The organism is Allorhizobium undicola ORS 992 = ATCC 700741 (genome assembly GCF_000621665.1).
Classification (GTDB): domain Bacteria; phylum Pseudomonadota; class Alphaproteobacteria; order Rhizobiales; family Rhizobiaceae; genus Allorhizobium; species Allorhizobium undicola.
Genome location: NZ_JHXQ01000005.1, coordinates 1 through 55,795, shown reverse-complemented (window position 1 = coordinate 55,795; position 55,795 = coordinate 1). Strand labels below are relative to the sequence as shown.

Sequence of the window (55,795 nt, the reverse complement as noted above, 5' to 3'; positions counted from 1 at the left end):
CAGATAGTCTTCCCAGACGGGCACGATCGTCGGGTCCGGGGCAAAAAAGGGGTTGTTGTCCACTTCCGCCCAATCCCAGTTGGCGCGATCGATCTTGTGTTTGCCGATCTGCACCAGCGCGCCACGGATTTTCACATCGGGCAGCACCAGCCGGGCAATGCCGCCAGCGGCAACACGCGCTGCCGTTTCGCGGGCCGAGGAACGGCCGCCGCCGCGATAGTCGCGAATGCCATATTTGACATCATAGGTGTAGTCAGCATGGCCGGGGCGGTATTGCCGGGCAATTTCGCCATAATCCTTGGAGCGCTGGTCGGTATTCTCGATCATCAGCGAAATCGGCGTGCCGGTGGTGATCATCGAGCCATCTTCCTGCGGCATGACGCCGGAAAGAACCTTGACGAGATCGGCCTCGCGGCGCTGCGTGACGAAGCGGGATTGTCCCGGCTTGCGCTTGTCCAGCCAGATTTGCAGGTCTTCCAGCGTGAAGCGCAATCCGGGCGGGCAGCCATCGACCACGGCGCCCAAAGCGGGTCCGTGGCTTTCGCCCCAGGTGGTAACGCGGAAGAGATGGCCGAAACTGTTATGCGACATGAGCTTGAACCGGATGCTATGGCAGGGCGGCCCGCAATGGGCCATTTCTCTTACCCATCTGCAAGGGCACTGTGAAGCCCAATTGCACGCATCTCGGTTCCGGGGTCAAAACTCAAGCAAATTGGCGCCTGTGGCGGGCGCTCAACCGGCCAGCCTTTTTACATCCTGCTCGGCAAAGCGGGTAAAATCTTCAAAGGGCAGCGGCTTGGCAAAGGCATAGCCTTGCAGGAGGTCGCAGCCCAGTTCGCGCAGCACATCGGCATGTTCGCGGCTTTCCACGCCTTCCGCCACCGTTTCGATGCCAAGAGAGCGGGCAATATCGATGATGGAGCGGATCAGCGCCCGTTCGCGCGGCGCTTCCACCACCGGCAGAACAAGCTGCCTGTCGATCTTCAGCCGCTTGGGCTTGAGTTTGAGCAGGCTGATGATGGAGGTGTGGCCGGTGCCAAAATCATCCACTTCTATTTCAATGCCCAGCGCCTTGAGGCGCTCGATATTCTCGGCGGCCACCGCATCGGTATCGTCGAGAAAAATCGATTCCACCAGTTCGAAGGCAATTTCGCCCTTCTGGATGCTGAGCCCTTCCAGGGTCGAGATAAGGTTTTCATCGTTCAGCCGCCGGGAGGAGACATTCACCGAAACACGCGGCACGGCAAGCCCCATGGCGGTCCAGCGCATCTTGTCCTTCAGGGCCTGCTCCAGCACCATCTGGTCTATGCGGCCCATCAGGTTCAGTTCCTCGGCGATCTTCAGGAAGCTGTGGGTGGCCATATAGCCCTTTTCCGGGTGGTTCCAGCGCACCAGGGCTTCCGCGCCTGCCAGCATCATCGTCTGGCTGCAAAATTGCGGCTGGTACCATACGGTCAGTTCGTCACGCTCGAAGGCGGCCAAAAAATCGTCGGTCATGCGGCGGGAATTGACGATATTGGCCTGCAAATGTTCGGTAAAGAATTCAAAGGCGTTGCGACCCCTGCGCTTGGCCTCGTAAAGCGCCAGATCGGCATTGATCAGCACCTTGCGGGCATCGCGGCTGAAGGCCCCGCCCTTGGCGATGCCGATGGAAACGCCGCAGCGGCAGGGCGTGCCTTCGAAGTCGATGGGAATGTTGATGTCCTCGATGATCCGGCTGGCCAGCGTGGCAATGGCCTGATCGGTCACGGTCCGTTTCAGCAGGATCACGAATTCATCGCCGCCAATGCGCGCAGTCAGGTCGCCATGTTCCACAAGGCGGTTGAGAATGCCTGCGGCATTGACCAGCATGGCATCGCCAGCCGCATGGCCCAGCGTGTCGTTGATTTCCTTGAAGCGGTCGAGATCGAGATGCAGCAGCGTGTAGCTGAGGGCTGCCGTTCCGGCCTGTTCGCTGAGCATATCCAGCTCGCGATCAAGCCTGCGGCGGTTGCTCAACCCCGTCAGCGGATCATGCAGGGCATTGTATTCAATGCGGTTCTTGGCCATTTCCAGCTCGATGGCGCGGGTTTCTGCCTCGCCCTTGGCCTTGCGCAGCTCCTCGGTCAACAGCACGTCGGCGGTCACGTCGAAGGCCACGCCGATCAGCTTGCGGCGGCCATCGCGGGCATTGTGAACCTGGCCGACAATGCGCACATGCCGCACACTGCCATTGGCAAGCAGCAGACGATGCGTTTCATCCAGCCGCGAGGCTTGTGTGACGGCCTGGTCGGCGGCGGCCTGAAGGCGCGCACGGTCGGCCTTGTGAACATTCTTCAGCCAGCGGGCATCGCTGACATGGCCCTCGATGCGCGGCACGTCGTAAAGCTGGGCCATGCGCTCATCCCAGATGCGATGGCCGCGCACGAAATCATGCTCCCATACCCCGCAATCATAGGAGGCCAGCGCCAGCTCGAAACGGTGCGAAAGCTCTTCCAGTTGCTGTTCGCGCAGCGTCAGCTCGTCGAGCGCCAGCTCCAGCTCGGCATTCTTGATGTCGGAAACTTCCTTGGCATTGCGCAGCGTGTTCTGCATGGCAATATCGGCGGTGACGTCGAAAATCACCCCCGTCACCTTGTGACTGGCGGCAGAGCAGGAGCCGACAGAGCGCAGATAGCGCTGTTCTCCCGACGCCTCCACGCGATAGGTTTCGCTGGTGGTGCCGGTCTTCAATTGCGAACAGCGGAAGATATAGATTTCTGCCCTTTCCCGATCCTGCGGATGAATGCTTTCAAGCCAGGCCTCGCGGCCCTCGATCAGTCCGGCTTGCAGACCATGCAACTGGCTGGCGCGGCTGTCATGCGTGAGCGTGCCGTTCAGCGTGTCCAGTTCCCAGATGCCGATGTTGGAACTGTCCATGGCCAGATCGAACCGCTGCGCCAGATCGCGATTATATTCCTCCCGTGCCTCCAGCTGCCTTTCGAAGGAGTTTCTCTGCCAGTAAAACAGCCCGACGCCGGAAAGCACGGCCAGCAGCGAGAGCAACACGCCCGGTGGCGGCGCCTTGGCCGTTCCGGCGGAGGAAAGAACAATCCCGGCCAGCACAAGCGAAATGCACAGCACAAGCATGAACTCATGCCGCCTGTACCGCTCCGAGACGATCTTCGATAACGCCGCCAATACTCTGTTACGCTGCAAGATAAGCCCCACCGGATCCCGTAATCGTCTGGTTGCCGTTCAACCGCCCGGCGCATGGCGCAGACAGCACGCCTGCCATGAACCCTGCGCCAAAGAAGCGTGCCGCACCATGCTGCAACCCCTCTCGTCCCGTAAAGACGGGGATGCACCGGCATCCCCATGCCTTGGGAGAAGAAGGGCCAAGCCTAGGATGGGCTCTGTTAATTTAGCCTTTTCAGAGGGAGCTATAATTCGAACTTGTCACATTAATCCCAATTAAGGTCAGGGAAAGGTTTACGCGGCCCGTTCCGGGGCATGGACGCAAAAGCGACCACAGTTTTGCCGGAAATGCTCTGCTGCATAATTCCTTAAATCGGAATCGATTTAAGGTGAAAATTATGCCGCAGATTTAAAGTGTTACAGCGTCCTTTGTGCGTTTGATAAAACGCACGGCGCTGTAAAACCTGTTTACTCCGCGGCTTTGGCGCGGGATGGCGCTTGAATTGCGTCGGATCCCTGCGAAAATACTGGGAAATGGCCACAGGGCCGGGCAAATTTTGCCATATTCGGCACGCTTAGTGGACGGATCGAGGATTGGACGAACATGAAGAGGGCCACACGGATGCGCTTCCTGATAGCAACGCTCTTGCTGACCGCAAGCTTCCTTCAGCCCATGCAGGTCTTTGCCGCCAGCGACGATGTGGAATCGACCATCAAATCCATCAACCAGCAAAAGCTGGTCCTGACGCTCGAAGACGGCAAGACCTATTCCCTGCCGGAAGAATTCAATTTCGAAGGATTGAAGCCGGGGCAAAAGGTGATCGTTTCCTTCACCACCGTGGACGGCAAGCGCGTCGTGGATGATCTTCAGCTTGTAGAATAGGCTGGCGGCTGTCCATAAAATCCGGTTTCGCCCCGGCCGGATTATGCTCTCAGCTTTTGTTTATCCGCATTTCCGGATGGAAAACCGTGACTACACTTTTCTCGGAACAATACTCAAGGGCGAATGTCCACACACCCTAGAGCGGTTCATTGTTTCACGGAAACATTGAACCGCTCTAACTATTTGTTTTTACGCATTTTCAGACGGAAAACCGGCTTCCACTTTTCCTGAAAATGCTCTAAAGCCAGTGCAGCTCGCTGGCAGCCGGTTCCTGCTGATTGAAGCGAATGGAAAGAACGCGGTCCTGCGGCACATCCATTGTGCAGGCCTCGTTCGGCGTCAGGCTGCCGAAAAGGCGAAAGAAGCTGCGGATGACGCCGCCATGCGTAACGGCGACCGTAGGCCGCAGCAGTCCGCGCATCCACGCGCCAGTGCGCCATGACAGGATTTCGTAGCTTTCCGCCATCTCTCCCGGCGCGATAAAATCCCATTTGCCGCGGGAGCGCTCCTTGACCCGTTGCGGGAAGAGCTTCTTGAGTTCGGCGGTGGTGTGGCCTTCCCAGTCGCCGAAGCAGATTTCCTTCAGCCTTTCCTCCAGCCCATAGGCCTGCGGGTCCAGCCCCATTTCCGCGCGAATGCGCTCCATGGTTTCGCGGGTGCGGCCAAGAGGGGAGGCGATGAAATCATACTCCCCCGCTCCATCGCCCAGAATATGCGCCAGCAATTGCCCATTGCGCACAGCCTGGCCTTGGCCAGTCGGGTTCAGGGGAATATCTGTCTGCCCCTGAAACCGTCCCTCGACATTCCAGTCCGTCTGTCCGTGGCGTATGATGTAAACCTGCACGGCAGACGAACCCGCTTATTCCTTGACGACGGAAATATCCGGCGCATCGACGGCCTTCATGCCGACGGTGTGATAGCCGCAATCGACATGATGCACTTCACCGGAAACGCCCGTGGACAGGTCCGACAGGAGATAAAGGCCCGATGTGCCGACTTCGTCGATGGTGACATTGCGCTTCAGCGGCGAGTTATACTCGTTCCACTTGAGGATATAGCGAAAATCGCCGATGCCGGAGGCTGCCAGCGTCTTGATCGGGCCGGCAGAGATGGCGTTGACGCGAATGCCACGGCCACCCATATCCACGGCGAGATAGCGCACGCTTGCCTCAAGCGCGGCCTTGGCAACGCCCATGACGTTGTAATGCGGCATGACCTTTTCCGCGCCGTAATAGGTCAGCGTCAGAAGCGAGCCGCCATCGTTGAGCAGCGCTTCGGCCCGCTTGGCAACGGCGGTGAAGGAATAGACCGAAATATCCATGGTGCGGGTGAAATTGTCCCGCGTGGTGTCGAGATAGCGGCCGGTCAACTCGTCCTTGTCGGAAAAGGCGATGGCATGGACCACGAAATCGATCTTGCCCCAATGGTTTTCGACATTGGTGAAAACGGCATCGATGCTTTCCAGATTGGTAACATCGCAATCGCCCGCCATGAAGGCGTTCAATTCCTGTGCCAGCGGCTCCACACGCTTCTTCAGCGCGTCGCCCTGCCAGGTCAGCGCGACTTCCGCGCCCGCGTCACGACATGCCTTGGCAATACCCCATGCGATAGACCGATTATTGGCGACGCCCATGATGATGCCGCGTTTGCCTGCCATGAGGCCCGATGTATGAGCCATTCTCTGCTCCTTGAGACTTTCGATTGAGATTGCCTATGGCATAGCCGCCTCATGGGTTCAAGCTAGGGGTTATCACCAGCTTGATGCGCATGTAACAAATACTGTTAGGCTCGGTAATAAAGGGTGTGAGGCAACAGGCCTGAAATCTCCGTTTTATGCTGGAAAAGCAGGCGGATGCGCGCGAGCATGGACCGCAACTGGCGATCGATCCCGCAATCGGCGATTTTTGGCAAGATTTTGATATTGAACGATGTTTACGTAAATTCGCGTATTAGCGGCACCGGAGCAACGCTTTTGCCCCCGCCGCCCGTCCGCTTTGTGACGATTTTGTCTAACGGATTGTGGATAAACGGCAATCCGGACCGTGCGGGCGTCAGCTGGGAGCAATTCTCTAAAGATAAAGCCCGTGCTTGAGGAGGCGCATCAGGTCGGTGATCTTGTCGTCCGGGCTTTCCTGCAAGCTGATGCGGATATCGACCAGAAGATCGCCGCGGGTGCCGTCGCCGCGCGGCAGGCCAAGTGCTTCCACGCGCAGGGGCTGTTCGGTGCTTGCCCAGGCGGGCACGGTGATCTTTACCGGCCCTTCGGGGCCTTCCACCTCGCATTCGCAGCCAAGAACCGCGTCCTGCAATGCCAGCGGCAGGCTGCATCTGAGGTCGAATCCGTCCACGGCAAGCGGCCCGGATTTCAGTACGCGCAATGTCACCAGCACATCGCCGGGCTGCATGTTGGGCAGTTTCAGGCCCTTGCCGCCAAGCCGCACAAGGCTGCCATCCGTCAGGCCGGCCTCCAGCGGCACGCGCAGTTCGCGTCCATCGCTGAGTTGTACCATTACCGGGTTGTGCTGCAAAAGATCCTGTACCGCGATGGTCGCTTCCACCGTAATATCGGGAGCTTTCTCCTGCACTGGCTGCGGCTTGCGGATGAGCCGCACCAGAGACGTGATGAGCTGGAAGCCCGGCAGCAGAAAACCACGCGAGCCATGGTCGCCATCCGGATGTTTTTCCGGCTCGTCACGGCGCTGGTCGAAAATCTGGGAAAGGGCGTCATCGGTCTCGCTGTCGCCGGGATGGGTGGCATCGGCGCTGGCGGCGGATGGCTTTGCCGCGTCGGGGCGCGCGTCCTGTCTGCCCTGTGTTTCGCGTGCCTGCGCTTCCCTGGCTGTCGTTTCCTTGCCTTGCGGTTCACGGGGCTGGCTTGATTTTGCCTGATTTTCCCGCGTCTGGGCGTCTTTTGCCTGTGTGGCGCGGGCCTGGGCGGCCTCTGCCTTGGCCTGCGCCATTTCGGCCTTGGCCATCAGCGCTTCGGCGGCCTTTTCGGCGCGGGCTTTTTCCGCGTCGATGCGGGCAAGTTCAGCCATCACCCGTTCGGCATTGGCCTTGGCCTGGCGGGCGCGTTCGGCGGCGGCGCGGGCTTCCTCACGCTGCTGCATGATGGTCTGTTCGCGTTTCATGGATTCAACCCTGGCGGCGCGCTGGTCGTAGCGATTGCGCTTTTGCGGATCCTTCAAGACGTCATAGGCCTGTCCCAGTTCGGCAAAGCGTTTTCCCGCGTCGGGATCGTCCTGATTCTGGTCAGGATGGGCGGTTTTTGCCTTGGAACGCCAGGCCGATTTAATTTCGTCCGCATCGGCATCGCGGCGGACGCCGAGAATGGAATAGGGATCGCGCATAGCTCACCAATCAAACGCTGTCCTGAAAAACCTATCGTCCTTTGCCGGTCAGCACCTCGGCTTCCCAAATGGCTTTGTGAATCATTCACGTCATGACGGCGGATAAAGTTCCCGCGCCGGGACTTTCGAACATTAGAAACAGAGTTGCTAATCAGTGGTTACGTCCCAAGCGGCGCAGCTGTCGGGCTTGGTTTATGGTAAACTTTCATTTTCACGGGCTTTACCGGCGTTAACCTGCCGGAGCGTCGAATGAAAACCGGCGTGGTTTTGCAGGCAATATACGGGCGGTCAACCTTGAAAAAAAAAGCCCTAGACGGCTTCAGGATTGCCGGTCGAAATTCAGAAGCTGCCATTGTCCGTCACCGACAAGGCAGGTTCGGCCATAGAATTTGGCAATTCCGTCATAGGCATGGCGGCTGGTGACAAAGGTGCGGCACAGCACGCCATTGCTGTTGTCTTCGGAAATGGATTCGATCACCCCCGCGCTGCCCGTGGAGGCATTGGCCCAGGGCAGGGGGGCTTGTCCCGTTCGCGCCATGTCTGCCGATGAAACGGCATTGCGCACCGTATCCTGATCCGATCGATGCTCCGGCTCGTTATTGGGAATGGTGGCAGTGGAAATGGACCGGTCAACCTTGGCGGAGGAACCCATGTCCATCACGCCGCCGACGCATCCGCTCAGCAGCAGGCTTGCCGCCGCGATGGCGACAAATTGCCGGCGCACCGCTGGGCGTCCCTTTCTGCATCCGACTGGCTTTGCTATGTCTTTCAAGGTCGGTCCTGACATCCATGCGCCACTGGCGGCCTTACCACTTTGGGAGCTTTTAACTTAATATGTCCGAAAATCAGTTAACAAGCGGTGACTTTTCTGAAAACGACGATCCCTTTGGCCTTTTTGCGGCATGGCTGGAGGATGCGACGAAAAGTGAACCGAACGATCCCAATGCGGTCGCTGTCGCAAGCGTTGATGAAACAGGTATGCCCAATGTTCGTATGGTCCTTCTCAAGGAGTTCGATCAGCGCGGATTTGTGTTCTACACCAATTTCGAGAGTCAGAAGGGTAGGGAGATTCTCGGCCAAAGGAAAGCCGCCATGTGCTTTCACTGGAAAACCTTGCGCCGTCAGGTGCGGTTGCGTGGCGAGGTCGAGGTGGTGAGCGACGAGGAGGCCGACGCCTATTATCGCTCCCGCCCGCTTGGCAGCCGCATTGGCGCCTGGGCCTCGCGGCAATCGCGTCCGCTGGAAAGCCGCTTTGCGCTGGAAAAGGCGGTGGCCGAATATACGGCCCGCTTCGCACTGGGCGATGTGCCGCGCCCGCCGCATTGGTCGGGCTTCAGGCTGCGGCCGGTCAGCATCGAATTCTGGCACGACCGCAAGTTCCGCCTGCATGATCGCATCGTCTTTTCCCGTGCCACGCCGGAAGAGGGCTGGAGCAAGGAACGGCTTTATCCCTGACGGAGCCCCTGCAACGCGCCGTCGGGCTTACTGTCTCAGCCGCCGCGCCACAGAAAAAACAATGCCGGAGGCCAGCGCCGAAACGTGATCCGGGTGCTGGAAAAAGCCGTTCAGCGAAATGCGCGGCAGTTGCAGCAGGTTTTGGCCATGGTCCGGCGCAAGCGTGCCGGGCCTTGTGGTGACGGCGAGGCGAAACCCCGCCTGGGCTGTGAGACGCGCAATGCGCGCGTCCACGCTGCGGGCATCGCCATAGGGATAGGCGAAGCTCAAGGGCCGTGTGCCGGTAATGGCTTCGAGATAATCGGCCGAGGCCGTCAACTCGCGCAGCACGCTTGCGTCATCGAGAAAGGCAAGCCCCCTGTGGCTCACGCCATGGGCGCCAAGGCTTGCCAGCGGATGGCGGCCAAGGGTGCCCAGTTCCCCTGCGGTCATGATCGCGTCATCCACCAGTTGGCGCGGATCGATGCCATGCGCACGGGCTGCATGGTTCAATGCCTCGATACGCTCTGCCTCGCCGGGCTGGCAGATTTTGCCGGCAATCACTGCAAACGCACGGGCTTTCTCGGTGATGGTGACTGTCTGGAAGGCGCAGCGCTTTCCCTCCAGCACAAGTTCGAGCTTTTCGGCGCGGCTGAGCAGAACCGCCAGGGTTTCCCACCACATGCCATGGCTTCGCTCGCTCAGGCCCTTGCAGGCAAATACGGTAAAAGGTGCTTCAAACCGCTCGAACACCGGCACCGCCAGCGCATGATTGTTGCGATAGCCATCATCCAGCGTGAAGGCGGCAAAGGGCTTTGCCCCGGCCGGTTCTGCGAGCAATTGCGGCACCTCGTCCAGCGCCACGAAGCGGTAGCCGTCATGGCGCAGCCTTTCGAGCGCAAGGCCAAGAAAATCCGGCGTGATTTCCAGATGGCGATTGGGATCGAAATCGCGCCGCAGATAAGGACGCACCTGATGCAGTGTGAAGATCGCGCCACGGCCACGCGCGCCTGCCATCACCTTCATGCGCTGCATGAGCGCGCTTGCGCGAAGTGCGGCGGCAATCGCCCTGTGTTTCAACCCCATCTCTTCCCCCGTATGCCAGCGCCTGCTGCATGATTTTACCTTAACGCGATTCCGATTTAAGGAATCATGCAGGAAGACGCTTCAGCTTGTGTAAACCGCACCAACTGCATCGCAACCCGTTAAAGTTGCAGTATAATTTTCATATTAAGGTGGCTTTGGCTGAAGGATTGATGCCATTGCGAGAGTCATGCCCTTTTCACCCGCCCTAGGCGAGTGAGGGTTAAGTCCGCCCTGACAGTTTCGTGAAGAGGGCCGCGAAAGGGCAAAATCCACAGCTCTGCCACAATTGAGCAACCTTTCGTTAATGATATTGGGCAAGATGAAGGCATTGAACGATTATTGCCCCATTTTGAAGCTATTCACCCGACGCGCCCGCGCCGGGTTGGGGATGTTTCGAGGTCAGTCAGTTGAAATTGCGTAAGATTCCGTTTGGAAGCCGAGTGAACAGGATTTTGGTGTCCATGGCCTGCTTCATGGCCGTCAGCGTGGCATCCACCCAGGCCCTTGCCGGAAGCGCCCAGCTTCTGCTCGATGCCCGCACCGGCCGTGTCATTGCATCGGAAAATCCGGATGCCCCCAATCATCCGGCGTCGCTGACCAAGATGATGACGCTTTACCTGACCTTCGATGCGCTGCGGCGCGGAAAGCTGAGTTGGGACACGCCCGTCGAGTTTTCGAAATATGCCTCCGGCCGCCCGCCAACCAAGCTCAGGGTGAAGGCAGGTGATTCGATTACCGTCCGCGAGGCGGTTCTGGGCATGATCGTGCTCTCCGCCAACGACGCGGCCACGGCCATGGCCGAAAAGATCGGCGGGACGGAAGAGAATTTCGCAGGCATGATGACCGCCAAGGCCCGCCAGCTCGGAATGCCGAACACCACATTCGTCAATGCGTCCGGTCTGCCGGATGACCGTCAGATCACCACCGCCCGCGACATGTCGGCACTGGGCGTGGCGCTGCTGCGCGATTTTCCCAAGGAATATCAGCTGTTTTCCACGCGCAGCTTCGCCTTTCGCGGTCGCACCATCAATGGCCACAACAATCTGATGTATCGCTACAAGGGCATGGACGGCATCAAGACCGGCTATACCAATGCCTCCGGTTATAATCTCGTCAGTGCCGTGGCCGATGGCAATCGTCGCGTAGTGGGCGTGGTTATGGGCGGACGCAGCGGCGCAAGCCGTGACAACATCATGGCGCAGCTGATTACGCGCAATATCGGCAAGGCCGCCAATGGCAATGCGCTGATCGCCAGTGCAGTGCCGAGCACGCCTGTTCTGACGGCCCAGACGACGGGCTCCATTCCCACGCCCGTGGACCGTGAACGCACCATTACCCTTGAGGATGTGATCGCTTCCGCGCCCACGCCTGCTGCGCCTGTGCCGGGTTCGCGCTATGGTTCGGCCTATGTCGAGGGGGCGGCAAGCAGTGCGGCAGCCGCCACGGAAATGATGGTATCCGGCGCAAGGCCCCGACCGATGAAACCCATTCCGCTTCGCCGCGACGGCACATGGCAGATCCAGATTGCCGCCGCCGCCAGCGCCGAAGAAGCCATGAGCCTGTTGCAAACCGTGCGCGACAAGATCGGTGGCCCGTTGATCGACCGCGACATTTATACAGAGGCTGTCACCCATGATGGCGCCACCACCTATCGCGCCCGCTTCACCGGCTTCCCCTCCAAGGACGACGCCCAGAGCGCCTGTGACCGCCTTGTGAAAAGCAGCTATGATTGCGTGCTGATGCCAGCCCGAAGCTGAGCCATTCATGCCTTTCGGCAAGTTTTGAGCGGGCTTTTAAAGCACGTTGCGGCTTATCAGCCTCCGCAGGACACGACGCTACGGTTTTGCGTGTGGCTTACCCTCCTCTGTCCTGCCGGACATCTCCCCCTCAAGGGGGGAGATCGGCAAGATCAAGGCCTGCCTACATTCCTGAAAAAGGCCGTCATCACAAATATTCATTGAAGAATGACGCCTTTACAGCATTGCAATCTCCCCCCTTGAGGGGGAGATGCCTGGCAAGGCAGAGGGGGGTAGGCCACCCGACATTCCTCAGCGTCGTATACTGTGATCAGCCTCAAGCAACGTGCTTTAAGGTCTTGTTTGAAAGCATGTCGTCATCGCAAGACCGTTTCACACTTTTCCTGAAAATGCTCTAGAGGCCCGTTTTGCTATGTCATTCCCTTGAACGCCACCGCAATCTGCCGGAAAACCGATCTAAAGTCAAGAACGTAAAGTGAACAAAATTGATGCGCAGCGAAACAACAATCATCGCTGATGCAGCCTAACTGTGGCTTTCAGTGATGGAAAACATGTCGCAGCAGGCGTGAAGGTCGTCGATGACCGCTGTGCAGAGTGCGGAAATTTCCGCAGTGGGCGCCATCAGGTCCGGCACCATCACCGCCATCATGCCGGCCCCGGCGGCCGAGCGTATGCCGTTATGCGAATCCTCCAGCGCCAGACAGTCGGCCGGATCGACGCCAAGCCGGGCGGCTGCCGTGAGATAGGGATCGGGGGCGGGCTTGCCATGGGCATAATCGCCCTGGGCGATCACGGCATCAAAACGCGGCAAAAGGTTGAAGCCTTCCAGATGATGGCGCACCTGAAAATGCGCCGAAGAGGTACAGATCGCCCGCGGGATGGCGTGCCTGTCCAGCACGTCGAGGAGGTCGGTCACGCCCTTTTTGAGCCTCAGCTCTTTTTCGATCAGGGCATCGAAATGCGAAAGCCAGACAATGCGAAAGGCGTCGGCGTCGAAGTCTTCGCCGTAATGCTCCTTCAACAACAGGGCGATGCCCGGCCAAGGCCGTCCCAACATGCCCTCGTAAATGCTGGCGCCGACCGCAAGACCTGCCTGTTCACCGGCCGAAACCATGGATTTTCGATAGAGGATCTCGCTGTCCAGGATCAGCCCGTCCATGTCGAAAATCACGGCTTTGGGCGGGCGGGGCAGGGCAAGCGACATAGCCATCAGGCCCGCGTGCCGCCGACGGTGATTTCGTTCATGCGCAGATGCGGCTGGCCCACGCCCACCGGCACCCATTGGCCCGCCTTGCCGCAATTGCCGATGCCGGTATCGAGCTTCGAATCATTGCCGATCATGGTGATGCGTTTCATCGCTTCCGGCCCGTTGCCGATCAGCATGGCGCCCTTGACGGGTGCGCCGATGCGGCCATCCTCGATCATATAGGCCTCGGTGCAACCGAACACGAATTTTCCGGAGGTGATGTCCACCTGGCCGCCGCCGAAGGAGACGGCATAGATGCCCTTTTTGACCGAGGCGATGATTTCTTCCGGCGTCTTGTCGCCGGAGAGCATGTAGGTATTGGTCATGCGCGGCATGGGCTGGCAGGCATAGCTCTGGCGGCGGCCATTGCCGGTGGGCGCCATGCCCATCAGCCGGGCATTCTGCCGGTCCTGCATATAGCCCACCAGACGGCCGTTTTCGATCAATACGTTATAGGCGGAAGGCGTGCCTTCGTCATCCACGGTGATCGAGCCACGGCGATTGCCGATCGTGCCGTCATCCACCACCGTCACGCCGGGGGCGGCGACCATTTCGCCCATCAGGCCAGCAAAAGCGGAGGTTTTCTTGCGGTTGAAGTCGCCCTCCAGGCCGTGCCCCACCGCCTCATGCAGCATAACGCCCGGCCAGCCATTGCCCAGCACCACATCCATGCTGCCTGCCGGGGCTTCGACCGCCTCGAGATTGACCAGCGCCTGACGAAGTGCGTCGTCGGCACCCTTGCGCCAGCTATCCTCGTTGAGAAAATCGGCAAAGGACATGCGCCCGCCAAAGCCGAAACTTCCGCTTTCCTGCCGGTCGCCGTGACCGGCCACGACGGAGAGGCTGATGCGCGTCATCGGCCGCACGTCGCGCACCGGATGGCCGTCGGCGCGCAGGATTTCCACCACCTGCCAGCTTGCCGCAATCGCCGCGCTGACCTGACGCACCTTGGGGTCCTTGTCGCGCAGATAGGCGTCGATTTCGGCGAGCAGACGCGCCTTTTCCTCGAAGCTCGGGCTGCCAATCGGGTTTTCGTCGCCATACCGCCGCTCATTGGTGCCCTTGGGCGCGGCGGCGTAAGTGCCGCCATAACCTCGCGTGACGGTGGAAACGGCTTCCGCCGCCCGTGAAAGGGCGGCAGCCGAAAGCTCGCCCGAATGGGCATAGCCCACCTGTTCGCCGGCGACGGCGCGCAGACCAAAGCCCTGATCGGTGTTGAAACTGCCGCCCTTCAGGCGGCCATTGTCGAAGGAAAGCGTTTCCGCCTGGGCATGTTCGATGAAGAGTTCGCCATCATCGGCGCCAGAAAGCGCCTGTGCCACCGCCTGCTCCAGGGCGCGTTCGTCACAATCGAAAAGGCTGAGGAGATCGGTGGTCATGGTGGCATCCTTCATCCAGAAACAGCTCCCCATGTAATCGGGCGGCAGGGCCAAGACAAGGGAAACACGCTCAGGCAAACGCGCTCAGGGCAGCGCGTCATAGCCCTCGCCAAAGCCCTTCAGCTCCACCGGAATGCCCACGCGGTCCTGATCGGAGGATTCGCGCACCGCAAACACGGCATTCTTGCCGGAGCGCAGGATCTTCATGAGATTGTCGTCGATCTCGACCTCCACATAGCAGCCCTCGGCAAAGCAGCGGGTGAAATAGGCGCGCCCGACATTGTTGTTATCGACGAAAAGCTCCATCCCGTCCTTCAAAAGCACGCCGAGCGGCGCCAGAATGCGCAAGACGCGGGCCTTGCGGTCCGCCGTTTTCAATACCACGACGGAAAGGCCGACCTCCGGCCGGTCTTCGGCAATCACGTTCTGCATCAGGGCGCATTGTTCCTGCGAGGTGCCTGCGGGCGTATCGCAGATGATGGACCAGGCGCCGTGATTGGAACGAACCGTTCCTGCCTGCTGTTGTTGGGCAAGAGCCGTCGAGGCGGTCATTGCCGCAAACGACAGACCTGCCATCACCATGCCAGCGCGCAACAGAATTCGGAACACCATGAAACCCTCTGGGATACAATCTGGAATGCGAATCAGCCGGTTCATTGTCAGCCCTGCGGAAGCTGGAGAAAAGCCTCCACGACCTGCTTGTCCTGCCATGAAGGCCGCCTTGCAACAGGCCCTTAAAGCAAAATGACGGCATGACAAGACCGGCCATGCAATCATCCCTCTTTTTCAGCGGAGTAAGGCATAATTGGGACTCCCTGAATTTCATGGGTTTTCGGCAGGCACACCTGAAAAAATCCACAGGGATTTGACGATGTGCAAAATGCCGCACGAAGGATGGGGAAGGCGTTATTGCGAAGAGGGCAAAATTGTGATTTTAAATTAGCATCATATCAGTGATTGTGCGCTTTCCATTGATATGGATCAAGCGCGGGAGGAGAGGCAATCGTGATAGAAAGTTTGACGCGAACAATGACCCGATGGATGACCACAGCGGCGCTCTGTCTTTTCGCGGCGACCGGCGCCCTTGCCGATCAGCCCGCGGAATGGCAGATCGACCTTCAGCCCCACGCCACGCCGGTGATGGAGCAGATCCGCTGGTTCAACCACTATACGCTTTGGTTCATCGTTCCCATTACCCTGTTCGTCCTGGCGCTGCTGGTGGTTGTCGTTATGCGTTTTCGCGCAGGCGCCAATCCCGTGCCGTCGCGCACAAGCCATAATACCGCGATCGAAGTGGTCTGGACCGTGGGGCCGGTCCTGGTGCTGTTCTTCATCGCCATTCCGTCCTTCAACCTGCTCACTTATGAGTTGTCGGTGCCGGACAAGCCGGACATCACCGTGAAGGCCACGGCAACCCAGTGGCAGTGGAACTACGAATATCCCGCCGCCGCCCAGCCGGTCGCCTTCGACAGCTATCTGCTGAAGGATCAGGACCGGGCAAGTGCCGGCAAGGAAGATCACAAGATCTATCCGCGTCTTCTGGCCGTGGACAATGAAATGGTCATTCCCGTGGGCAAGACGGTGCGGCTGCTCGTGACCGCCGCGCCCACCGATGTTATCCACTCTTTCGCCATGCCGTCCTTCGGCGTCAAGATCGACGCCGTTCCGGGCCGCCTGAACGAAACCTGGTTCCGGGCCGATCGCGAGGGCCTGTTCTATGGTCAGTGCTCCGAGCTTTGCGGCAAGGATCATGCCTTCATGCCCATTGCCATCCGCGTCGTCTCCGATGAGCGCTACAATCAGTGGCTGACGGCGGCCGCATCCGATCTGGGTGCCGCCAACAAGGCGCTGATGGCGGCGGTGGACGTGCCGGTAAAGCGGGCTCAGCTCGCTGAAAACCTGACGAAGTGAGGGAGCGAGAACAATGGCTGGACCTGTAACAGATACCCATGGGGCTCACGCTCATCATGACCACAAGCCGGGCTTCGTGGCTCGCTGGTTCTTTTCCACGAACCACAAGGACATCGGCACGCTCTACCTGATCTTCGCAATCATCGCAGGCATTATCGGCGGCGCGCTGTCGGTGGCCATGCGCATGGAATTGCAGGAGCCGGGCATCCAGATTTTCCACGGCCTGGCGGCCATGGTCTATGGTTTCGAGGGCGATGCCGCCATCGATGGCGGCAAGCACATGTATAATGTGTTCACCACCGCCCACGCGCTGATCATGATCTTCTTCATGGTCATGCCCGCCTTGATCGGCGGCTTCGCGAACTGGATGATCCCGATCATGATCGGGGCGCCGGACATGGCCTTTCCGCGGCTCAACAACATTTCCTTCTGGCTGATCGTCCCGGCCTTCCTGCTGCTCATCCTCTCCATGTTCGTGGAAGGTCCGGCAGGCGCCTATGGTGTCGGGGGCGGCTGGACCATGTATCCGCCGCTTTCCACTTCGGGCCAGCCGGGTCCGGCGGTGGATCTGGCGATCTTCGCGCTGCATGTGTCGGGTGCCTCGTCCATTCTGGGCGCCATCAACTTCATCACCACCATTCTCAACATGCGCGCTCCGGGCATGACGCTGCACAAGATGCCGCTTTTTGCCTGGGCCGTGCTGGTGACAGCCTTCCTGCTGCTGCTGTCGCTGCCGGTTCTGGCGGGGGGCATCACCATGCTGTTGACGGACCGCAACTTCGGCACCACCTTCTTCGCGCCCGAAGGCGGCGGCGATCCGATCCTCTACCAGCATCTGTTCTGGTTCTTCGGTCATCCGGAAGTCTATATCCTGATCCTGCCCGGCTTCGGCATTGTCAGCCACATCGTCTCCACCTTCTCGAAAAAGCCGGTCTTCGGCTATCTCGGCATGGCCTATGCCATGGTCGCCATCGGCGCGGTGGGTTTCGTGGTCTGGGCGCATCACATGTATACGGTCGGTCTGTCGCTGGCGGCGCAGCGCTATTTCGTGTTCGCCACCATGGTCATTGCCGTGCCGACGGGCGTGAAGATCTTCTCGTGGATCGCCACCATGTGGGGCGGCTCGCTCAGCTTCCGCACGCCCATGGTCTGGGCCATCGGCTTCATCTTCCTGTTCACGGTGGGCGGTGTCACCGGCGTGCAGCTGGCCAATGCCGGTCTCGACCGTTCGCTGCACGATACCTATTATGTGGTCGCGCATTTCCACTATGTGCTTTCGCTGGGCGCGGTCTTCGCCATTTTCGCGGGCTGGTATTACTGGTTCCCGAAAATGTCGGGCTACATGTATAACGAGTTCATCGGAAAGCTGCATTTCTGGGTGATGTTCATTGGCGTGAACATGGTGTTCTTCCCGCAGCACTTCCTCGGGCTTGCGGGGATGCCGCGCCGCTACATCGACTATCCGGATGCCTTCGTGGACTGGAACCGCATTTCCTCCTACGGCTCCTATATCTCGGCCGTGGCGGTGCTGATCTTCCTGTTCGGCGTGTTCGAAGCCTTTGCCCGCAAGCGGGTGGCAGGCGACAATCCCTGGGGCGAAGGCGCAACCACGCTGGAATGGCAGCTTTCCTCGCCGCCGCCCTACCACCAGTGGGAACAGCTCCCGCGGATCAAGTAATTCCATCCGGTGCCGCAGCCCCGCTGCGGCACCGGCAACAAAACAGAAAGCGGTTGGATCGAAGGCCGTTTTCAGCAGGATCAGGCAATGGCAGTCATCGACAACAGCGAAACCATCGGCAGCCTTTCGGAGGCAGGAGCAGGCGATTTCTTCGCGCTTCTCAAGCCGCGCGTCATGTCGCTGGTGGTTTTCACCGCCTTTGCCGGTCTGGTTCTGGCGCCCGGCCATGTCAATCCGGTTCTGGCCATCATTGCCATTCTGTGCATTGCCGTGGGGGCAGGCGCATCCGGGGCGCTGAACATGTGGTATGATGCCGATATAGATGCGGTGATGACGCGCACGGCGCGCCGCCCCATTCCCGCAGGCCGCGTGCAGCCGCAGGAGGCGCTGGCCTTCGGTGTAACGCTTTCGGTGTTTTCGGTCGCCATTCTCGGCCTCACGGTCAACTGGTTTTCAGCCGCCTTCCTCGCCTTCACCATTTTCTTCTATGCCGTGGTCTACACCATGTGGCTGAAGCGCTCGACGCCGCAGAACATCGTGATCGGCGGGGCTTCGGGTGCCTTTCCGCCCATGATCGGCTGGGCCTGTGTCACCGGCGGCGTCTCGCTGGACAGCATCATCCTGTTCCTCATCATCTTCCTGTGGACGCCCGCGCATTTCTGGGCGCTGGCCCTGTTCAAGATGAAGGATTACGGCGCCGTCGGCGTGCCGATGATGCCGAATGTGGCGGGTGCTGCCTCCACCAAGCGGCAGATTTTTCTTTATGCGGTGCTGACGGCATTTGCTGCGGTCGCGCCCGCCTTCACCGGCCTTGCCTCTTTCGGCTATGGCATTGCATCGGGTATTTTGAGCGCGATTTTCGTGGCCTATGCCGTGCTGGTGCTGAAGATGCCGGAAAGCGATGAGCGCATGGCGCCGGCCCGCAAGCTGTTTGCCTATTCGATCTTCTATCTCTTCGCGATTTTTTCGGCACTGATGGTCGATCGTTTCGCCGGGGCGATCTCTGCCGGGCTGGGGCTGGCATGATGGAAACGATCAAGCCGACGGAAGCGCAGAAGAAGTCGCGGCGCAGTCGCAACATTGCCCTTGGGCTGGTGCTGGCCGGGCTGGTCGTGCTGTTTTATATCATGACGCTGGTGAAGATCAGCGGCATGGGACAATGAGGTGATGGAAGAGCCGGGATGGCGCTGAACACAGCGAGAGCGTGAAGACCGGCAAGGCCGGAACCCGAGGGAGGACACCATGGCGGTGACGGGAGGAGAGAACCGGAAGACGAAAGACAGGACGGTGGCCCTGGCCTGTCTTGCCTTTGTCGGTGCGGCTGTGGGCATGAGTTTTGCCGCCGTTCCCTTTTACCGGCTCTATTGCCAGCTCACCGGTTATAACGGCACGACGCAGCGCGTGGAGCAGGCCTCAAGCGTCATTCTCGACCGCAAGGTCAATGTTACCTTCGACGCCAATGTGTCCAGCGGTTTGAACTGGGATTTCAAGCCGATGCAGCCTTCCATCAGTCCGCGCATCGGTGAGACGGTGGAGGTCAAATATACCGCGACCAACCGCTCGCCCTATCCGGTCAAGGGGCAGGCGGTGTTCAACGTCACGCCCATGGAGGCGGCCGTCTATTTCAACAAGATCGAGTGCTTCTGCTTTACCGAGACGGAGCTGAAGCCCGGCGAGACGCTGGAAATGCCGGTGGTTTTCTACGTCGATCCTGAAATTGCCGGGCACACGGAAACAAAGAATATCGGGACGATCACCTTGTCCTATACCTTCTACCCGCATGGCGGGGAAAAGCCGGTTGCGGGCCTGCCGGAGGAAGCAGGCCAGACGAAGCCGAAATTGTGAGCATGGTCCGGCGCGCCGGACTCCGGAGAGGTTTAATTGGGGAATTGCTGACATGGCAGATGCGCATCAGAAACAACATGATTATCACATCATAGACCCCAGCCCCTGGCCGCTCCTGGCCTCCATTGGCGCTTTCGTCATCACCTTCGGCGGCGTCGGCTACATGCGTTACCTGCATGGCGGTTCGTTCAAGCTGTTCGGCATGGAACTGGCGCATCCGTGGCTGTTTTTCATCGGGCTGGCCATCATTCTCTTCACCATGTTCGGCTGGTGGGCAGATACCATCAAGGAAGCGCATGAGGGGGCGCATACGCGGGTGGTTTCGCTGCATCTGCGCTATGGCATGATCATGTTCATCGCCTCGGAGGTGATGTTCTTCGTGGCATGGTTCTGGGCCTTTTTCGATGCCAGCCTTTTCCCGCATGAAGCCATTCAGGCCTCGCGCGTGCTGTTCACCGGCGGACAATGGCCGCCAAAGGGCGTGGAGGTGCTGGATCCCTGGCATCTGCCGATCTACAACACGGTTGTTCTTCTGCTGTCCGGCACCTGCGTGACCTGGGCGCATCATTCGCTGCTGCATAACGACCGCCGTGGTTTGATTGCCGGGCTCTCGCTGACGGTGGCGCTTGGCGTGCTGTTTTCCTTCGTGCAGGCCTATGAATATGCCCATGCGCCTTTCGAATTCAAAAATTCGATTTACGGCGCCACCTTCTTCATGGCCACCGGCTTTCACGGTTTCCACGTGATCGTCGGCACGATTTTCCTGCTTGTCTGTCTGTTCCGGGCGCTGAAGGGCGATTTCACACCCAAGCAGCATTTCGGCTTCGAGGCGGCGGCCTGGTACTGGCATTTCGTGGACGTTGTCTGGCTGTTCCTGTTCTTCTCCATCTATATCTGGGGCGGCTGGGGCGCACCGCTGGCGATGGAATAAGCGCCAGGGTTCCCGGCGGGCTTTGCCGGGATGAACAATGCGGCCCTCCGGCGTTTTCCGGGGGGTACTTTTATGAAGGGAAAACGCCCTGCTGCATAATTCTTTAAATCGGAATCGATTTAAGGAATTATGCAGCAGTTTTAGAGTGTTACAGCGATCTTTGTCCGTTTGATAAAACGCACGGCGCTGTAGCGTGAAGAGGAGCCCGATGAGCCCTGACACCCTCTATCCGCCCGTCGAACCGCAAAGGGTGGCGCTTTCGGCCTGCTGCCCGCGTTGCGGGCGTGGCAGGCTGTTCAAAGGCCTGAGCGAGTTGAAGCCCGCCTGCACGGTGTGCGGCCTCGATTACCAGACCGTCGATCCTGGTGATGGCGCGCCGATCTTCGTCATTCTGATTGCCGATTTCCTGGTTGTGGGGCTGGCACTTTATACGGAGATTACCTGGTCGCCCGGACTTTGGGTGCATTTCCTGATTTTCGGGCCCCTGGCGATCATTCTCTCGCTCTGGCTGCTCAGGTCCATCAAGGCGCTGTTGATCGCCCTGCAATATCGCAACAACGCCCGCCCCGGCACGATCGACCGTGGTTGAACGCGGATGAGCCGGTTCAAACTTGCGCTTTCGCTGCTGCTGACGCTTGCCGCCTTTGCACTGCTGATCGGGCTTGGCACCTGGCAGATGCAGCGTCTGGCCTGGAAGGAAGCGCTGCTTTCCGAAATCGATGCCCGCCGCAGCCAGCCGCCGGAAAGCGTGGATGAGGTTGCCGCAGACCTGCGGACGGGGAGGGATGTGGATTACAAGGCCATGTCTGCCACGGGCCGTTTCCAGCATTCGAAGGAGCGGCATTTTCTGGCAACGCGCGACGGGCAGCCCGGCTTTTACGTTTTTACGCCGCTGCAACTGGCTGACGGGCATTTTCTTTTCGTCAATCGCGGCTTTGTCCCGGCGGATAACAAGGATCCGGCAAGCCGCAAGGCCGGGCTGGTGGAGGGCGAGCAGACGATAACCGGCCTCGCACGCATGAAGCTTGTGGCCAAGCCCTCGTCACTGGTGCCGGAGAATGATCCGACGCATAATATCTTTTACTGGAAAGATCTCGATGCCATGACGGCCAGCACCGGGCTGGACGGGCAGGCCGTGCTTCCCTTCTTTCTGGATGCCGGGCCAGCGCCGGTTCCGGGAGGATTGCCGATTGGCGGGGTAACGCAGATCGATCTTCCCAACAATCATCTGCAATATGCGCTGACCTGGTATGGTCTGGCGGTTGTACTTGCGGTTATCGCGGGGCTTTCCTTTTTGCGCAGAAAAGGGTGAACTCCCTTCCATCGCACGAGGCGGGGGCGTTTCGGCGGTATCAATGCCGGGCAATGTCCTGTTCCGGCGCAATGTCTGGGGAGACATATGGTTGCAAATCTGCTTGTGGTGCTGGTGGCGCTGGAACATGTCTATATTCTGGTGCTGGAAATGTTTTTATGGACGCGGCCGGTCGGCAGGCGCGCTTTCCGCATGAGCCTGGAGCGCGCGCAGATCACCAGGGTGATGGCGGCCAATCAGGGCCTTTATAACGGGTTTCTGGCGGCCGGGTTGTTCTGGTCGGTTTTGCATCCCGATCCGGTCTTTGCCTATCAGCTCAAATTGTTTTTTCTTGGCGCTGTGGTGGTGGCTGGCCTATATGGGGGCAAGACGGTTTCGCGGCGCATCCTGTTCATTCAGGCGGCGCCAGCGGCCATTGCCCTTTTCAGCGTGCTTCTGACAGGATGAAACATGGATAGCCTGGCCACCAAGAAACCCCTGACAATCCGGCTGTGCGGGCCGCGCGGCTTTTGCGCGGGGGTGGACCGGGCCATTCAGATTGTCGTGCTGGCGCTCAAATCCTATGGGGCGCCGGTCTATGTACGCCATGAAATCGTGCATAACCGCTATGTGGTGGAAGGGCTTCAGGCCAAGGGCGCGATTTTCGTGGAAGAACTCGATGAAATCCCGCCGGAACATCGTCACCAGCCGGTGGTGTTTTCTGCACATGGCGTGCCGAAATCCGTTCCGGAAGATGCCAGAAATCGCAATCTCTTTTATCTCGATGCCACCTGTCCGCTGGTTTCCAAAGTTCATAAGCAGGCCATGCGCCATCAGCGTCTTGGCCGCCACGTCATTCTCATCGGCCATGCGGGCCACCCGGAAGTCATCGGCACCATGGGACAATTGCCGCCCGGCAGTGTTTCGCTGGTGGAAACGGTGGAGGATGCCGCGCTCTATCAGCCGGAAGATCCGGACAATCTCGGCTTTGTCACCCAGACGACGCTTTCCGTGGACGATACCGCGGGCGTGATCGAAAAGCTTAAGGAGCGCTTTCCCAATCTCCAGTCTCCCGCCGCAGACAGCATCTGCTATGCCACCACCAACCGGCAGGAAGCGGTAAAACAGGCCGCGCCCGGCTGCGATCTTTTCGTAACGGTGGGTGCGCCGAACTCGTCCAACTCGAAACGCCTCGTGGAGGTGGCGCTGAAGGCCGGCGCGCGCCGCTCCATTCTGGTGCAGCGCGCTTCGGAGCTGAACTGGGACGAGATCGGCCCCATCCGCACGCTTGGCCTCTCGGCCGGGGCATCGGCACCTGAGGTCGTGGTCAACGAAATCATCGAAGCCTTCAAGGACCGCTTCGAGACGACCATCGAACTGGCCGAATTCACCATCGAAAACGAAAACTTTCTCGTCAATCGCGAGCTGCGAGACATCGAACTCACCCACCAAGACATGGCATTCGTGAATGGGTGAGGAGCGACGGCGAAGCCGGAAAAACGTGTCCGCGAATCGTTTTTAGCGACGAACGCGCCTCAAGCCCAAAGCGAAGGGCCGGGTCTTTAGGCATCGATTCCAGCGGATCGGCACTTCAATCTTCTCTTGTCGCATGATCTTATCGATCCTCGTTTCACTCCGGTCGGATCATGCTTTAGCCAGGAGCGACGGCGAAGCCTTAAAAAACGTGTCCGCGAATCGTTTTTAGCGACGAACGCGCCTCAACCCAGAACGACGCTCCAAGGTGAATAAACTGTGCCTGCCGCCATTCAGGGCTGGCACTGACGGTTCTGTCGCTATATCCCTTGGGGCCAACGGGATGTCTCGCAATTGGAAATGGCGGCGGGACATAGTCCAGGGCATTCAAAAGGCGGCATCTTCGCACAGGGACGGTTGAGGGTTCCGGGCGGGGAAGCACAGCAGGCGGGCGCGCAGCAGTGGCAGTATATACCGACATCAACGAAGTGGATCTCAAGGCTTTTCTGGCCGAATATCACACGGGCAGCCTGCTTTCCTTCAAGGGTATTGCCGAGGGCGTGGAAAATTCAAACTTCCTGCTGCATACCACCGAAGGCGCACTGATCCTGACGCTTTATGAAAAGCGGGTTGATAAGGGCGATCTGCCGTTCTTTCTGGGGCTGATGCATCATCTGGCCGATCGCGGCCTGAACTGCCCACTGCCTTTGCCACGGCGCGATGGCGCGCTTCTGGGCGAGCTTTCCGGGCGCCCGGCGGCGTTGATTTCCTTTCTGGAAGGCATGTGGCTGCGCAAGCCGGAGCCTGTGCATTGCGCGGCGGTGGGCAAGGCGCTGGCCGATATGCACCTGAAATCCGAAGGTTTTGCCTTGAAGCGTGCCAATGCGCTCTCGGTCGCTGGCTGGCAGGAGCTTTGGGCAAAGTCGCAAGACCGGGCCGACGAGGTACAGGCCGGGCTTGGGGAAGAGATTGACGGCGAACTGGCTTTTCTTTCGCAAAACTGGCCGCAGGATCTGACATCCGGCGTGATCCATGCCGATCTTTTCCCCGACAATGTCTTTTTCATCGGCAACACGTTGTCGGGGCTGATCGACTTCTATTTCGCCTGCAACGACTTTCTGGCCTACGATCTTGCCATCTGCCTCAACGCCTGGTGCTTCGAAAAAGACGGCAGCTACAACATCACCAAGGGCAAGGCGATGATCGAGGGCTATCTTGGCACACGTGCGCTCTCGGCGCAGGAAATCGCGGCGCTGCCGCTTCTGTGCCGTGGTTCGGCGTTGCGCTTCTTCCTGACGCGGCTTTACGATTGGCTGATGACGCCCGCCGGCGCGCTTGTGGTGAAGAAGGATCCGCTGGAATATCTGCGCAAGCTGCGCTTCCATCAGGCGGTCGCCACCGCTGCCGATTACGGATTGCAGGCATGAAACATATCGATATTTTTACCGACGGCGCCTGCTCGGGCAATCCGGGACCGGGCGGCTGGGGCGCCATTCTGCGCTATGGTGAAAGCGAAAAGGAACTGTTTGGCGGCGAGGCGGACACCACCAATAATCGCATGGAGCTTATGGCTGCCATTCAGGCGCTGAGCGCGCTGAAAGAGGCCTGCGAGGTCGATCTTTACACCGATAGCGCCTATGTGAAGGATGGAATCAGCAAATGGATTTTCGGCTGGAAAAAAAACGGCTGGAAAACCGCCGATAAAAAGCCGGTGAAAAATGCCGAACTGTGGCAGCAGCTCGAAGAAGCGCGCAACAGGCACAAGGTAACGCTGCATTGGGTCAAAGGTCACGCCGGACACCCCGAAAACGAGCGGGCCGACGAACTGGCCCGGCGCGGAATGGAGCCCTTCAAGAAGGGCGGCACGGGCAAAGGAATTTCGGTTTAGAGCATTTTCAGAAAGAGTGGAAACCGGCTTTCCGTCCGAAAATGCGCAAAACAAAAGCTTACTGCATAATTCCTTAAATCGGAATCGATTTAAGGTGAAAATTATGCAGCAGCTTTAGAGTGTTACAGCGTCCTTTGTGCGTTTGATAAAACGCACGGCGCTGTAGAGCGGCGGGAGCGAAGACAAGCAGGCTTCCTGTCGAACATTCCACCGCTCAGCTTGAGGTAAAGGAGCAGGCATGATCCTCCACACCGTTCTCATTCGCTTCAAGGCGAGCATGGCCGAGGCCGACAAGCAGGCGCTTTACGATGCCGTGTGCGGCTTGCAGGCCGATATACCGGGAATGGAACAGGTTTGGGCTGGCCCGAATATTTCCAGCGAGGGGCTGGATGGCGGGTTTCGCGATGGCTTTGTCGTGCGCTTTGCCGATCGTAGCGCCCGCGATAGCTTTCTCAAACATCCTGATTATCTGGTGATCGGCGACAGCATCGTCGCGGCCACGGATGGCGGGCTTTCCGGCGTTCTGTTGTTTGAGCTGGACGTGTAATATTTCAAACCGTCAATGCTTGGGCCCATTCGGCAGCATCTGCCTCAATGGCGAGCAGCGCCTTTTCAAAATTCCGGGTAAAGCGGGAGGTATCGAAAAGGGGGGCTGTTTGGCGCGCCGCGTAAAGATGATGGCGCAGGCGGGAAAGGCGGTTCCCGTCCTGCGCCAATTCGGCCGCAAGGCGGCCAAACGCTTGTAAATCCTCGGCAACCAGCTCTCGCAGGCCCACGGCGTTCAGCAGGCTTTCGCAAACCCGGCTGGCAAAGCTGCTGCCTTTGAACGTTACCACCGGCACCCCCGCCCAAAGCGCATCCGCCGTGGTGGTGTGGCCGTTATAGGGCGATGTATCCAAGGCAAGATCGGCATGGCAAAGCCGCTGCAAATGCGCATCCATCGGCAGCTTCGGTGCAAAGATCAGCCTTGCAGGGTCAATGCCCCGCTCCGTTGCGGCCCGGCGCAGATTGTTTTTGGCCGTGTCCACCATGTCGATCAGCCAGAGAACCGATCCCGGCACGGCCTCAAGCGCAGACATCCAGGCATCGAACACCTCCGGCCGGATCTTGACCGCCTGGTTGAACGAGCAGAACACGAAGCCTTCTTCCGGCAGGCCAAAGGCGCTGCGTGATCCTTCGCGTAAAACCGGCAGGCGGCGGCTGTCATTGCATTGATAGCTGTCGGGCAGGGTAAACAGTGTCTCCGCATAGAAGGGACGGGCGCTGTCGGGCGTGACGATGGCGTCTGTAATGGCGTAATCAATGCCCACACCGGCCACACTACCGGGAAAACCGAGATATGTGACCTGAATGGGGACAGGGCGGCGGGCAAAAATGCCCAGGCGATGATCCCGCGTGAAGCCTTTGAGATCGACGAGAATGTCGAGATCGAGCGCGGCAATCATGCGGGCGGCGTCGTCGTCGCCAAGGGCAAGAATATCGACATAATGGTCGATGGCGTCGAGAAAACGCTGGCGCAAGGCCCCCTTCCGCAGCGGGGCCGGGGTGTGACAGATGCCGAAAATCTCGAAACGCTCGCGGTCATGAGCTTCCAGCACGCCGGCAAACAGCGCAAGGGTGGCATGGTCGCAGTAATCCGCCGAGACATAGCCAATGCGCAGGCGGGATGAAGACCGGCCGCGATAGGGGCGGCGCGGTGCGGCCCGCCCGATACGCTGCCTGGCGGTGTTGATGGCGCTCAGCACGTGATATGCCTCATCCCCGCTCCATTGCAGGGAGCGAAAGACGTTTTCGCGAATGTCGAGAGTCTCGCCATCGGCGGCGTAGGCCGCTTCCAGCCTGGCCTGCAATTGCCGCACCAGAGGAAAATCGCAGAGATTGATGGCGCACCAGAAATATTCCGTCAGCGCCAGCCTGTCGCCGGGCCTTGCGGCATGGGCGGCGGCAAGCAGCGGCAGGGCGGCTGTGTGATCGCCGGTGCCCAGAAATATGATGCCGGCATTCAGCCAGTTGTCGAAATCCCGGCCAAGTACGGCAAGTTTCAGCGCATGGGGGCGGGCGGCGTGATAATCCTCGGCTTCGCGATAGAGGCTGCACAGCGTGTGAAGGGCATCCAGATCCTCCGGATTTGCCTGAAGAAGATTCGAGAGGACGGGAATGGCTAGCTGCGGTTTGCCAGCCTCCACGTAATGGGCAACAGCCCTGAACCCCAATTGGCGGCTGAGCGCGGGCGCTTTGGCCATGGCGAAAACAAAGAGCGGTGCCGCTTCAAGCCGGGCGCCCATGGCCTCATGCGCGGAGGCTGCAACGATATAGGCCTCAGCCTCCGTGCTGCCAGCTGCAATGGCCTGATTGGCAAGAGCGAGCGCCTGCTGGTGGGCGCCGCGCAGAAATTCCTGCTTTGCCGTCTGGATAAGCGCCGTTGCCAAAACCAACCATCTCCCTCTGGCAGTATGCGGGGGGTAACACCAATGCCCTTTCGGGGGATGGTTCTCCGCGCTGCGCAAGAGAGGGTTAGGCCGACAGGCTTGCTCCAACCTGTCGGACCGGTTTGCAATCCAGCTCGGTCGCAAGACCGGGCTCTACAGCGCCGTGCGTTTTATCAAACGCACGAAGGACGCTGTAACACTTTAAATCTGCTGCATAATTTTCACCTTAAATCGATTCCGATTTAAGGAATTATGCAGTAGGCGTGTCAGAGATGCGCCAGCATGGCTTCCGCCGAGGAAACGGTTGCCTGGCCAGGGTTTTCCTCGATGTTGAGGGCCTTGACCACGCCGTCTTCCACCAGCATGGAATAGCGCTTGGAGCGCACGCCGAGGCCGCCTGCCGTCAAATCGATGTCGAGGCCGATCGCCTTGCTGAAGCCGGCATCCCAATCGGCAAGGAAATGAATCTTGCCTGCGCCACCGCTGGCCTGCGCCCAGGCGCCCATCACATGCCAGTCATTGACGGCCAGCACGGCAATGGCATCCACGCCCTTTGCCAGCAAGGCATCGCGATGCTCAAGATAGCCGGGCAGGTGGTTCAGCGTGCAGGTGGGAGTGAAGGCGCCCGGCACGGCAAAAAGCACAACACGCTTTCCCTTGAACAGGCTCTCGGTGGTAATTTCCACCGGGCCATCAGGCGTCTTTTCCTTGAAAACCGCCGAGGGCAGGCGCTCGCCGACTGCTATGGTCATGATGATGATCTCCTTGATGAAATTGCGGCTGCGTTGCCGCAACCGTCAAGGCTGCACTATAGGCGGCGCCGGATCGAAAACAAGCGGGGCCTCCATGGCGCGGTGATTGCCGGCCAGCACCAGAAGCCGCCAGGTTTTTCCCCAAGGCGCATAATTGCGCGGCAGCTTGCCAAGCGCGATGCGCAGCGACATATGCCGATCGTCCCCGTCCAGCCGCTGATAATCCATGAAAAGGTGCCCTTCCGGGCCAGTCAGCAGAATGCGCGGCTGCTGTTTGGATCCTGCCGGGACGGTCAGATTGACATCGAGGCTCGAAAGATCGCCCGCCATTCGAAAGCCTGTCACCCTGAAATCCTCCGATGGGGCGGCGGGCAGACGCGCCATGGCCTTTTCCACCGCCTTGATTTCGGAGGGATCTCTGACCTCCTTTTCGCTCAAAGCCACGGTCAACTCGGCCTGAAAAGGAATGCAGATGTTGCGGCACATGCCGATGAAGACCGTGGCGGTGAAGTTTGCAAGGCCGCTTTCCGGCTTGATGGTGAAGGGCAGCGTGACCGGCATGTCATAGCCGACATCGCGCACCGTGCCGATTTCCATGCGCTTTGGCACGGGAAAGGAAAGCTCCGAAAGGCTGGCGCTTTGCCCGGCGGGCTGGGTGAGGGAAGGGGGAATGCCCGCATCGCCCGGTTCGCGCCAATAGGTGAACCAGCCGGAATTGGGCTCGATCTGCAAGGCCGCCTGCCGGGTGCCATCGGCATTCGCCGCCAGCACGATCAGACGCATCCGCCCGCCTTCGCTGCTGGCCCAGTCGGAACTGGCCGCAAAAGCCTGCGTGCCATGTGTAAGAAGCGTGCAATGTGTAAGAAGGATGAGGCAGAAAAATGCGAAGCGATACATAAGCTGTTCAACCGAATGCTGGGACAGGCGCAACACCTTGAGACTTTGTGGATGCATAAACCAATCACAGATTGATTTACGGATCCTGTTGAGCTTTCGCGGATCGAATGTCACAATCACCCGGCCTGCGCAATGTTGCCGGTATAGAGGGCACCACACGGGCAAGCCAATCACGCTTTCGCAGGTGTCATCATTTTAGGTTGATTGAGGGGCGGGTGTGCCCCACATTGGACATAGCATGTCGCGCAAACCCGCATGTCGTTGCCAAAAGTGCCAAGCGGTTTTGCGACAACGACAGGCGCCTGAATGAATGAATGAGGCCGCTGCCTTGCAGGTGCAGCGGCATTTCCGCCTCTTACCGTCCGCCGTGAACGGAGTTGCAGAATGGCATTTTCAACCCTCAAGTCTGGCCGTGAACGTGGATTTCTCGACGGTCAATTCCTCATTGCCATGCCGCATATGGCCGATTCCCGGTTTGCCCGGTCTGTCGTTTATATCTGCGCGCATTCCGGGGAAGGTGCGATGGGTTTCATCATCAACCGCGCGCAGCCGGTAAAATTTGCCGATGTGCTGCTGCATCTGGAGATGATCGACCAGAACGACGCCATCATGCTGCCCACGGAAACCCGCGAATTTCCGGTGCAATGCGGCGGGCCGTTGGAACCCGGCCGTGGCTTCGTGCTGCATTCGGACGATTATCTGAGTTCAGGTTCCATTCCGGTCAGCGACGACATCTGCCTCACCTCCACGCTCGACATTGTGCGCGCCATTTTCAAGGGCAGCGGCCCGCGCCGCGCCACCATGCTGATGGGCTATGCCGGCTGGGGTCCGGGGCAGCTGGAAGCGGAAATCGCCAGAAATGACTGGCTCAATTGCCCGGCCCTTGAAGACCTGATCTTCGAGGGCGCGCTGGATGGCAAATATGAACGCACGCTGGCCAGCCTGGGCATAAGCTGCGCCACGCTCTCTGCCGAAGCGGGCCATGCGTGACCAGCTTGCCTGTTGCCACCTCCGCCGGTCTTGTCAATCGGAAGTGAGTGTCTGCATCGTCAGGCGCGGCGGGCTCGCTGCATCTGGTCCTTGAGAAGGCGTAGCGCACTTTCGGCGCCGAGGGGGGCGCCGTAAAGGTAGCTTTGCCCGTAACGGCAACCGAGTGCCTGCAATTCCTCGCCTTCTTCCTCGCTTGCCACACCCTCGGCAACCACGGCCATGCCCATTTCATTGGCCATGGCGATGATGGAGCGCAGCAGAATGGCGCGGCGGCTGTCTTCCCCGGCAAGCAGCGTGCGGTCCAGCTTCAGCGTGTCGAAGGGGAAGCGGGTGAGGTAGGAGAGGGAGGAATAGCCGGAGCCGAAATCGTCCAGCGCCAGACCTATGCCTGCCTCTTTCAGCTTGGTCAGCACCAGCCTTGCCTGCTCCGGATTGGCCACCACGAGGCTTTCGGTCAGTTCCAGTTGCAGCTTGCCGGGAGCGCAGCCAAGCCGCGTCAAAAGCGTGCGAATATCGGTATAGAGCGTATTGTTGATCAATTGCGCGCTCGACAGGTTGACCGACATGAAGACCGGCAGGTCGCCCGCCTGCCTTTCCCACTCCACAAGATCGCTTGCGGCGCGTTCCAGTGCGAACATGCCAAGCGGCGTTATCAGATCGCTTGCCTCGGCAAGCGGAATGAATTCCGCCGGGGGAATATTGCCGCGGCGCGGATGATCCCAGCGCATCAGTGCTTCGAAGCCCGCCAGATCGCCGGTTTCGAGGGCGATGATCGGCTGATAGACCATGGTCATCTCGCCGCGTTCAACCGCGCGGGCAAGATCGGCCTCCAGTTGCAGGCGGTCAGATACCGTACCGCGAAAGGCCGGACGGAAGGGCTCGACCTTGCTGCCGCCGCCACGCTTGGCGCGGTACATGGCCAGTTCCGCATCGGCCAGCAGGCTTGCGGCACTTTCCTGCTGATCCATCCAGGAGACGAGGCCGATGGAGGCGGTGAGATTGATCTCGCGATTGGCGAAATTGATCGGCACCATGATGGCCTTGCTGACGGCATCGGCAAAATCGGCCACCTTGGCCGGGTCGCGCTCGGAAACGAGGATCAGGCCGAACTGATCGCCCGCCAGCCGCGCCAGCGTGTCCTGCGGTTTCAACAGGCGGCGCAGACGGCGCGTCAGGGCGATGAGGATGTTGTCGCCCGCGGAAATGCCAAGCAGATCGTTGACGTGACCATAGCGGTCGATGTCGATAATCATCACCGTCGGGCGCACTGTATCGGTCTGCGGCGTCATGTTGAGCAGCGATTGCAGCCGGTCGAGAAACACCTCCCGATTGGGCAGGCCGGTGAGATTGTCGTTCATCGCATCCTGCAACAGACGCTCGACGGTATTTTTTTCCTCGGTAATGTCGCTGATCGTGCCAATGCAGCGGATGACTTCGCCATTCGAGCCAAGCACAGGCCGCGCCCGGATTTGCAGCCAGTGGAAATGCCCGTCTTCGGCGCGAATGCGGAAATCATGGGAGAGCTTGCCGCGCTTGTGTTCCAGAAGCACGTCCAGCGTGGCGCGGAAACGGTCGCGGTCGTCGGGATGCAGGCGCGGCACCCAGTTTCGCGCCGCCCCATGCAGCGAACCTGCCGCAAGGCCAAGCCTGAGCGACATGTCCGGCGTGGTGATCACGCGGTCACGCGCCACGTCCCAGTCCCACACCGTGTCGCCAGCGCCGGTCAATGCCAGCGACTGGCGCTCGAGATCGGAGAACAGGCCATGATTGAGCGCGCCCCCGGCAAAGGCATGTTGCATGACGGTAAAGCCGATCAGCAGCACGATCAGCACCAGCGCCCCGCCATGGGCCGCCTGAATGATGTCATTGGAGAGCCTGCCCGTCACCGTCATCCAGCCGCCCACCAGCCATACGATGATCAGCGCCCAGGTGGGCACCAGCAGTATGGCCCGGTCATAGCGGTTGAAGCCCAGATAGACGATCAGGACGATGCCCGCGGTTGCCGTCAGCGCGAAGGACAGGCGGGCAATGCCGGCTGCGATGGCCGGATCGTAGATGGCGACGCCGAAGAGAAGGCCGAGGCACAGCATCCACGCAAAGGTGGCATAGCCCAGATGAACGTGCCAGCGATTGAGGTTGAGATAGGTGAACAGGAAGATCACCAGGCTGGAGGCCAGCGCCACCTCCGCAGAGGCGCGCCATATCTGATCATTGCCGGAGGTGATGCTGATGAGCTTGGCCAGAAAACCGAAATCCACGCAGATATAGGCCAGAACCGCCCAGGCGAGGGCTGCGGCCGCAGGCAGCATGGACGTGCCCTTGACCACGAAGAGGATGGTGAGAAACACAGCCAGCAGGCCCGCAATGCCAAGCACGATGCCGCGATAAAGCGTGAAGGCGTTGATGGTGTCCTTGTAGGCGTCGGGCTCCCACAGGTAAAGTTGCGGCAGGTTGGGCGTGGACAGTTCCGCCACGAAGGTGACGACGGCGCCCGGATTGAGTGTGATGGCGAACACATCGGCATCGTTGCTGGGCAGGCGATCCAGCGCAAAGCCTTCGCTGGGGGTGATGGAAATAATGCGCTGCGAGCCGAGGTCGGGCCAGAAAACCCCGGAATTGACCAGGCGGTAATGCGGCGCGACGATCACGCGCTCCAGCTGTTCGTCCGAGACATTGGCCAGCGCGAACACGGCCCAGTCGCCCTGATGCTGGGGGGAGGTGGCGCGAACCTCGATGCGGCGGCGAATGCCGTCTGCGCCTGCGGCGGTGGAAACCTGAAAGGCTTCACCCTGATTGAGATGGATTTCCGTGGTTGCGGTCAGGTCGAGCGCTGTGTCGTCGCGCGAGATTTTCACCGGTTCGGCTGCACGGGCAGGCGAGGCGCCGGATGCGGCAAGCGCTGCCACCATAAGCCCGAAAACCATAAGCACGAGCCGCCCGGCATGGCGGACGGAAAAGGAACGGCCCGCCATCATGAATAGTAGGTTTTCGAGGTGGTGCAGTTATGCGGCGAAAGCAGCGAATAGATCGCGTGGTCGCGCCATTCCCCGTTGATATTCAGATAGCTGCGCAAAAGACCTTCCCGCTCGAAACCGGCCCTTTCCAGAAGCCGAATGCTCTTGTGGTTTTCAGGAATACAGGCCGCCTCGATGCGATGCAACTCGAGTTCCCGGAATATATAGGGTATTGCCATGCCAACTGCGGCAAACATGTGGCCTTGGCCGGCAAAACGCTCGCCCATCCAGTATCCGATCATGCAGGTCTGCGCAACGCCGCGGCGTATCAGGCCGATTGTCAGGCCGCCAAGCAGCGCGTCGTCCTGCCGGCGAAACAGGAAAAAGGGCACCGACAGGCCGCAGGCATGTTCCTGGGAATGGCGCAGGCAACGGGAGCGGAAGGACGCCTCCGTCAATTCGTCGGCCCGCCATAAGGGTTCCCAGGGTTGCAGGAACGCGCGGCTTTCCGAACGCAGCCGGTACCATTGCTGGTAATCACTGGTGCGGGGCAGGCGCAGCATGTGGGTTTCGCTGAAAAGCTGCGGCGTTTCCGGCTGCCGGGACAGAAACCGAAACACTGAGCGTGTCATGCCCACCCCCATCGAAAACCGGGACCGGCCCGGCGTCTTTCTGCACGTCTTCCCGCCAACCTTCCGCCTTTTGTGGAGAGAGCGAAAGGCCTTGGCGTTTGTTTACACATATTTCCGACAAGCCGGAGCGCGCCACTCCCGCAAGGCAGCAAACAGCGCGTGAGCCCCAAGCCTTAGCTTGCCGCCTGAAAAGGATTGCCGTTTCTGGATTGCAGTGCCGACAGGATGTCGTCCATCGGCGCCAGCGTCTCCAGCGGGCCGATGGCCGAAAGCGTCGGCGGCCCTTCGAAGAACAGGCGTCCGGCAAGATCGGTCAGCCGGTCGATGGTGATACTTTCCAGCCGTTCCATGAGTTCGGTGTTGGAAATGGCGCGGCCATAGAGCATGAACTGGCGGGCAATCTGGCCGGCGCGGGCGGCGGGGCTTTCCTGGCCCATCAAAAGCTGTGCGCGGATCTGGGCCCGCGAACGGTCGATTTCCTGCTGTTCGATACGCTCGGAGGCCTTGCGCAGCTCCTCGATGATGACCGGCACGAGTTCCGGCAGGTTTTCGCCGCCTGTTGCGGCATGAATGCCGAAAATGCCGGTATCGGAAAAGCCCCAGTGGAAGGCATAGACCGAATAGCACAGGCCGCGAAATTCCCGCACTTCCTGGAAAAGGCGCGAGGACATGCCGCCGCCGAGAATATTCGCGAGGATCTGCGAGCAGTAGAAATCGCGCATGTGATAGGCGCGGCCTTCGAAACCCAGCAGCAATTGCGTATCCATCAGGTCGCGGCTTTCGCGCACGTCGCCGCCGGTGTAGCGGGCGGGTGCTGCGGCCGGGTTGACGGAAGGGGCGGTGCGCAGGCCCGCAAAGCGTTCTTCGACCTGTTTCACGAAGGCATCGTGATCCACGGCGCCCGCGCCCACCACGAACATGCGGTCGGTGGTATAGTTGCGGGCCAGATAATGACGGATCTGGTCGCTGGAAAAGCTTTCCACCGTTTCCGGCGTGCCGAGAATGGAGCGGCCAAGCGTCTGGCCCTGGAAGGCGGTTTCGGCGAAACGGTCGAACACCACGTCGTCCGGCGTGTCCCAGGCCGCGCCGATTTCTTGCAGGATCACGTGCTTTTCGCGGGCAAGCTCTTCCTCGTCGAAAACCGAATCGGTCAGAATGTCGGCCAGCATGTCCACGGCCAGCGGCACGTTGTCCTTCAGCACGCGGGCATAATAGGAGGTGGTTTCGGTGGATGTGGCGGCATTCAGCTCGCCGCCGACATTCTCGATTTCCTCGGCAATCTGGCGGGCGGAGCGGCGATGCGTGCCCTTGAAGGCCATGTGTTCCAGCAGATGCGCAATGCCATGCTCATCGGCAGTCTCGTCCCTCGCTCCCGATTTCACCCAGACGCCAAGCGCCGCACTTTCGAGGTGAGGCATTTTTTCCGTTACGACCGTCAGGCCCGAAGGCAGCCGGGTGCATTCAACATTCATGGTCTGTCTTTCCACGTTTCAGGCCGGACCTTCCCCACGGGGAGGCCGGTCTGGTCGCGCTTCTCATTTTGCTGCACGCGCGCGGGCGGAAATAAAGGCTTCCACCACGCCAAGATCGGCGGCAAGGCTGTCGAAACGCTCCTCCCTGTCCATCAGGTCAGCAAGCCACGTCGGAAGCGCCGGGTCAATAGCCGAGGCCGATTTTACCGCAGCCGGAAACTTGGCCGGGTGGGCGGTTGCGAGCGTGACCATGGGGCTTTGCGGCCGGGACTGCTTCTGCGCCACGAAGACGCCGCAGGCGGTGTGCGGATCGAGAAGATAGCCGGTTTCGTCCAGCGTGGTGCGGATGGTTCTGGCCACATCCTTTTCCGTGGCGCGCCCGGCGCGGAACACGCGCTTGATGGTTTTCAGCGTTTCCGGCTGAATGTCGAAGGCGCCCGATTGCTTGAGGCTGGCCATCTGGGCGCGGATTTCGCCCGCATCGCGGCCGGATGCTTCAAACAGCAGCCGCTCGAAGTTGGACGAAATCTGGATGTCCATCGAAGGCGAGGTGGTGGCCTTGACGCCGCGCATCTCGTAACGCCCCGTCTTCATGGTGCGGGCGAGAATGTCGTTGTCATTGGTGGCAACCACCAGCCGGTCGATGGGCAGGCCCATTTCACGGGCGACATAGCCTGCGAAAATATCGCCGAAATTACCCGTGGGCACGGTAAAGGAGATTTTCCGGTCCGGTCCGCCCAGCGAAAGGGCAGCGGTGAAATAATAGACCACCTGCGCCATGATGCGCGCCCAGTTGATGGAATTGACGCCCGAAAGGCGAACCTTGTCGCGGAAGGCCGTATGGTTGAACATATCCTTCACGAGGTTCTGGCAATCGTCGAAATTGCCTTCGACCGCCAGCGCATGGACGTTTTCAGCGCCCGATGTGGTCATCTGGCGCTGCTGCACCGGCGAAACCTTGCCCTTGGGGAAGAGAATGAACACATCGACATTGCCAAGGCCGGCAAAGGCATCGATGGCCGCGCCGCCGGTATCGCCGGAGGTCGCCCCGACAATGGTGGCGCGTTCGCCACGGGCCTTCAGCACATGGTCCATCAGCCGTCCCAGCAATTGCATAGCCACGTCCTTGAAGGCCAGCGTGGTGCCGTGGAAAAGCTCCAGCACGAAATCATTGGGGCCAAGCTGCACCAGGGGCGCCACGGCCGGATGGCGGAAGGTGGCATAGGCCTTGTCGATCATGGCCTCCAGCGCCGCGTCCTCGATTTCGCCATCCACGAAAGGCTTGAGAACGGCAAACGCCACCTGTTGATAGCTTTTACCGCGCAGGGCCTTGATCTCGCGCTTGGTCATTTTCGGCCAGGTGGCGGGCAGGTAAAGGCCGCCATCACGGGCAAGCCCGGCCAGAAGCGCATCGCAAAAGCCGAGGGCAGGTGCCTCGCCGCGGGTTGAAATATAATCCATGCCGATCATCCCTGGTCGAAACTGAGAGGGGCCGTTCAAGGCCTTCAGGCGCAGGCGGCAACCGCCTGCATGTAAAATTGCGACAAAGACCGATACACTGATCGATTTTTCGCCGCGCCGCTGATATAGACCAACGCCTGAGGATATGAAAAGGCCACATTTTCGCCTTTCCGTTCCGTGGTTTTGTTTGCAGAAGGTAAAGACCGGTGGTTCCACATGTAATGCGCGGCGCGGCCGCCTTGTCCTTGGTTGCAATTCTTTCGGGCTGCAATACCAGTGGCAGCGGCACGGGAAGCGGCAGCTTTTTCGGGTCTTCCTCCACGCCGGCCGCCCAGGCGGCGGTTGCGCCCGCGGGCGCCGTGGTGCAGGGCATCTGCCCGCAGGTTGGCCTGCGGGACGGCACGGCCTTCTACCGCACCTATGCCAAGCCCGGCAGCAAGGATCCGCAGGATGTCGTCTATCAGGCCTCGCTTGCCGATACCACGCGCGGCTGCACGCGCTCCGAAACCTCGCTGACCATCAAGGTGCAGGCGCAGGGCCGCATGGTTGCCGGTCCGCAGGGCCGTCCCGGCACGATTTCCACGCCCATCCGCGTCGCCGTCATGGAAGGCGACAAGGTGATCTATTCCGAACTGACGCCTTTCAGCGTCACGCTTGCCTCGGTGGATCAGCCCGCCCAGTTCCTTTTCTCCAAGGATGTGACCGTTCCCGGCGACATCAGCGCCACGGCCATGGTCTATGTCGGCTTTGATGAAGGTCCGGCCAAGCCCACGGGCAAGAAGCCGCGCAAGTAAGCGGCCGACGCTTCGGGAGACGGGCAGGTGGCGCTTGTCGTTGTGAAAAACCCGGTGGCAGGCGGCGGACGGTCCGCCGCCCTGTGGAATGCCTGCCGTGGCAGGATCGGGGAACTGTTTCCCGATCATCGCATTGTGGAAACCCTGCCGGGGCAAATGGCGGAGCAGGTGCGCACCGCCGTCGAGGCGGATGGGGATCGGGTTCTGGTTCTGGGCGGCGATGGCACGATCGGGGCCGCCGCCCACGGCATACTCTGTTCGTCCCGTCCGCATACACCCCTGTCTTTCCTGGCTTGCGGCACGGGCTGCGACTTTGCCCGCAACTACCAATGGCCCGGCGCGCCCGAGGAATGCCTGGAGGCGCTGGCAAGCGCCACACCCGGTCTTGTCGATGTCATTCGGCTGGAGGTTTGGCGCGAGGGGCAATGGTGGCTGCTTACCCACGCGCTCAACATTGCCAGCGTCGGCGTTTCCGGCGCGATCATTGCCCGCATGGCCGGACGCGGCAGTCTGATCGACCGTCTGCCGCCCACCTTGCGGTATCGCCTGCACTGCATTTTCGGAATTGTCGCCTATCGCTCGCGCCGGGTGGAAATCCGGGTGGATGGATCGGTTCTGGCCGACGGTCCCATTCTGGTGGCCACGGTCTGCAATGGCGGCTGGTTCGGCTCGGGCCTGCATGTCCATCCGCAAACCCGGCCCGATGACGGGCTGCTGGATGTGGTGGCGGCCGGTTGCGGCGGCGTGGCGGGCAATCTTGCCATGTTTGCCGCCTTCGATCGTGGCACGCATCTTGTCCACCCGCGCGTGGCCTATGGGCGCGGGACGGTGGTGGAGATTGCGCCTGCCGCTGACCGCCAGAACGAACATGCCTTTCTGGAGGCCGATGGAGAGCCCTATCGGGGCGACAGGCTGAGATTGACCGTGTTGCCGGGCGCGCTGACCGTCGCGCTGCCGCCGCTCATGTCCTGAACCGCTTTCTACAGCGCCGTGCGTTTTATCAAACGCACAAAGGACGCTGTAACACTTTAAATCTTCTGCATAATTTTCACCTTAAAGCGATTCCGATTTAAGGAATTATGCAGTAACGCCAGGCATTTTCGGAGCGGAAACGGGCTTCCGCTCTTCCCGGTGCGGGTGTCTATATCGCACCTTGCCATTCGGCCATGGCCGCGGCCACGGCGGGCAGGTCCATCATGCGGGAAATCACGGTTTCAGCGCCCGCATCGGTCAGGCGGTCGGCGTGCGAGGGGTAGGTGTGCGAGGCGCCGGTGAAGCCGATGACCCGCATTCCCGCAGCCCGCGCTGCCGCAACGCCATGCACGCTGTCTTCCACCACCAAGCAGTGTTGCGGCTGAACCCCGAACTGAGCCGCGCCATGCAGATAGATGTCGGGCTTCGGCTTGACGCGATCGGCGCCCAGATCCTTGGCGGAATAGACATGCGGACCGAAGACCTCGCGCAGGCCGACCTTGCGCAGCATCATGTCCAGCCGGGCGGAGGAGGAATTGGAGCAGATGCAACGCGGACCCGTCAGCCGCGAAAGGGCATAGACCACGCCTTCGATGATCTTGACCTCGCGCTCCAGCCTTGCGTCGAGCAGCTTTTCGGATTTGTCGATGAGGCTGGCGGAGAGGGGAATGTCCACTTCCTTCTCGATGGAAAGAAGAATGTTCTTCCAGGTCATGCCCGCGAAACGTTCGCCCATTTCCTCCACCGAAATGGGATAGCCCGCCTCGGTCAGAAGTTTCGATTCGACCTTGGCGGCGATGATTTCGGAATCGACGAGAACGCCGTCGCAATCGAAGAGGATGAGGTCGAATCCGGCCATGATACAGTCCCTTGTGAGCATTGCCTTGAGAAAAGCTGAAAACCGGCTTTCCCGCCGAAACGCGGGAAAAAAGCGGCGCGCGCCTTCTTGCGGGATGCCTGACTACAGGAAGTTCACCTTGCGAACAATCGCCTGCGCCGCAACCCTGCCATTCCCCTATCGACAGCGTTCCGATCTCGGCCTAATCAGCCAGTATGAGCAAGAGGGAAGACACAATCGCCGCCCGCCTTGCCCGCACCCTTGCCGAGCGCATCGTGCGCGGCGAGATGGCGCCGGGCGTCCGGCTGGCGCAGGATCATATCGCCGAGGAATTCGGCGTCAGCCAGGCCTCCGTGCGCGATGCCTTCCGGCGGCTTGAGGCGCAGGGGCTGGTGGTCAGCCTGCCGCGCCGGGGCGTGCGGGTGGCAAGCTTCGATATACGTCAGGTGCACGAAGTGGCGGAAATGCGCGCCGCGCTGGAGGTGCTGGCCCTCAAGCACGCCGCGCCCTTTCTGACGCCCGCCCTGCTGGACGAGGCGCAGGCCGCCGCCGCCGCCTGCGATGCGGCAGACAATGTCGAGGACTGGGAGGCGGCGAACCGCCGTTTCCACCGGCTGATTGTTTCCACCTGCGACATGCCGCGCCTGCTGGCGGCCATCGACGATCTCCACGCCGTCAGCGCCCGCTTTTTGCTGGCGGGCTGGCAAAGCACCTGGGAACGGCGCACCGACCACGATCACCGCGCCATCCTTGAGGCGCTTCGGCGCGGCGATGCCGCCAATGCCTGCCTCGTGCTGGAAAAGCACGTGCAACTGATTGGCCGGGCCCCAGGCACGCTCCCGGCGCAGACTGCGGCATCCCGGTTCGCGATCGTCGGATAATTATCGATAAAAAATTGTATTACGTGGTTTTCCTGGCTTCTAGTGCGATCAAGCCTCTTGAACGAAAAAATATTATCGATAGTTTTCGTGTTGGGATTATTTTATCGATAGAAAGGCTTCCCGATGTCTTCCACTCCTTCCACGCCCCTTTCCGGCCGGTTCGATCCGCTTTCCTTGTCCGGTCGTCCGGCAGTGGTGAAAATGGGACTGCTGGTGCTTGGCACATTGGTTCTGGCGGCGGCGTCGCGCATTTCCGTGCCCATGTTGCCGGTGCCGATCACCATGCAGACCTTTGCCCTGACGATGATCGGTGTGCTTTATGGCTGGCGGCTGGCGCTTGCCACCGTGCTGGCATGGCTGGGTCAGGCGGCTCTCGGCCTGCCGGTGCTGGCCAATGGCGCAGGCGGCGTTGCGCCGTTTTTCGGCCCGACGGCGGGTTATCTGGCGTCCTTCCCCGTCATCGTGGTGCTGGTGGGCTTTCTGGCGCAGCAGGGCTGGACCGGACGGCGCGTGGTTTCCAGCTTTATTGCGCATTTTTCCGCCAATCTCCTGTGCCTGCTGATTGGCTGGGCATGGCTGGCGGGAATTATGGGCGCAGAAAAGGCGTTTTTCGCCGGTGTCGCGCCGTTCATGGTTGGGGCGGTTCTGAAATCGGCACTGGCCGCCGCGCTGCTTTACGCCATGGCCTCCCGTGGCAAGACGAGATAAGCTGCGGCTGTGACGGTAAGACTTCGCGCGCATCATCTCCTGTGCATGTTGACCTTTGTGGGCGAGGGCTACAGCCCCGCCTTCATTGCCAATTACCGCCGTATTGCCGAACGGCTGACGCAGGGCGAGGAAATCGAAATGATCGAGGGGCCGGACGATTTGTGCCGGCCGCTTTGCCATGATCCGCAAACCCATTGCTTTCGCGAAAGCGTGCGTGGGCGCGATGCCGCCGCCGCCAAGGCCGTATCGGCGCTGATCGGACGGCCGGTGGATGCGGGGATGCGTTTTTTGCCCGATGCCGCCATGATCGCCCGCCTGCGGCAGGCCTTTGCCAAAGGTTCCATAAGGGCGGCCTGCCGGGACTGCGAATGGACTTCGCTCTGTGACGCCATTGCCGCCAAGGGGTATGACGGCGCCCTGGTGCATGGCGCGTGAACGCACCGCTTGCCGCCAATGCTGCGGCAAGCCTGTCCCTGCATGGGACGATGCTCATAATTTATTACGCCCATTCAGCATTTAGTAACCAAGATCAGTAACCATGTTGCTGTTCAACAGTGCTGCGTCAGCGTAATCAGTGAGTACCATCATGGCTTCCGTTTTTCCGCTTGCCGACCTTCGTCGTTCCAATACTCCTCGCGCCTGGCTGAATTCCATCATCAAGGGCGATTGCGTTGCGGCTCTCGAAGCTTTGCCGGACAAATCGGTGGACATGATCTTCGCCGACCCGCCCTACAATCTTCAACTCGGTGGGGTGCTCCACAGGCCGGATCAGTCGTTAGTAGACGCCGTGGACGATGAATGGGACCAGTTCGCCTCCTTCGAGGTGTACGATGCCTTCACACGCGCCTGGCTGCTTGCCTGCCGGCGCGTGTTGAAGCCCACGGGCACCATCTGGGTCATCGGCTCCTATCACAATATCTTCCGCGTCGGCGCCACGCTTCAGGATCTCAATTTCTGGATCCTCAACGACATCGTCTGGCGCAAGACCAACCCCATGCCGAATTTCAAGGGCCGCCGCTTCCAGAACGCCCATGAAACCATGATCTGGGCCTCGCCCGATCCCAAGGGCAAGGGCTATACCTTCAATTACGATGCGCTGAAGGCCGCCAATGACGATGTGCAGATGCGCTCCGACTGGCTGTTTCCCATCTGCTCGGGGGGCGAGCGGCTGAAGGGCGATGACGGCAAGAAAATCCATCCGACCCAGAAGCCGGAAGCCCTGCTGGCGCGCTGCATTCTCTCCGCCAGCAAGCCGGGCGACGTGATCCTCGATCCCTTCTTCGGCTCCGGCACCACGGGGGCCGTGGCCAAGCGGCTCGGACGCAATTTCGTCGGCATCGAGCGTGAGCAGGATTATATCGATGCCGCCTCTGCCCGCATTGCCGCCGTGCAGCCGCTGGGCAGCAACGAACTGACCGTTATGACCGGCAAGAAGGCAGAGCCCCGCGTGGCCTTCACCACGCTTCTGGAGGCGGGCCTGTTGAAGCCCGGCCAGGTGCTGATCTCCGAAAAGCGCCGCCACACCGCCATCATCCGCGCCGATGGCACGCTGGTTTCCGGCGACGAGAGCGGCTCCATCCACCGCGTCGGCGCCCGCGTTCAGGGGCTGGATGCCTGCAATGGCTGGACCTTCTGGCATTACGAGGAACGCGGCAGGCTGAAGCCCATCGATGCCCTGCGCACGGTCATCCGCGCCGAGATGGTGAAGCTGGGGTAAGACCACGATCCTGATGGCCTGAAATTTCAAAGGCGGACGTCCCTGACGTTCGCCTTTTTCGTGTTGAATGCCGTCTGCGCCTTGATCTTGCCACAGTTCGAGATGTTATGACATTACAGGTAATGTTATTACATAAGGAATACCCGATGCAGGAGCCGGAACCATTGATTTCAAGCCTTCTGGCGCGATCCGCGCTGGTCAGGCTGCTGTTTTCCTTCGGCCTCATTGGTTTGACCTGGCTTGCCATTCAATGGGCGGTGGCGCTGCCATGAGCGATCCTCTCATCCGTTTCAGCAATCTCACCATTGCCTATGATCGCCACCCGGCGGTGCATCATGTATCCGGCGTGATCGGCCAGGGCAGCATGACGGCGATTGCCGGGCCGAATGGCGCGGGCAAATCCACGCTGCTCAAGGCGATCATGGGTGAGGTGCGGGCGGCAGAGGGCCGGGTGGAGCACCGGTTGTCGCGGGCCGATTTCGGCTATCTGCCGCAGGCTGCCGAGATCAACCGCCGCTTTCCCGTCAGCGTTTTCGATACGGTGCTGATGGGCGCCTGGCCGCGCAGCGGGGCCTTTCGCGGTGTCTCGCGGCAGGACATGCACAAAGCCCGCCTTGCCTTGCAAACCGTGGGGCTGGAAGGGTTCGAAAAGCGCAGCATCGGCACGCTTTCGGCCGGCCAGTTCCAGCGCGTGTTGTTTGCCCGGCTTCTGTTGCAGGATGCCAAGGTCATTCTTCTCGACGAGCCCTTTACCGCCATCGATGCCCGCACCACCCGCGACCTGCTGGAGCTGGTGCATGGCTGGCATGGCGATGGCCGCACCATCATTGCCGTGCTGCATGATTTCGATCAGGTGCGGGCGCATTTTCCGCAAACCCTGCTTCTGGCCCGCGAACTGATAGACTGGGGCAATACGGCAGAAGCGCTTTCGGCTAAAAATCTGATGAAAGCCCGCGCTATGGCCGAAGCCTGGGACGAGCAGGCGGGAATTTGCACGCCCGACGGCAAGAGGCCCGCAGCATGAGCGCTTATGAGCTTTTCGTCGCCCCCTTCATGGATTACGGCTTCATGCGCCGCGCCCTGGTGGCCGCCCTTTGCCTCAGTCTCGGTTCCGGTCCCATCGGCGTGTTTCTGATGCTGCGGCGCATGAGCCTTGTGGGCGATGCCATGAGCCATGCCGTGCTGCCGGGGGCGGCCATCGGCTATCTGGTGGCGGGCTCGCTGTCGCTGACGGCCATGGGCATTGGCGGGCTTGTGGCCGGGCTTTCGGTGGCGCTGCTGTCCGGCCTGGTTTCCCGCTCCACGCTGTTGCAGGAGGATGCAAGCTTTGCCAGCTTTTATCTTGCCTCGCTGGCGCTGGGGGTGCTGATCGTTTCGCTGCGCGGTTCAAATATCGATCTTCTGCATGTGCTGTTCGGCACCATTCTGGCCATCGATACGCCGGCCCTTTATCAGATCGGCGCCATTTCCTCGTTTTCGCTGATTGCCGTGGCGCTGATCTACCGGCCTCTGGTGGCGGAGTGCCTGGATCCCGGTTTCTTGCGCGCGGTGGGCGGCAAGGGGCCGCTCTACCACTTCTTCTTCCTGTTTCTGGTCGTGCTCAATCTGGTGGCCAGCTTCCAGGCGCTCGGCACGCTGATGGCCGTTGGCCTGATGATGCTGCCCGCCGCCATAGCCCAGCTTTGGGCGCGCAGCCTGCCACGCATGATGGCGGTTGCCGCAGGCGTGGCCGTCGGTTCCAGCTATTTCGGGCTGATCGCTTCCTACCATCTGGAGCTTGCCTCCGGCCCCACCATCATTCTCACGGCAGCGATCGTCTATGTCGTGTCGATCTTTCTCGCGCCTGCCGGTGTGGCCTGGCGTTTTCTACCCCTTCCGCATCTCAAGGGCTGAAGCCCTGTACCTCTGGAGATCCTGCCATGAAGCCCCGTCACCTTCTTCTCTCCGCCGCCCTGCCGCTGGCTCTCGCCCTCGCTGCCGGTCCGGCGTCTGCTGAAACGCTGAAAGTTACCGCGTCGTTCACCGTGCTGGCCGATGTGGTCAAACAGGTCGGCGGCGATCACGTCGAGGTCTCAAGCCTTGTCGGCCCGAACGGCGACCCCCATGAATTCGAGCCGTCTCCGGCCGATGCCAAGAAGCTCAAGGCGGCCAAGGTGGTGTTCGTCTCGGGCGAGGGTCTGGAAGGCTGGATGGACCGCCTGATCTCGGCCTCCGGCTACAAGGACAAGCCCGTCACCGTGTCCGAGGGCATCAAGACCCGCACCATGGAAGAGGATGGCAAGACCATCACCGATCCGCATGTGTGGAACAGTCCGGTCAATGTGAAGATCTGGGTCGCCAATATCGAAAAGGAGCTGTCTGCCGCCGATCCGGCCGATGCCAAGGATTTTCAGGCCAATGCCGAAAAGTATACGAAACTGCTCGACGACCTGAATGCCTATGCCCATTCCAAGTTCGACAAGGTGCCGGCGGAAGAGCGCAAGATCCTGACCAGCCATGACGCCTTCGGCTATTTCGGGCGCGAATATAATGTCAGCTTCCTGTCGCCGGTGGGTATTTCCACCGAAAGCGAAGCCTCTGCCGCCGATGTGGCCCGGCTGATCGAGCAGATCAAGGCGGAAAAGGTGAAGACCTATTTCTTTGAAAACTCCAACGATCCGCGTCTGGTGCGCCAGATCGCCAAGGCCACCGGCGCCAAGGATGGCGGCGAGCTTTACGTCGAATCCCTCTCCGACAAGAAGGGACCGGCCCCGACCTATGAAAAGATGTTCCGCTACAATGTCGAGCAGCTTTCCAAGGCCATGCAGAAATCGAGCTGACAGGTTCCCGCTATCGGCTTGATAGAGGCTGTTGCGCGCCCTCAAGCACGCAACGGCCTTTTTGCGTGTCCGGTTCGCCGTTCACCGGACGCGAAGCAGGTTCTGACAGGGTCACTTTGGCACGAGCGGCTGATTGCTTGTAGAAAACAGGTGGCTGATATTGGTGGGCACCAGCGCCTGCTCCGGTTTCACATTGCCATTGTGGCAGCCGAAGCAGCCATGCTGGAAGGCGTCCGGGATGGAGGCGCCCACCTCCTGGTGATAGGTTTCCATGGTCGCGTTGGCCAGAAGCAGCGAACCGATCTGCTTGCCGGTATCTGTAGGAGAGGTCGGAATGGAGCCGTCCTGCGTCCATACCGAGCCAATCTGGATATAGTTGGAGCGAACATCCGCGCCGCCAGCGGTGGTGGCCAGCATTCCATCGATATTCCTGTTCAATGTCACAAGCTGGGTATTGTTGTTCGCAGAGCTTGCGTCGGGAAGGTTGCCCCACGGGTTGACGCGGTAGGTATTGTTGGGCCGGATGCCATTTGCCGTCAGCGCGATAATGGTGCCATCATCCTCCACCTTCATCTGTGGCTGAAGCGCCCCCTCCCGCCTGCCGTTGGACTGCATGAAGTTCCATTGACCCACCGAATTATAGGGAACCAACTGGTTGAAGGTAATGGGCTGGAACTGCGGCGAGCGCGTGACATAGTAATCATTATCCGGCGCATTGGCGCGGTGTTCAAAGGTGGCCCACACCATTTCCGGGTGGCCCTTGACGCTGCCAACCACATGCATACCCACCAGGGCAATCTTCTTCTTCACCGTTGCAGGCGTGCCGATGGTCCATTCGCGCGCGCCCACCTTGCCCTGATAATTGGGAACGTCGGCGTCGATCGTCACATAGTCTGTCTGCTTGCCCACCACCTTGTCGGCATCGATCCATGAAGCCTTGATTTCCATCGTCATGGCATCGGCGTCGTTCACCTTGACCTGCTGGCCGAGAATATAGGCCTTCAAGCGGTCCAGATCGGCTTGGGTACTGGGAAAGCTCGCATCCTGACCTATGTCGCCATTGATGACGGCTGTGTTGAACCAGGCAAACATGTCATTGGCATGAACCGAGTAATAGACGATCGAGCCGTTGAGCGACATCAAGGTATCTCTGCCCCCGGCCTGACCATCCGGCTGAATGGTCTGGGAAATCGCACTCTTGAGGTGAAACGTGTTCACCTTCGTGCGCAGGGCCTGGACCTTCAGGGTTTTGCTGGCCTTCAAATATCCACTGCTGTCGCCTTGAATGAAGTAGCCGCCATTCGCGCCAAAATTGACATTGTAAAAAGTCGGCGAGGTCAGCACCAAGCCGGAACCAGCGGGCGAGGTCATCCAGAGAAACATCTGGTGGCCCCATTTGTAGAAATCGCACTTGGTGTTGTCGGTGGGAAAGCGCGCACTCGGCGCGAAGGTGACAGCCCCATTACGGCTGATTTCTCCAGAGGAAAACCAGCTCTGGAACTCCGCAGGTCCGATGGAACAGCTTTGCGCGGGAGAATATTGATCTGCCTGTGCCACGGAGGCGAAGAGAAGCGCCGCCCCGGCCGTCATCACTTTCAGAAACATTGTTTTGGCCTCGGTTGAAAGATCATGAAAGAAAATCTGAGATTGCAAAGACAACATCTATCAGGAGTTGTATAATTTGTAATTGAACATATTTGGGTGTATCTTGTGCCGACGGGGGAGGTTTTGGTATTCCCTTTTCGAAGGTCTCTACAGCGCCGTGCGTTTTATCAAACGCACGGCGCTGTAACACATTAAAACTGCTGCATAATTTTCCCCTTAAATCGATTCCGATTTAAGGAATTATGCAGTAGCCGCTGATGCAGTTGAGATATTCGAGCCTGGGTATGACGCGCAGCCACGAAAGGGGTAGGACAATGGTGATTACATCACAGGAAGAGCTGCTGGCGCTTTATGGCGAGGCCAGCGCCACTTCGCTGGCCAAGGAAATCGACCATCTGAATGCCGATTACGCCGCCTTCGTCCGCGCCTCGCCCTTTATCATTCTGGCAACCGTGGGGGCTGAAGGCACCGATTGCTCTCCCAAGGGCGACAGGCCGGGTTTCGTTGAGATGCTGGACGAAAAAACCATCGCCATTCCCGACCGCCCCGGCAACAACCGCATCGACAATCTGAAGAATATCCTCGCCGATGGCCGTGCTTCAGTGCTGTTTCTTGTGCCGGGCGCGGGCGAGACGCTGCGCATCAACGGACGCGCCACCATCACCGCCGATCTCGCCTTGCGTGAACGCTTCGCCGTCGATGGCAAGCTGCCGGTCACGGTGATCCTCATTGCGATCGAGCGGGTCTATTTCCACTGCGCCAAGGCGTTCCTGCGCTCAATGCTCTGGGACCCGTCATCGCAAATCGACCGCGACAGCCTGCCAACCCCAGGCCAGATGCTCAAGCATATCGTCCATGGCTTCGATGGTGAGGCTTACGACCGTGACCTGCCGGCCCGCGCACAGGCGACCTTGTATTGATGCTTAATCTTCCTGCCGAATGACATAATCGCGCGGAATGCCTTCCGTGACCTTGAACCATGCGGATGCCTTTGTCCGGGCCTGATGATGGTCGAAGGCGGCCTGATCGGTGAAGACTTCCGAGACAAGAAAGCGCCCGGCGACATCATTGCTCAGCGTGACGGAAAAGGACAGGCAGCCGGGTTCGGCCCGCGTCAGCTCTATATGAAGGGGCAGGGCGGCGGTGACTGCCGCCAGCCGGTCTTCCGGCACGTCGATATGGCCGTCGAGAAAAATTTTCTTATCCATTACAACACGCCGTAAGCCTGAAGATCACGCTTCAGCTTTTCCGGGTTTTCAAAATGCACCGCCTGCCAGCCGGCAAGCTTTGCGCCCTCAACGTTCGCCACGCTGTCATCGATGAAGATGGCGTGTGCCGGGGAAAGATCAAAATCCCGGGCATGGCGCTCATAGATCGCCACATCCGGCTTGATCAGGCCGATTTCACCGGAGACGGTCACGCCGCGCGGCAGGTTGAGAAAGGGGAAGATGTCGCGGGCCTCGGTAAAGGTGTCGGCGGCGAAATTGGTGAGCATGGTCACGTCGCGGCCTTCCTCGATCAGACCCTTGAAGATCTCTACCGTGCCCTCATAGGCATGTGGCACCATTTCGCGCCAATGTTTCCGGAAGGCGCGGATATGCGCTTCGCGCTCGGGATGCTCCGCAATCAGCAGGGCTTCGGCATCGGCCCAGCTGCGGCCGCGATCCTGTTCGAGGTTCCACTCATGGGTGCAGAGATTGGCAAAGAACCATTGCCGTTCCGCCTCATCGGGAATGATCCGGCTGAAGGGCAGGTTCGGATCGTAATGGATCAGCACCCTGCCAATATCGAAAACGATGTGCCGGATCTCGGCCATGAAGACTACCTCGCAGGTGTGAATGCCTCTGGAATGGCCGCGACAATAGCATTTTTCATCACGGTGGGAAGCGCCTGTTCTTCAAGATTTGCAATGGGTTCCCACCATTCGTGATGGGAATTTGCAAAGCCTTTCACATTTTGCGCGAAGAAGACCGATAGCCGCAGTTCGAAATGGGTGAAGACATGGGTGATCACGCCTTTCGCCTGCCATGGCGCGGCAAAGGGGGCGCTGGCTTCGGTGTCGTCGCCATCGATGCGGGCGGTCCATTCCGTTGTCGGCACCTCCGTCATGCCGCCCAGAAGCCCCTTGTCCGGGCGGCGGCGCAGGAGAATGCGGTTCATGCCGTCCACCGCCACGAAGGCCGCCCCCAGCCGCACCGGCTTTGCCTTTTTCGCGGCCTTGACCGGAAAAAGCTCCGGGTCATGGGCGCTGAGCGCTTCACAGTCATCGCGGAAGGGACAGAGCGAACAGGCGGGCCGTTTCGGGGTGCAGATCGTCGCCCCCAGATCCATCATCGCCTGGGCGAAATCGCCGGGCCGGTCGGCGGGCGTCAGCGCTGCAACCTTTGCTTTCATTTGCGGTTTGGCGCCGGGCAGGGGGTCGGCAATGGCATAAAGGCGGGAAATCACCCGCTCGACATTGCCGTCCATTACCGCCGCCTGCCGGTTGAAGGCAATGGCGGCAACGGCGGCTGCGGTATAATCGCCAATGCCGGGCAGGGCACGCAAACCCTCCTCGCTGTCGGGAAAGACGCCGCCATGCTCTGCCGCCACCGCCTCGGCGCATTTCTTCAGGTTGCGGGCGCGGGCATAATAGCCAAGCCCGGCCCAGGCGGCCATCACCTCTTCATTCGGGGCGCTCGCAAGGTCGCTCACCTTCGGCCAGCGGGCCAGAAACTTCCGGAAATAGGGTTTCACCGCCTGCACGGTGGTTTGCTGCAACATCACTTCCGAAAGCCAGATATGATAGGGATCGGGCCGCACACCCTTTCCGGCCATGGGCGGAGACACTCGCCAGGGCAGATCGCGGTGGTGGCGGTCATACCAGCCAAGAAGCGCGCCTGCGAGGCCGGATTCATCTTTTGGTTGATTTAGCTTTTTCACACGCTATCATTTGCTGTTGCGCTTCAAACGGCGTTATATGTAGGCGAATCACTGCGTCCCGCAAGCATGGAGCTTATCGTCCCGATGGCCGGTAACAGAAAAGGCGCCAGCCGCATTTCGGAACTGGCCAATGGCATTGTCGATCCGGTGATTGCGCGGCGCGCGGGGATTTCCACCGCGCTCCTCAGCTCCTGGGATGATATTGCCGGGGCCGATTTTGCCGATTGCACAAGGCCGGAAAAGATTGCCTGGCCACGGCGTGATTATGCCGGGCAGGATGCGGGCTATCGGCCGGGCGTGCTGACCATTGCCTGCGAAGGGGCGCGCGCGCTTTTTCTCAATCACGCCCAGGGCGAATTGATTGCCCGCATCAACGGCTTTTTCGGCTATCCCGCCATTGGCCAGATCCGCATCGTGCAAAAGCCGGTGTCCAATTCCCATGCCAACCGGCCACGGCTGCGGCGGCTGGATGCGGTGGAGGAAAAACGCCTTGCCCGCATGACGGAAGGCATCGAGAGCGATAATCTGAAGCGCGCCATCGAGCGGCTGGGCCGCGGCGTTCTGGCGCGCAAGAAAAAATGACCGTTTTTTCATTTGATTTCATGTGCCCGCTTCTCACATAAGAGTGACAATCAGCAGGCTGCTCGCCATTGCCTTGGCGTTTTCGCCCGCTATAACGCAAATATCCAACGCTTTCCGGGTGTATCCATGGCAAATTTCGAACTGACCTTGACCAAGCGCCGTCTTCTGGCAGGCATTGCCGCCGCTGCCACGGGTGCGGCGGCCGTCTCCATGGCAGGCCCCGCTTTTGCCGTGGACGTGCCCAAGGCCGAGCGCAGCGTGGATATGGATGCGGTGATGAAACCCGGCCCGCTGCCGGAGCAGGGGCTGGGCAAGCCGGACGCGCCGGTGAAGATTGTCGAATATTTCTCGATGACCTGCCCGCATTGCGCCCATTTCCATGCCACCACCTTCGATGCGATCAAGCAGAAATATATCGATACGGGTAAGGTCTATTTCGTTTTCCGCGAATTCCCCTTCGATCCGGCGGCAACGGCGGCCTTCATGCTGGCGCGTTGCGCGCCTGCCGATCAATATTACCCCTTCATCACCATGTTCCTGAAGCAGCAGGTGGCCTGGGCTGCTCCCTCCAACGGTGATGTGCGCGGCGCCATGCTGCAAATGTCGAAAATGGCCGGTTTCTCACAGGAAAGCTTCCAGGCCTGCTTGACGAACACGAAGCTTGCCGGTGATGTGAATGCAATCCGGGATCGGGGCACCAAGGAATTCGGCGTGAACTCCACCCCCACCTTCATCATCAATGGCAAGGTCTATACGGGAGACATGCCGGTTGACTCCATGTCGGCACTCATCGACAGCCTGCTCTGATCCGGTCTTGCCGATGGCAAAGGGCGACGGCGCAAGCCGTGCGCCCTTTTTTGCGCTTGAAGGCGCCGCATCATGAGGTTCACCAAGCTGCGCGTGGTGGGCTTCAAATCCTTTGTCGAGCCCACGGAATTCATCATTGAAAAGGGCCTGACCGGCGTTGTCGGGCCAAATGGCTGCGGCAAGTCCAACCTTGTCGAGGCGCTGCGCTGGGTGATGGGGGAAAACTCCTACAAGAACATGCGCGCCTCCGGCATGGATGACGTGATCTTTTCCGGCTCCGGCAATCGCCCCGCCCGCAATTCGGCGGAAGTGCAGCTTTTCCTCGATAATTCCGATCGCACCGCGCCCGCAGGCTTCAACGATGCCGATGAAATTCAGGTGTCGCGCCGCATCGAGCGGGAAAACGGCTCGGTCTACCGCATCAATGGCAAGGAAGCCCGCGCCAAGGATGTGCAATTGCTGTTTGCCGATGCCTCCACGGGCGCGCGCTCGCCCTCCATGGTGGGGCAGGGGCGCATCGGCGAGCTTATCCAGGCCAAGCCGCAGGCGCGCCGGCAATTGCTGGAAGAGGCGGCGGGCATTTCCGGCCTGCATTCCCGCCGCCATGAGGCGGAACTGCGGTTGCGCGCCGCCGAAACCAATCTGGAGCGGCTGGAGGATATTGTCGCCCAGCTTGAAAGCCAGATCGAAAGCCTGAAACGGCAGGCCCGGCAGGCCAACCGCTTCAAGATGCTGTCCGCCGACATTCGCGCTCGCGATGCCATGCTGCTGCATATCCGCTGGACGGAAGCCAGACAGGCGGAGGCAGAGGCGGAAACCGCGCTGAACGAAGCCACCTCGCTGGTGGCCGAACGGGCGCAGGCGCAGATGGAAGCGGCAAAACATCAGGCGATAGCCAGCCTGAAACTGCCGGAACTGCGCGAGGAGGAAGCCAGGGCTGCCGCTGCCCTGCAACGCCTGCAAATTGCCCGCAGCCAGTTGGAAGAAGATGCCGGACGCCTGTTCAAGCGCCGCGACGAGCTGATGCGCCGTCTTTCGCAACTTCGCGAGGATATTGCCCGCGAGGAGCGGCTGGTTTCCGACAATGCCGAGGTTCTCGCCCGTCTGGAAGGCGAGGAGAGTGAATTGCAGGCGCTGCTGGCGGAGTCCGGCGAGGAGGCGGAAGAGCTGAAAATCGCCTTCGAGGAGGCGGCGTCAAAGCTTGCCGAGACGGAAAAAGCCTTTGCCGCCGCCACTGCCGAGCGGGCGGAAGCTGCCGCCGGGCGCAACCAGCTGGAACGGGCGCTGCGCGATCTTGCCGACAAGCGCCTGCGGCTGGAACGGCAGGCCGATGAGGCGGGCCGCGAATTGGAAGCCCTCACCGCAAAACTCTCCAGCCTGCCGGACCCGGAAGAGCGGCGCGAAGCCGTGGAGGCGGCCGAATATGCGGTGGAAGAGGCCGAGGCGCAGGCGATCGGCACGGAAGAGGCGCTGAACGAGGCCCGCCGCGCCGAGGCCATGAGCCGTGGCCCGGTGGATGCCGCCCGCACCCGGCTTTCAGCCCTGGAAACCGAGGCAAAGACCATTGCCCGGATGCTGGCTTCCACCACGGCGGGCGAATTTTCCCCTGTTGCGGAAGAGCTGACGGTGGAGCGCGGTTTCGAGACGGCGCTGGGGGCAGCCCTTGGCGATGATCTGGAAAGCCCGCTCAATGACAAGGCCCCCGCCTATTGGTCCATGCCGGGGCCGGGTGATAACGATCCGGCCCTTCCAGGTGGCATCACGCCGCTGATTGCCCATGTTCAGGCGCCTGCTGCCCTTGCCCGCAGGTTGAGGCAGATCGGCGTTACCGATCTTGAGACCGCCCGCCGCCTGCTGCCGCAATTGCAGCCGGGCCAGCGGCTGGTGACGAAGGAAGGCGCGATTATCCGCTGGGACGGCCATATCACCGGGTCGGAAGCGCCGAGTGCGGCAGCCCTTCGCCTTGCCCAGAAAAACCGGCTGGCGGAACTGGAAGGCGAGGCCGATGAAGCCCGCATCGCTCTGGAGGAGGCTGAGGATGCACTCAGCGAGCGGCGCGAGGCGATCAATGCCGCCGAGGCCGCGCTCAACGAGGCGCGCGAGCGCCAGCGCATGGCCGCCCGCAGGCTTTCCGAAGCCCGCGACGCATTGACGGACGCCGAGCGTGCCTCCGGCGATCTTCTTCGCCGCCGCGCCGTGGTGGAGGAGGCGCAGAAGGGCTTGCGCGACCAGATCGAGGAGGCCGAGGCGCTGAGCGAGGAGGCGCGGATTGCCCTTGACGATCAGGCCGATCTGACGGCCCTTGACCAGCGGCTGGAGACGCTTCGCCACGAACAGGCGAACGGTCGGGCTGAGGTCGCCGAAAGCCGCGCCCGCCATGAGGGCTTTGCCCGCGAAAACGATCAGCGCCAGCGGCGCATTCTCGCCATCCGGCAGGAGCGGGAAAGCTGGGCGGCCCGCGCCCGCAGCGCTGACGAGCATATCCATACGCTGAAGGAGCGCGAGGAAGAGGCCCGCGAGGAATTGCTGGAGCTGGAAGCCGCCCCTGACGAATTTGACGAAAAGCGCCGCCTGCTGATGGTGGAGCTGGACAAGGCCGAAAAATCCCGGCGCGATGCGGGAGACCGGCTGGTGGAGGCCGAAACCGTGCAGCGAGAGGCCGATCAGGCCGCCGCCACCGCGCTTTCGGCGCTGGCTGAAAGCCGCGAACGCCGGGGCCGTGCCGAAGAAAGGCTGATTTCGGCCCGCGAACGCCGCAAGGAGGGCGAGGCGCGCATTCTCGAAGCGCTGAACGTAGCCCCGAATGAGGCCCTTCGCCTGACCGGGCTGAAGCCTGAGGATAAGGTGCCGGATCTTCGCGAGGTGGAGCGCGAACTGGACCGGCTGAAAATGGAGCGCGAACGGCTGGGCGCGGTCAATCTGCGTGCCGATGAGGAGCAGAAGGAACTTTCGGAAAAGCTTGGCAACCTCGTCAAGGAACGCGACGACATTATCGATGCCATCAAGAAATTGCGCGGCGCCATCCAGAGCCTGAACCGCGAGGGCCGCGAGCGGCTGGTGGCGGCTTTCGATGTGGTCAATGCGCAGTTCCAGCGGCTGTTTACGCATCTCTTCAACGGCGGCACGGCGGAACTGCAACTGATCGAAAGCGACGATCCGCTGGATGCGGGGCTGGAAATCCTCGCCCGTCCGCCCGGCAAGAAGCCGCAGACCATGACGCTTTTGTCCGGCGGCGAACAGGCGCTTACCGCCATGGCGCTGATCTTTGCCGTCTTCCTCACCAATCCCGCGCCGATCTGCGTGCTGGACGAGGTGGATGCGCCGCTCGACGATCATAATGTCGAGCGCTATTGCAATCTGATGGATGAAATGGCCGCTTCTACGCAAACGCGCTTCGTCATCATCACCCATAATCCCATCACCATGGCGCGCATGAACCGGCTGTTTGGCGTGACCATGGCGGAGCAGGGCGTGTCGCAACTGGTTTCGGTGGATCTGCAAACGGCGGAAGCCCTGCGGGAGGCGGTGTAATGCGTCGGCTTTTTCTGCTTCTTCTGGCGCTTGCGCCTTTGTCGCCAGCCTTTGCCGATGCTCTTTCCGGTAATTTTCTGGCGCAGGTGGTAAAAACCTCCAAGCCGCATCGCGACAGTCTCAATGCGCTGATCCGCGGCAAGCAGGGCATTCCCACCTGGGTGCGCAACATGATCGTGGCGGATAACTACATCACGCTCGCCTCGCAGCAGAAGGATGTGGAGGGCAAGCCCATGCAGCTTTTCCCGGCCTGCCAGTTCAAGCGCTGCGAGGAAAGCGCCATCCGGCTGCTCTATTCCGAAGACGGCAAGCATGTGGTGATGCGCATCGAAGACAGCCTGCTGGGCGTGGTCTTTCTCGGCAATCCGACGGCGGCGGAAAAGATGGCCCTGCAACCGTAGATCTAGGTCGTGTGGACTCTTGGGATTCCCAAGGCTGAGCAAATCAGATTCAATACTGTCTTTTGGAGGCAGTCATGGGCGTATTGGACCGGTTGATCCTTCGGGACGAGCAGTGGGCGCGGATATCGACGCACATCATTGGTGACGAACGGACACGGGGGTCGTCGGGCCGCGACAACCGGATGTTCGTGGAAGCCGTGCTTTGGATCGTGCGCACGGGCTCGCCTTGGCGTGACTTGCCAGAGGTCTTCGGCGAGTGGAATAGCGTCTTCCGGCGCTTCAGCCGCTGGAGCAAAAAGGGCGTCTGGTGGCGTATGTTCGCT

Annotated in this window: 56 protein-coding genes (1 of these 56 cut by a window edge); 34 read left to right on the top strand and 22 right to left on the bottom strand. The window is 60.3% G+C overall.

Annotation, left to right across the window (positions count from 1 at the left end):
• Both aroC and T424_RS20370 read right to left on the bottom strand, forming a co-directional pair.
• Nucleotides 1-591, bottom strand: the 5' portion of a protein-coding gene (aroC, locus tag T424_RS0107340; RefSeq protein ID WP_027487164.1) for a chorismate synthase. Its footprint begins 504 nt before the window's first position; only the first 591 of its 1,095 coding nucleotides appear in the window; its start codon is at nucleotides 589-591; the stop codon falls past the left edge of the window.
• A 141-nt stretch (nucleotides 592-732) separates the two neighbouring features.
• Nucleotides 733-3,177: a sensor domain-containing protein gene (locus T424_RS20370; protein ID WP_245269479.1), complete on the bottom strand. Its 2,445-nt coding sequence runs from the start codon at nucleotides 3,175-3,177 to the stop codon at nucleotides 733-735.
• A 601-nt stretch (nucleotides 3,178-3,778) separates the two neighbouring features.
• On the opposite strand from T424_RS20370, the gene T424_RS0107330 reads away from it, so the two are divergent.
• The gene (locus T424_RS0107330) at nucleotides 3,779-4,039 is read left to right on the top strand and encodes a DUF1344 domain-containing protein (protein WP_027487163.1); all 261 of its coding nucleotides are present in this window, start codon (nucleotides 3,779-3,781) and stop codon (nucleotides 4,037-4,039) included.
• 238 nt (nucleotides 4,040-4,277) lie between these two features.
• On the opposite strand, the gene T424_RS0107325 is transcribed toward T424_RS0107330, so the two are convergent.
• A complete protein-coding gene (locus tag T424_RS0107325; protein WP_027487162.1) occupies nucleotides 4,278-4,883 on the bottom strand; it encodes a histidine phosphatase family protein in 606 nt (201 codons plus the stop codon).
• Between the two features lie 15 nt (nucleotides 4,884-4,898).
• On the bottom strand, nucleotides 4,899-5,717 hold the full coding sequence (gene fabI / locus T424_RS0107320) for an enoyl-ACP reductase FabI (protein WP_027487161.1): 819 nt from the start codon (nucleotides 5,715-5,717) through the stop codon (nucleotides 4,899-4,901).
• Nucleotides 5,718-5,903: 186 nt separating this feature from the next.
• On the opposite strand from fabI, the gene T424_RS22465 reads away from it, so the two are divergent.
• Complete coding sequence (locus tag T424_RS22465) at nucleotides 5,904-6,131, top strand: hypothetical protein (RefSeq protein ID WP_154664830.1); 228 nt, start codon at nucleotides 5,904-5,906, stop codon at nucleotides 6,129-6,131.
• Here T424_RS22465 and T424_RS0107310 read toward each other — a convergent pair.
• Nucleotides 6,109-7,389: a J domain-containing protein gene (locus tag T424_RS0107310; protein ID WP_027487160.1), complete on the bottom strand. Its 1,281-nt coding sequence runs from the start codon at nucleotides 7,387-7,389 to the stop codon at nucleotides 6,109-6,111. The genes T424_RS22465 and T424_RS0107310 overlap by 23 nt on opposite strands.
• Before the next feature lie 319 nt (nucleotides 7,390-7,708).
• Nucleotides 7,709-8,161, bottom strand: a complete 453-nt coding sequence (locus T424_RS0107305; RefSeq protein WP_027487159.1) for an RT0821/Lpp0805 family surface protein — start codon at nucleotides 8,159-8,161, stop codon at nucleotides 7,709-7,711.
• A gap of 62 nt (nucleotides 8,162-8,223) precedes the next feature.
• On the opposite strand from T424_RS0107305, the gene pdxH reads away from it, so the two are divergent.
• Nucleotides 8,224-8,844: a pyridoxamine 5'-phosphate oxidase gene (pdxH, locus tag T424_RS0107300; protein WP_027487158.1), complete on the top strand. Its 621-nt coding sequence runs from the start codon at nucleotides 8,224-8,226 to the stop codon at nucleotides 8,842-8,844.
• 27 nt (nucleotides 8,845-8,871) lie between these two features.
• On the opposite strand, the gene T424_RS0107295 is transcribed toward pdxH, so the two are convergent.
• Nucleotides 8,872-9,909, bottom strand: a complete 1,038-nt coding sequence (locus tag T424_RS0107295) for a polysaccharide deacetylase family protein (RefSeq protein WP_037066915.1) — start codon at nucleotides 9,907-9,909, stop codon at nucleotides 8,872-8,874.
• Nucleotides 9,910-10,349: 440 nt separating this feature from the next.
• Here T424_RS0107295 and T424_RS0107290 point away from each other — a divergent pair, with 440 nt between their 5' ends.
• A complete protein-coding gene (locus T424_RS0107290) occupies nucleotides 10,350-11,666 on the top strand; it encodes a D-alanyl-D-alanine carboxypeptidase (RefSeq protein ID WP_245269475.1) in 1,317 nt (438 codons plus the stop codon).
• Nucleotides 11,667-12,189: 523 nt separating this feature from the next.
• Here T424_RS0107290 and T424_RS0107285 read toward each other — a convergent pair.
• The 3 genes from T424_RS0107285 to T424_RS0107275 form a co-directional block, all read right to left on the bottom strand.
• On the bottom strand, nucleotides 12,190-12,876 hold the full coding sequence (locus T424_RS0107285; protein WP_245269473.1) for an HAD family hydrolase: 687 nt from the start codon (nucleotides 12,874-12,876) through the stop codon (nucleotides 12,190-12,192).
• The gene (gene tldD, locus T424_RS0107280; protein WP_027487154.1) at nucleotides 12,876-14,291 is read right to left on the bottom strand and encodes a metalloprotease TldD; all 1,416 of its coding nucleotides are present in this window, start codon (nucleotides 14,289-14,291) and stop codon (nucleotides 12,876-12,878) included. Before tldD ends, T424_RS0107285 begins: the two co-directional genes overlap by 1 nt.
• Before the next feature lie 84 nt (nucleotides 14,292-14,375).
• Nucleotides 14,376-14,903, bottom strand: a complete 528-nt coding sequence (locus tag T424_RS0107275) for an invasion associated locus B family protein (protein WP_037066989.1) — start codon at nucleotides 14,901-14,903, stop codon at nucleotides 14,376-14,378.
• A 417-nt stretch (nucleotides 14,904-15,320) separates the two neighbouring features.
• Here T424_RS0107275 and coxB point away from each other — a divergent pair, with 417 nt between their 5' ends.
• The 13 genes from coxB (at nucleotide 15,321) to T424_RS0107210 (ending at nucleotide 25,855) form a co-directional block, all read left to right on the top strand.
• Nucleotides 15,321-16,202: a cytochrome c oxidase subunit II gene (gene coxB / locus T424_RS0107270; RefSeq protein WP_027487152.1), complete on the top strand. Its 882-nt coding sequence runs from the start codon at nucleotides 15,321-15,323 to the stop codon at nucleotides 16,200-16,202.
• Between the two features lie 13 nt (nucleotides 16,203-16,215).
• The gene (gene ctaD, locus T424_RS0107265; protein ID WP_027487151.1) at nucleotides 16,216-17,880 is read left to right on the top strand and encodes a cytochrome c oxidase subunit I; all 1,665 of its coding nucleotides are present in this window, start codon (nucleotides 16,216-16,218) and stop codon (nucleotides 17,878-17,880) included.
• Nucleotides 17,881-17,967: 87 nt separating this feature from the next.
• On the top strand, nucleotides 17,968-18,906 hold the full coding sequence (gene cyoE, locus T424_RS0107260; RefSeq protein WP_027487150.1) for a heme o synthase: 939 nt from the start codon (nucleotides 17,968-17,970) through the stop codon (nucleotides 18,904-18,906).
• The gene (locus T424_RS22845; protein WP_169737297.1) at nucleotides 18,903-19,043 is read left to right on the top strand and encodes a hypothetical protein; all 141 of its coding nucleotides are present in this window, start codon (nucleotides 18,903-18,905) and stop codon (nucleotides 19,041-19,043) included. The genes cyoE and T424_RS22845 overlap by 4 nt, the downstream gene beginning before the upstream one ends.
• Before the next feature lie 79 nt (nucleotides 19,044-19,122).
• Nucleotides 19,123-19,725 carry a cytochrome c oxidase assembly protein gene (locus tag T424_RS0107250; RefSeq protein ID WP_027487148.1) on the top strand — a complete coding sequence of 201 codons (603 nt, stop codon included), beginning with the start codon at nucleotides 19,123-19,125 and terminating at the stop codon, nucleotides 19,723-19,725.
• A gap of 52 nt (nucleotides 19,726-19,777) precedes the next feature.
• A complete protein-coding gene (locus tag T424_RS0107245; RefSeq protein WP_027487147.1) occupies nucleotides 19,778-20,656 on the top strand; it encodes a cytochrome c oxidase subunit 3 in 879 nt (292 codons plus the stop codon).
• Nucleotides 20,657-20,864: 208 nt separating this feature from the next.
• Nucleotides 20,865-21,245, top strand: coding sequence for a DUF983 domain-containing protein (locus tag T424_RS0107240; RefSeq protein ID WP_027487146.1), 381 nt, complete (start codon nucleotides 20,865-20,867; stop codon nucleotides 21,243-21,245).
• A 6-nt stretch (nucleotides 21,246-21,251) separates the two neighbouring features.
• On the top strand, nucleotides 21,252-21,968 hold the full coding sequence (locus tag T424_RS0107235) for an SURF1 family protein (RefSeq protein ID WP_027487145.1): 717 nt from the start codon (nucleotides 21,252-21,254) through the stop codon (nucleotides 21,966-21,968).
• A gap of 87 nt (nucleotides 21,969-22,055) precedes the next feature.
• On the top strand, nucleotides 22,056-22,415 hold the full coding sequence (locus T424_RS0107230; protein ID WP_027487144.1) for a DUF1304 domain-containing protein: 360 nt from the start codon (nucleotides 22,056-22,058) through the stop codon (nucleotides 22,413-22,415).
• Between the two features lie 3 nt (nucleotides 22,416-22,418).
• The gene (gene ispH / locus T424_RS0107225; protein WP_027487143.1) at nucleotides 22,419-23,423 is read left to right on the top strand and encodes a 4-hydroxy-3-methylbut-2-enyl diphosphate reductase; all 1,005 of its coding nucleotides are present in this window, start codon (nucleotides 22,419-22,421) and stop codon (nucleotides 23,421-23,423) included.
• A gap of 458 nt (nucleotides 23,424-23,881) precedes the next feature.
• The gene (locus T424_RS0107220) at nucleotides 23,882-24,847 is read left to right on the top strand and encodes a homoserine kinase (protein WP_027487142.1); all 966 of its coding nucleotides are present in this window, start codon (nucleotides 23,882-23,884) and stop codon (nucleotides 24,845-24,847) included.
• Entirely contained in the window at nucleotides 24,844-25,308 is a 465-nt protein-coding gene (gene rnhA, locus T424_RS0107215; RefSeq protein WP_027487141.1) for a ribonuclease HI, read from the top strand. The genes T424_RS0107220 and rnhA overlap by 4 nt, the downstream gene beginning before the upstream one ends.
• Before the next feature lie 238 nt (nucleotides 25,309-25,546).
• The gene (locus T424_RS0107210; protein WP_027487140.1) at nucleotides 25,547-25,855 is read left to right on the top strand and encodes a Dabb family protein; all 309 of its coding nucleotides are present in this window, start codon (nucleotides 25,547-25,549) and stop codon (nucleotides 25,853-25,855) included.
• A 4-nt stretch (nucleotides 25,856-25,859) separates the two neighbouring features.
• Here the strand turns inward: T424_RS0107210 and T424_RS21720 are convergent, their stop codons facing one another.
• From T424_RS21720 to T424_RS0107195, 3 genes are all read right to left on the bottom strand, one after another.
• A complete protein-coding gene (locus T424_RS21720) occupies nucleotides 25,860-27,737 on the bottom strand; it encodes an O-linked N-acetylglucosamine transferase, SPINDLY family protein (protein ID WP_051558840.1) in 1,878 nt (625 codons plus the stop codon).
• A 266-nt stretch (nucleotides 27,738-28,003) separates the two neighbouring features.
• Nucleotides 28,004-28,489, bottom strand: coding sequence for a peroxiredoxin (locus tag T424_RS0107200; RefSeq protein WP_027487139.1), 486 nt, complete (start codon nucleotides 28,487-28,489; stop codon nucleotides 28,004-28,006).
• A 45-nt stretch (nucleotides 28,490-28,534) separates the two neighbouring features.
• Nucleotides 28,535-29,272: a protein-disulfide reductase DsbD domain-containing protein gene (locus tag T424_RS0107195; RefSeq protein WP_210164381.1), complete on the bottom strand. Its 738-nt coding sequence runs from the start codon at nucleotides 29,270-29,272 to the stop codon at nucleotides 28,535-28,537.
• Nucleotides 29,273-29,770: 498 nt separating this feature from the next.
• Between T424_RS0107195 and T424_RS0107190 the strand changes: the two genes are divergently transcribed.
• Entirely contained in the window at nucleotides 29,771-30,376 is a 606-nt protein-coding gene (locus tag T424_RS0107190; protein WP_027487137.1) for a YqgE/AlgH family protein, read from the top strand.
• A gap of 59 nt (nucleotides 30,377-30,435) precedes the next feature.
• On the opposite strand, the gene T424_RS0107185 is transcribed toward T424_RS0107190, so the two are convergent.
• The 4 genes from T424_RS0107185 to thrC all read right to left on the bottom strand — a co-directional run bounded on the left by T424_RS0107185 (nucleotide 30,436) and on the right by thrC (nucleotide 36,904).
• The gene (locus T424_RS0107185) at nucleotides 30,436-33,300 is read right to left on the bottom strand and encodes an EAL domain-containing protein (RefSeq protein ID WP_051558864.1); all 2,865 of its coding nucleotides are present in this window, start codon (nucleotides 33,298-33,300) and stop codon (nucleotides 30,436-30,438) included.
• A gap of 47 nt (nucleotides 33,301-33,347) precedes the next feature.
• Nucleotides 33,348-33,962, bottom strand: a complete 615-nt coding sequence (locus tag T424_RS20360; protein ID WP_037066983.1) for a GNAT family N-acetyltransferase — start codon at nucleotides 33,960-33,962, stop codon at nucleotides 33,348-33,350.
• Between the two features lie 173 nt (nucleotides 33,963-34,135).
• On the bottom strand, nucleotides 34,136-35,434 hold the full coding sequence (locus tag T424_RS0107175) for a M16 family metallopeptidase (RefSeq protein WP_027487135.1): 1,299 nt from the start codon (nucleotides 35,432-35,434) through the stop codon (nucleotides 34,136-34,138).
• Nucleotides 35,435-35,497: 63 nt separating this feature from the next.
• Nucleotides 35,498-36,904: a threonine synthase gene (thrC, locus tag T424_RS0107170; protein WP_210164380.1), complete on the bottom strand. Its 1,407-nt coding sequence runs from the start codon at nucleotides 36,902-36,904 to the stop codon at nucleotides 35,498-35,500.
• Nucleotides 36,905-37,116: 212 nt separating this feature from the next.
• Between thrC and T424_RS0107165 the strand changes: the two genes are divergently transcribed.
• The gene (locus T424_RS0107165) at nucleotides 37,117-37,689 is read left to right on the top strand and encodes a hypothetical protein (protein WP_037066910.1); all 573 of its coding nucleotides are present in this window, start codon (nucleotides 37,117-37,119) and stop codon (nucleotides 37,687-37,689) included.
• 27 nt (nucleotides 37,690-37,716) lie between these two features.
• Nucleotides 37,717-38,661, top strand: coding sequence for a diacylglycerol/lipid kinase family protein (locus T424_RS21715; RefSeq protein WP_051558838.1), 945 nt, complete (start codon nucleotides 37,717-37,719; stop codon nucleotides 38,659-38,661).
• 169 nt (nucleotides 38,662-38,830) lie between these two features.
• Here the strand turns inward: T424_RS21715 and T424_RS0107155 are convergent, their stop codons facing one another.
• Nucleotides 38,831-39,520, bottom strand: coding sequence for an HAD family hydrolase (locus T424_RS0107155; RefSeq protein ID WP_027487132.1), 690 nt, complete (start codon nucleotides 39,518-39,520; stop codon nucleotides 38,831-38,833).
• A 194-nt stretch (nucleotides 39,521-39,714) separates the two neighbouring features.
• On the opposite strand from T424_RS0107155, the gene T424_RS0107150 reads away from it, so the two are divergent.
• The 8 genes from T424_RS0107150 to T424_RS0107115 all read left to right on the top strand — a co-directional run bounded on the left by T424_RS0107150 (nucleotide 39,715) and on the right by T424_RS0107115 (nucleotide 45,624).
• A complete protein-coding gene (locus T424_RS0107150; RefSeq protein ID WP_027487131.1) occupies nucleotides 39,715-40,380 on the top strand; it encodes a GntR family transcriptional regulator in 666 nt (221 codons plus the stop codon).
• Nucleotides 40,381-40,503: 123 nt separating this feature from the next.
• Nucleotides 40,504-41,088: a biotin transporter BioY gene (locus T424_RS0107145; RefSeq protein ID WP_027487130.1), complete on the top strand. Its 585-nt coding sequence runs from the start codon at nucleotides 40,504-40,506 to the stop codon at nucleotides 41,086-41,088.
• A 45-nt stretch (nucleotides 41,089-41,133) separates the two neighbouring features.
• Entirely contained in the window at nucleotides 41,134-41,523 is a 390-nt protein-coding gene (locus T424_RS0107140; protein WP_330217726.1) for a DUF1284 domain-containing protein, read from the top strand.
• Nucleotides 41,524-41,674: 151 nt separating this feature from the next.
• Nucleotides 41,675-42,805 (top strand): site-specific DNA-methyltransferase, encoded by a 1,131-nt coding sequence (locus T424_RS0107135; protein WP_027487128.1) that lies wholly within the window; start codon nucleotides 41,675-41,677, stop codon nucleotides 42,803-42,805.
• A gap of 146 nt (nucleotides 42,806-42,951) precedes the next feature.
• Nucleotides 42,952-43,077 (top strand): hypothetical protein, encoded by a 126-nt coding sequence (locus T424_RS23150; RefSeq protein ID WP_269076425.1) that lies wholly within the window; start codon nucleotides 42,952-42,954, stop codon nucleotides 43,075-43,077.
• Nucleotides 43,074-43,829 (top strand): metal ABC transporter ATP-binding protein, encoded by a 756-nt coding sequence (locus T424_RS0107125; RefSeq protein WP_027487127.1) that lies wholly within the window; start codon nucleotides 43,074-43,076, stop codon nucleotides 43,827-43,829. Before T424_RS23150 ends, T424_RS0107125 begins: the two co-directional genes overlap by 4 nt.
• Complete coding sequence (locus T424_RS0107120; RefSeq protein WP_027487126.1) at nucleotides 43,826-44,698, top strand: metal ABC transporter permease; 873 nt, start codon at nucleotides 43,826-43,828, stop codon at nucleotides 44,696-44,698. The genes T424_RS0107125 and T424_RS0107120 overlap by 4 nt, the downstream gene beginning before the upstream one ends.
• 26 nt (nucleotides 44,699-44,724) lie before the next feature.
• On the top strand, nucleotides 44,725-45,624 hold the full coding sequence (locus T424_RS0107115; RefSeq protein ID WP_027487125.1) for a metal ABC transporter substrate-binding protein: 900 nt from the start codon (nucleotides 44,725-44,727) through the stop codon (nucleotides 45,622-45,624).
• A gap of 111 nt (nucleotides 45,625-45,735) precedes the next feature.
• Here T424_RS0107115 and T424_RS0107110 read toward each other — a convergent pair whose 3' ends face one another.
• The gene (locus T424_RS0107110; RefSeq protein WP_154664829.1) at nucleotides 45,736-47,229 is read right to left on the bottom strand and encodes a hypothetical protein; all 1,494 of its coding nucleotides are present in this window, start codon (nucleotides 47,227-47,229) and stop codon (nucleotides 45,736-45,738) included.
• A 314-nt stretch (nucleotides 47,230-47,543) separates the two neighbouring features.
• On the opposite strand from T424_RS0107110, the gene T424_RS0107105 reads away from it, so the two are divergent.
• Nucleotides 47,544-48,149 carry a pyridoxamine 5'-phosphate oxidase family protein gene (locus T424_RS0107105; protein ID WP_037066907.1) on the top strand — a complete coding sequence of 202 codons (606 nt, stop codon included), beginning with the start codon at nucleotides 47,544-47,546 and terminating at the stop codon, nucleotides 48,147-48,149.
• A gap of 3 nt (nucleotides 48,150-48,152) precedes the next feature.
• Here T424_RS0107105 and T424_RS0107100 read toward each other — a convergent pair whose 3' ends face one another.
• From T424_RS0107100 to mutY, 3 genes are read right to left on the bottom strand one after another with little or no spacing between them, the layout of a single operon-like run.
• Nucleotides 48,153-48,437 (bottom strand): putative quinol monooxygenase, encoded by a 285-nt coding sequence (locus T424_RS0107100; RefSeq protein WP_027487122.1) that lies wholly within the window; start codon nucleotides 48,435-48,437, stop codon nucleotides 48,153-48,155.
• Nucleotides 48,437-49,045: an HAD family hydrolase gene (locus T424_RS0107095; RefSeq protein ID WP_027487121.1), complete on the bottom strand. Its 609-nt coding sequence runs from the start codon at nucleotides 49,043-49,045 to the stop codon at nucleotides 48,437-48,439. The genes T424_RS0107100 and T424_RS0107095 overlap by 1 nt, the downstream gene beginning before the upstream one ends.
• A gap of 5 nt (nucleotides 49,046-49,050) precedes the next feature.
• A complete protein-coding gene (gene mutY / locus T424_RS0107090; protein WP_027487120.1) occupies nucleotides 49,051-50,151 on the bottom strand; it encodes an A/G-specific adenine glycosylase in 1,101 nt (366 codons plus the stop codon).
• Between the two features lie 84 nt (nucleotides 50,152-50,235).
• Here mutY and T424_RS0107085 point away from each other — a divergent pair, with 84 nt between their 5' ends.
• The 5 genes from T424_RS0107085 to T424_RS0107065 all read left to right on the top strand — a co-directional run.
• Complete coding sequence (locus tag T424_RS0107085) at nucleotides 50,236-50,733, top strand: DUF721 domain-containing protein (protein WP_027487119.1); 498 nt, start codon at nucleotides 50,236-50,238, stop codon at nucleotides 50,731-50,733.
• A 126-nt stretch (nucleotides 50,734-50,859) separates the two neighbouring features.
• Nucleotides 50,860-51,540: a DsbA family protein gene (locus T424_RS0107080; RefSeq protein WP_027487118.1), complete on the top strand. Its 681-nt coding sequence runs from the start codon at nucleotides 50,860-50,862 to the stop codon at nucleotides 51,538-51,540.
• A gap of 72 nt (nucleotides 51,541-51,612) precedes the next feature.
• A complete protein-coding gene (locus T424_RS0107075; protein ID WP_027487117.1) occupies nucleotides 51,613-55,071 on the top strand; it encodes a chromosome segregation SMC family protein in 3,459 nt (1,152 codons plus the stop codon).
• Complete coding sequence (locus T424_RS0107070) at nucleotides 55,071-55,472, top strand: Ivy family c-type lysozyme inhibitor (protein ID WP_027487116.1); 402 nt, start codon at nucleotides 55,071-55,073, stop codon at nucleotides 55,470-55,472. The genes T424_RS0107075 and T424_RS0107070 overlap by 1 nt, the downstream gene beginning before the upstream one ends.
• 74 nt (nucleotides 55,473-55,546) lie before the next feature.
• Nucleotides 55,547-55,795, top strand: a 249-nt coding sequence (locus T424_RS0107065) for an IS5 family transposase (RefSeq protein ID WP_027487115.1), incomplete at its 3' end; no start/stop codon positions are given.

Coding starts and splice junctions, on each gene's coding strand:
- T424_RS0107125 (WP_027487127.1), top strand. CDS start 43,074: ATGAGCGATCCTCTCATCCGTTTCAGCAATCTCACCATTGCCTATGAT.
- T424_RS0107330 (WP_027487163.1), top strand. CDS start 3,779: ATGCGCTTCCTGATAGCAACGCTCTTGCTGACCGCAAGCTTCCTTCAG.
- T424_RS0107285 (WP_245269473.1), bottom strand. CDS start 12,876: ATGGCTATGTCGCTTGCCCTGCCCCGCCCGCCCAAAGCCGTGATTTTC.
- T424_RS0107110 (WP_154664829.1), bottom strand. CDS start 47,229: ATGTTTCTGAAAGTGATGACGGCCGGGGCGGCGCTTCTCTTCGCCTCC.
- tldD (WP_027487154.1), bottom strand. CDS start 14,291: ATGACCACCGATCTCCTCAGCCTTTTCGATTGTGACGAACGCGCCCTG.
- T424_RS0107250 (WP_027487148.1), top strand. CDS start 19,123: ATGGCGGTGACGGGAGGAGAGAACCGGAAGACGAAAGACAGGACGGTG.
- T424_RS0107200 (WP_027487139.1), bottom strand. CDS start 28,489: ATGACCATAGCAGTCGGCGAGCGCCTGCCCTCGGCGGTTTTCAAGGAA.
- T424_RS0107210 (WP_027487140.1), top strand. CDS start 25,547: ATGATCCTCCACACCGTTCTCATTCGCTTCAAGGCGAGCATGGCCGAG.
- T424_RS0107135 (WP_027487128.1), top strand. CDS start 41,675: ATGGCTTCCGTTTTTCCGCTTGCCGACCTTCGTCGTTCCAATACTCCT.
- T424_RS0107120 (WP_027487126.1), top strand. CDS start 43,826: ATGAGCGCTTATGAGCTTTTCGTCGCCCCCTTCATGGATTACGGCTTC.
- T424_RS0107100 (WP_027487122.1), bottom strand. CDS start 48,437: ATGGATAAGAAAATTTTTCTCGACGGCCATATCGACGTGCCGGAAGAC.
- T424_RS0107310 (WP_027487160.1), bottom strand. CDS start 7,389: ATGCGCGATCCCTATTCCATTCTCGGCGTCCGCCGCGATGCCGATGCG.
- fabI (WP_027487161.1), bottom strand. CDS start 5,717: ATGGCTCATACATCGGGCCTCATGGCAGGCAAACGCGGCATCATCATG.
- T424_RS0107185 (WP_051558864.1), bottom strand. CDS start 33,300: ATGGTTTTCGGGCTTATGGTGGCAGCGCTTGCCGCATCCGGCGCCTCG.
- T424_RS0107190 (WP_027487137.1), top strand. CDS start 29,771: ATGGCATTTTCAACCCTCAAGTCTGGCCGTGAACGTGGATTTCTCGAC.
- T424_RS0107070 (WP_027487116.1), top strand. CDS start 55,071: ATGCGTCGGCTTTTTCTGCTTCTTCTGGCGCTTGCGCCTTTGTCGCCA.
- T424_RS22465 (WP_154664830.1), top strand. CDS start 5,904: ATGGACCGCAACTGGCGATCGATCCCGCAATCGGCGATTTTTGGCAAG.
- T424_RS0107145 (WP_027487130.1), top strand. CDS start 40,504: ATGTCTTCCACTCCTTCCACGCCCCTTTCCGGCCGGTTCGATCCGCTT.
- rnhA (WP_027487141.1), top strand. CDS start 24,844: ATGAAACATATCGATATTTTTACCGACGGCGCCTGCTCGGGCAATCCG.
- cyoE (WP_027487150.1), top strand. CDS start 17,968: ATGGCAGTCATCGACAACAGCGAAACCATCGGCAGCCTTTCGGAGGCA.
- T424_RS0107150 (WP_027487131.1), top strand. CDS start 39,715: ATGAGCAAGAGGGAAGACACAATCGCCGCCCGCCTTGCCCGCACCCTT.
- T424_RS0107075 (WP_027487117.1), top strand. CDS start 51,613: ATGAGGTTCACCAAGCTGCGCGTGGTGGGCTTCAAATCCTTTGTCGAG.
- T424_RS0107230 (WP_027487144.1), top strand. CDS start 22,056: ATGGTTGCAAATCTGCTTGTGGTGCTGGTGGCGCTGGAACATGTCTAT.
- T424_RS0107155 (WP_027487132.1), bottom strand. CDS start 39,520: ATGGCCGGATTCGACCTCATCCTCTTCGATTGCGACGGCGTTCTCGTC.
- ispH (WP_027487143.1), top strand. CDS start 22,419: ATGGATAGCCTGGCCACCAAGAAACCCCTGACAATCCGGCTGTGCGGG.
- T424_RS0107235 (WP_027487145.1), top strand. CDS start 21,252: ATGAGCCGGTTCAAACTTGCGCTTTCGCTGCTGCTGACGCTTGCCGCC.
- T424_RS0107275 (WP_037066989.1), bottom strand. CDS start 14,903: ATGGTGTTCCGAATTCTGTTGCGCGCTGGCATGGTGATGGCAGGTCTG.
- T424_RS23150 (WP_269076425.1), top strand. CDS start 42,952: ATGCAGGAGCCGGAACCATTGATTTCAAGCCTTCTGGCGCGATCCGCG.
- T424_RS0107195 (WP_210164381.1), bottom strand. CDS start 29,272: ATGCGTCTGATCGTGCTGGCGGCGAATGCCGATGGCACCCGGCAGGCG.
- T424_RS0107240 (WP_027487146.1), top strand. CDS start 20,865: ATGAGCCCTGACACCCTCTATCCGCCCGTCGAACCGCAAAGGGTGGCG.
- T424_RS20360 (WP_037066983.1), bottom strand. CDS start 33,962: ATGACACGCTCAGTGTTTCGGTTTCTGTCCCGGCAGCCGGAAACGCCG.
- thrC (WP_210164380.1), bottom strand. CDS start 36,904: ATGATCGGCATGGATTATATTTCAACCCGCGGCGAGGCACCTGCCCTC.
- pdxH (WP_027487158.1), top strand. CDS start 8,224: ATGTCCGAAAATCAGTTAACAAGCGGTGACTTTTCTGAAAACGACGAT.
- T424_RS0107095 (WP_027487121.1), bottom strand. CDS start 49,045: ATGGCCGAGATCCGGCACATCGTTTTCGATATTGGCAGGGTGCTGATC.
- T424_RS0107105 (WP_037066907.1), top strand. CDS start 47,544: ATGGTGATTACATCACAGGAAGAGCTGCTGGCGCTTTATGGCGAGGCC.
- T424_RS0107115 (WP_027487125.1), top strand. CDS start 44,725: ATGAAGCCCCGTCACCTTCTTCTCTCCGCCGCCCTGCCGCTGGCTCTC.
- T424_RS0107165 (WP_037066910.1), top strand. CDS start 37,117: ATGCGCGGCGCGGCCGCCTTGTCCTTGGTTGCAATTCTTTCGGGCTGC.
- T424_RS0107175 (WP_027487135.1), bottom strand. CDS start 35,434: ATGAATGTTGAATGCACCCGGCTGCCTTCGGGCCTGACGGTCGTAACG.
- T424_RS0107085 (WP_027487119.1), top strand. CDS start 50,236: ATGGCCGGTAACAGAAAAGGCGCCAGCCGCATTTCGGAACTGGCCAAT.
- T424_RS0107080 (WP_027487118.1), top strand. CDS start 50,860: ATGGCAAATTTCGAACTGACCTTGACCAAGCGCCGTCTTCTGGCAGGC.
- T424_RS22845 (WP_169737297.1), top strand. CDS start 18,903: ATGATGGAAACGATCAAGCCGACGGAAGCGCAGAAGAAGTCGCGGCGC.
- ctaD (WP_027487151.1), top strand. CDS start 16,216: ATGGCTGGACCTGTAACAGATACCCATGGGGCTCACGCTCATCATGAC.
- coxB (WP_027487152.1), top strand. CDS start 15,321: ATGACCCGATGGATGACCACAGCGGCGCTCTGTCTTTTCGCGGCGACC.
- T424_RS0107245 (WP_027487147.1), top strand. CDS start 19,778: ATGGCAGATGCGCATCAGAAACAACATGATTATCACATCATAGACCCC.
- T424_RS0107140 (WP_330217726.1), top strand. CDS start 41,134: ATGTTGACCTTTGTGGGCGAGGGCTACAGCCCCGCCTTCATTGCCAAT.
- T424_RS0107295 (WP_037066915.1), bottom strand. CDS start 9,909: ATGGGGTTGAAACACAGGGCGATTGCCGCCGCACTTCGCGCAAGCGCG.